This is a genomic window from Bradyrhizobium sp. USDA 4506, assembly GCF_054058795.1.
In genome coordinates this window covers 5,668,846-5,723,416 of sequence record NZ_JBSSBM010000002.1, presented here as the reverse complement: position 1 = coordinate 5,723,416, position 54,571 = coordinate 5,668,846, and the positions used below count along the sequence as shown (strand labels likewise).

Here is a 54,571-nt window from a genome sequence, read left to right as displayed (position 1 = left end):
GAGCGTCTGCCGGAGATCGGCGGCCTGCCTTGCGCCGAAGGCGGTCTCGAAGCGCTCCTGCGCCTTGAGCCATGCGGCCTGTGATTCCTCGAGCCTGGCTTCGCCGCGCTTGGTGAGCCGCACCAGCCGGCTGCGCCGGTCGTTCTTGTCGACGGTGATGGTCAACAGACCGTCGCGCTCGAGCGGCTTGAGGTTGTGGTTCAGCGCGGTGCGGTCGAGCACCAGGGCTGCGGCAAGCTCGCCCATCGTCGGCGCGCCCGACCGCCTGACATAGACCAGAATCGCCCGTTGCGTGCCGCGCAGGCCGGATGTCGCAAGGACCTGATCGTAGAGCTGCGACACCCGTCGCGTCGCCTTGCGCAACGCCGTCAGATTACACCGGCTGGGTTCCGTTTTCGCCATCGCTGCCTCCGATGGACTTGACAGATACATGCATATGCACCTAATGGCAATAGATGCATATGCACGTATTTCGGAGGGTGTGATGTCGGAGGTAGAGGCGGAGACCATCGATCTGGTCGTCGAACCTGATGCGCGGCCGCGGTCCGGCGTCGCCACCGCAACCCCGCGCCAGGTGCTTGCGATCGTGTCGGTCGGAATTTGCCTCGCCAATCTCGATCTGTTCATCGTCAATGTCGGGCTGCCGAACATCGCGCAGGAATTTCGCGGCGCCTCGCTTGAGGATCTGTCCTGGATCCTCAATGCCTACGCCATTGCCTACGCGGCGTTGCTGGTGTTCTTCGGACGGCTCGCCGAACGCCACAGCCGCAATCTCAGCTTCCTGCTCGGCGTCGCGCTGTTCACGGCCGCGTCAGCGGCATGTGCGCTGGCCTCCAGTGTCGAGTTCCTGGTCGTCTCGCGCGTGGCGCAAGCGGCCGGTGCGGCATTGATGACGCCGACCTCGATCGGCCTGCTGCTGGCGTCGTTTCCGCCCGAGCAACGCGCCGGGGCGGTGCGCACCTGGACGGCGATCGGCGGCCTTGCCGCCGCACTGGGCCCGCTCGCGGGAGGCGTGCTGGTCACCTTCGACTGGCGCTGGATCTTCATCGTCAATGTCCCGATCGGCGTCGTCGCGCTGATCGTCGGCTGGCTGAAATTGCCCGAAGTGCCCGGTCACGACGTGCCGCGTCCGAGTACATGGGCGGCGCTGCTGGTGACCTCCGGTATCGGTGCGCTGACATTTGCGATCGTGAAGGCGAACGATTGGGGATGGAGTTCGCACGGCGTCGTGCTCGGCTTTGCCGTCGCGACCGTCTCGCTCGCCGCCTTCGCGTGGCATTGCCTCAAATCGAGGAATCCCTTCGTCGATCCTGCGCTGTTCGCGGTCAGGCCGTTCACCGGCGCGTCGTTGGTGATGGCGCCTTATTCGGCGGCCTTCGGCGCCATGCTGCTGTCCTGCACCTTGTGGGAGCAGACGGTATGGGGCTGGTCGGCGTTGAAGACCGGCCTTGCAATCGCCCCCGGTCCGCTGATGGTGCCGATCACCTCGCTGCTGTTTGCCGGCCGGCTGATTGCGCGGTTTGGCGCCGCGGCCGTCGTCTCCGCCGGAATCCTGCTGTTCGCGGCCGGCCTCGCGATCTGGGCGACGCTGCTCGGGGCCGAACCCAATGCGCCTGCCGTCGTCGCGGGCGTGATGCTGATCGGTATCGGCGTCGGGCTGACCTTTCCGACCCTGATGGGCGTCGGCGCCGGCGCGCTGCCGCCGTCGTCGTTTGCCACCGGCTCCGGCGTCATCAACATGATCCGGCAGGCGGCGCTGGCGATCGGCGTCGCGATCTTCGTCGCGATCCTTGCAACGCCGGTCTCGATGACCGAGCGGATCGCGGCGTTTCAGCGCGGCTGGTGGATCATGATCGCGATCACCTTGGCCGGCTTCGTGCCGAATTATCTGTTCATCCGGCGCAAGGCGGAGCGCTAGCGCCGAAAGACATCGCTGCGCCATGCGGCAGCCGCGGCGGCGCCATCGTCGCGCCGCAGGGAAACCTCAATCGAACCAGTCCCTTCCTCGCTGCGTCTCACCACGAGAAACGGCGCGCAGTCGAGCCCGGCGCGCCGTTCGTCTCGCGCGCGATGCGGCGTTTTTTTCCGGAGGGATGTCATGTGTAGGATTGCGAATTATCTTGTGACCACCAGCCTGGTGCTGGCGGGTGCGCTGGTTGCCGGGCCGCTGCAAGCGGCCAATCTCGATGCGGCCTCGCAGGTCGATGCCGTGACCGTCTATCCCGATGGCGCGAGCGTCACCCGCGTCATCACGCTGGATCTGCCTGCCGGCGACAACACCCTCATCGCCAGGGATTTCCCGATCGGGCTCGATCCGTCCTCGCTGCGGGTCGAAGGCGAGGGCGAAGCGAAGCTCACGATAGGCGCGATTGACACCAAGCTGCCGGGGCCGCTGCTGCCGCAAAATCTCTCCGAGATCGACAAGCGCATCGAGGCGCTTGACGATCAGCGCGCCGATTTGCAGGGACTGATCAGCGCGGCCGAGGCGCGGCGCAAATTTGCCGAGCGGTTTGCCGAGGCGTCACCCGCGGGCCTCGGCGAAAAGGGCGAGGCGCGTCCGCTGAGCGAGTGGCGCGCGGCGTTCTCGGCGGTGGCCGACGAGGTCGCAACCGCCGACAGCGCGATCCGTGACGCCGGGCGCAAGATCCGCGTGATCGACCGCGATCTTGCGCAGCTCGCAGCCGATCGCACCAGCAAGCCGCCGAGCAAGGTCGAGGTGCGGATCGACGTCGCCTCGCAAGCGGCGACCAAGGTGACCTTGCGGGTCACCTATGCGGTTCCCAACGCCCGCTGGACGGCGCTCTATGACGCCCGGCTCGACACCGGCGCCAAAGACCGCAAGCCCGCGATCGAACTGGTCCGTCGTGCCGAGATCACCCAGTCGACCGGCGAGGACTGGTCGAACGTGGCGCTCGTCGTCTCCACCGTGCGGGTCGCGCGCGGCGGCAATGCGCCCGACCTCCGCTCGCTGATCGTGCAATATCCGCAGCCGCCGCGACCGCTGGCGAAGCTTTCGGGAGAGGCCAGCATGCGGGCGCGCGAGGCGCTGGCACCCGCGCCGGCCGCCGACGCGGTTCAGCAATTCCGCTTTGGTGGGGGACGCATGGACGAACTGGAAGCCACCGCCGAGGTCGGCGCCTTCCAGGCCACCTTCAAGATTCCCGGCCGCGTCAGCGTTGCCGCCAATGAGGGCGCGAAGAGCCTGCGCATCTCGACGGCGACAATCACCCCCGATCTCGCGGTTCGCGCCGTTCCGGTGATCGACCCGACCGCGTTCCTGGAAGCGAGCTTCGTGCAGGCCGACGATGCGCCGTTGCTGCCGGGGCAAATCTCGATCTACCGCGACGGTATCTTTGTCGGCCGCAGCCGGATGGCCACGGCCGCCAAGGACGAGACCGTGCGGCTCGGCTTCGGCGCCGACGACAAGGTCAAGATCGAACGCACGGTGGTGAAGCGCAACGAGGGCTCCGCCGGCCTGATCGTGACCACGTCGAAGACCGACGAGCGCGCCTTCAAGACCACGGTGCGCAACGGCCACGACTTCCCGATCAAGGTCGCGGTCCAGGATCAGCTCCCGGTCAGCGAGAACGACGATATCGTGGTGGAGATGCTGCCGTCGTCGACGCCGGCGACGACGACCAATCTGCGCGACAAGCGCGGCGTGCTGGAATGGGCGTTCGAGGCCAAGGCCGGCGAAGTCCGTGACATCAATTTCGCCTGGCGGATGCGCTGGCCCAAGGACAAGGGCGTCGTGATGGTGCCGGCGGGCTAGAGCCCGTGCCGGGGCTGTAGCGTTGTTGCTTGACGCGTTTTCTTCACACGAACCGGAACCCACTTCGCTTGAAAACGCTTTGAGGACCTGCGTCATCTGCCGATGACAACCCTCCCGATCTCGGGCATCACTTTGCCAAAGGCAACAAAGCCTGAGATCGGGAGGATCCATGAGCTACCAGCACATCATCGTCGATGATCCGCGTCCGCGCGTCCGCCGCATCACGCTGAACCGCCCCGAGAAGCGCAACGCGCTGAACAACCGCCTGCGCGGCGAGATCTTCGAGGTGCTGGAGCAGGCCGACCGCGATCCCGAAATTTCGATCTCGATCCTGCGCGGCGCCGGACCCTGCTTCTCGGCGGGCTACGATCTCTCCGCCGACAATCGCGTCGACCAGCCCTATCACTCGGCATCCGGGCCCGGCCAATGGTCGCGCCATGTCGTCGAGGGCTGGTTCTCGATCTGGGATCTCGCAAAGCCCGTGATCGCGCAGGTGCACGGCTATTGCCTCGCCGGCGGCACCGAGCTCGCGACCGCTTGCGACGTGGTCTACGTCGCCGACGACGCCCAGATCGGCTATCCGCCGGTGCGGCTGATGAGCCCGCCCGACATGCAGTATCACCCGTGGTTGGTCCGCATGCGCCGCGCCATGGAATTGATGCTGACGGGCGACGCGATGTCCGGCCGCGAGGCCGCCGAATGGGGCTATGCGACCCGGTCGTTTCCGCTCGCCGAACTGGAGGCGAAGACGCTGGATTTCGCCGAGCGCGCGGCCAAGGTGCCGATCGAGCTGCAGCAGCTCAACAAGCGCAGCGTCCACCGCGCGATGGAAATCATGGGCGCCCGCGCCGCGATGCGCGCCGGCACCGAGATCCAGGCGCTGGCCTTCACGACCGAGGCCAGCAAGGCCTACATGGCGGGCTTCCGCCGCGACGGCGGCAGCGTGAAGGCGCAGCTCGACCAGCGCGACACGACGTTCGGAGATTACCGGACGAAGAAGGAGTGACGATCACGGAAGCCGCGCGCTGAGCTGTATCGCCGTCACCCTGAGGAGGCCGCAAAGCGGCCGTCTCGAAGGGCGGCGGCCCGGCTGTCTCCATGCGGCTGCATCGGGGGCCGCGCATCCTTCGAGGCGCCCAGCGGCGCAATTGCGCCGCAAGGCTCGCACCTCCAGCGACAAAGGCGTAGCCTTTGCGCGGGGATGACGGAATGGCTGTCGTGCCGGGATGAGCATCACGCTATCCGCATATTCGCTGTCATGCCCCGCCTTGAGCGGGGCATCCAGTACGCCGCGGCTTGTCCGTTGAGCTCGGGCGCCTCTGGAATACTGGGTCGCCCGGTCGAGCCGGGCGACGACACTGTTGTGGGTGGCGAGCACCGCCTCACTTCGCCTTCAGGAAGTCGCCGACCTCGAGCAGTACGAACTCGTCGTCATCGGCCTTGTTCGGGTCGCGGCTCGAGGAGAACGGCAGGTTGTTGTCGTTGCCGACGATGATGTGGGTCTCGTCGACCCGGTCGACATTCTCGATGGTGAAGAACGGGAAGGTGTAGACGCCGTCGTTGAGCGGCTTGCGGGCCTTCTTGTTGGGATCGCGGATCTTCATCAGGTCGATATAGGCGATCTTGCGCACCGGCTTGCCGACATTGGCGTCGGACAGCTCGATCTTGTAGACGCGCTTGAACTTGGCGAGGTCAGGAAAACAGTTCTCGCCGCGCTGGCCTTGCGGGCAGGCCTTGTCGGCGGTGCCTTCGCCATTGTCGCGCTCGATCACGAGGCCCTGGGCCGGATCGATCATGTTGAAGTCGCCGATCGCATTGCCGTTCTGCTCGAACACATACTGCCAGTAGCGCCCGGTGAACTTCTCCGCCGCGACGTCGAATTCCAGGATGCGCGAGGCTTCCTTGCCGTCGACCTTCTCCCAATCCTTCTTGTCGGCATCCCACAGCGGTCCTTCGAGCAGGCCGTAGAGGAACTTGCCGTCCTTGGAGGACGCAAAGCCTTCATAGCCCTTGGAGCGGCGCAGGTTGACATTGGTGTAGCTGGCGCCGGGCGCGCCGGGCGACTGCACCGCCCAGTGATCCGGCGAACGCACCGGCTTGCCGTCAGCAACGGTCTCGAACACGGCGAGAATTTTGCCGGTCTTGTCGGCCTTGAGGATGTAGGGCCCGAACTCGTCGCCGATCCAGAAAATGTCGTTGATGATCTGGAAGCCCTCGGTGTCGAAATCGGCGCCGGTCAAATAGCGCTTGGCGGTGTCCTCATGCACGATGCGGAACGGCACCTTCTTGTCGGGATCGTGCAGGAACACGGTCTCCTGACGCTCGATCTTGCCGCTCGCCCAATCGATCTTGTGCCGGTTCAGGTACAGCATCGAGTCCGCCGAGTTGTAGCGCGAGCCCATGCCGTTGTCGGTGATCACCCAGAACGAGCCGTCGGGCATCACCTTGATGCCGGAATGGCCCTGCAGCGGCTGACCCTTGAACGGCAGCGACACGCCGGTCGGCCGCTCATAGGATTTACCCATCACGGTGCCGATGCCGTCAACGCGCTTGCCGGTGGTGTATTTGCCCGAGGTCTTCAGATCATCAGGGGCGTCGGCGGGCGCGTCGATGAAGCTCTCCGCCGGCATCACGGCGTGTCCCGCCAGCGTCGTCGGGAATTCGCCCTCACCCTGCGCGAACGCCGATGTGGCGAGCAGGATCGAGGCGACGGAGCAGAGCAGGGACAGGCGCATGGTTGATCTCCCAAAGGATAAACGATGCGGTGTTCTCCGAGCCGCCTGTTACAGCCGCCTGACAGTTTTGTGAACCGCGGATGTTGCGGCGGGATAAGGCTTGCGGCGTTACGTCGCCTTGCCGGCCGGCCGCATCGTTTGCGGCAGCAGGAACGGCACGCCACCTCCGGTATAGGCGATCGCAGCGTCGATCTCGAAGATCTCGCGCAGCGTCTCGGTCTTCATCGCCGCCGTGCGGTCGCCGTCGACGGCAAGCCGGCCGCGGTGCAGCAGCAGGACGCGGTCGGCGAACCGCATCGCGAGGTTGAGGTCGTGCAGGATCGCGATCACGGCGGTGCCGCGCGCGGCACGCCGCCGCGCCGTTTCGACCAGGTCGATCTGGTGCCGCAGATCGAGGCTCGAGGTCGGCTCGTCCAGCAGCAACAGTCCGGGTCCATGCAGCGCTTCGCCGCGGGCGAGCTGCACCAGCACGCGGGCGAAATGCGCCCGCTGCTGCTCGCCGCCCGACAGCGTCGGCAATTGCCTGAAACGGAAACGCGCGAGCCCGACCTCGTCGAGCGCCGCCTCGACCAGCGCCCGCGCCACGGCACGCGGGCTTTCGCCGGCGCCCATGCTGACGATTTCCTCGACGGTGAACGGGAAGGTGACGCTGACGTGCTGCGACAGCATCGCGCGGTGCTGCGCCAGCGCGCGTGGTCCGTAAGTTTGCAGGTCGCGCTGCCTCAGCCTGATCGCCCCGCGCGACGGACGCAGGTCGCCCGACAGCATCCGCAGCAGGGTCGATTTGCCGGCGCCGTTAGGACCGACGATCGCGACCATCTCGCCGGCACCGATCTGCAGCGACACCGCATCGACCAGCGTCGTGCTGCCGACCGTCATCGATACCGACTGCGCTTCGAGCAGGGCCGTCATAGCGATACCAGCCCGCGCTGCCGCAGCAGCATGGCGAGGAAGAACGGCGCGCCGATCGCCGCCGTCAGGATGCCGATCGGCATTTCCGCGGGTGCCACGATGGTGCGCGCCACGGTGTCGGCGCCGACCAGGAGGATGGCGCCGAGCAGCGCGGACGCCGGCAGCAGCAGCCGATGCGCGGGCCCGATCACCAGCCGCAACAGATGCGGCACCACGATGCCGACGAAACCGACCACGCCGCAGACCGAGACCGCGACCCCGGTCATCGCCGACACCAGCACGATCGAGATCCGCTTCAGCCGTTCGACGTCGACGCCGCTGTGGAACGCCTCGGCCTCGCCGAGCACCAGCACGTCGAGCCCGCGCGCGATCGAGAGGCAGGCGACCAGCGCAACCGCCAGCACCGGCGCCAGCGCCGTGAGCTTGCTCCAGGTCGCACCGCTGAGCGAGCCGAGCAGCCAGAAGGTGATGTCGCGGAGCTGGCGGTCGTCGGCGCCGAACACCAGAAGGCCGATGCCGGCATTGGCGATCGCGGCGATCGCGAGCCCGGCCAGCAGGAAGATCGCGATCGATGTCCGGCCGCTGCGGCTGGCGATGCCGTAAAGCACGACGGTCGTGATCAGCGAGCCGGCAAAGGCCGCGATCGGCAGCAGCTGGTGTTGCAGGAAGCGCAGGCTTTCGCCGAGATGGCTGTCGGTGAACACGATCGCGGCCGCCGCGGCAAACGCGCCGCCGGAGGAGACGCCGACCAGCGCGGGGTCGGCGAGGGGATTGCGGAACAGGCCCTGCATGATCGAGCCTGATACGGCAAGGAGGCCGCCGACCATCGCCGCCGCCGCGATCCGCGGGATGCGGATCGACCACACCACGAGCTGGTCGCGTGCGAGCAGCGGGTTGGCGACACGATCAGCCCAAAGCCCAAGCGCCGCCGGAAGCCGAGCCATTGGAATGCCGGCAGCCCCGACCGTCAGGGCGACGAGGGCGGTGCCTGCGAGCGCCGCAAGCAGGCAGAGCAGGGTGAGTGTCGCGGCCGGCCGCAGCGACATGCCGGCGCGCCGTCGTTTCGCACGCCGGCGGCGTTCGGCCAGCACGCTCATTGCCGGCAATTCGCGGTCAGCGCTGCCGGCTTGAAGTAGTCGGCCTCCGGCGCCAGCGCCGGATAAAGCTTGACCGAGAGGTCGCGTGCCGCGGCCGCGGTGCGCGGTCCGAAGCCGAGCAGATAAAGGCCTTCCATCGAGATGAAGGCCTTGTTGGCCGCGACCGGCGTCAGCGCGAAGGCCGGATGCGCGAACACGGCATCCGACGTCAGCGAATCCTTGCCGCGATCGATCGACAGCACGACATCCGGTTTCGCCGCCACGATGGCCTCGTCATTGACCGGCTTGTAGCCGTCGTAACCATCGATGGCGTTGACGCCGCCGGCAAGCCGGATGATCTCGTCCGCCGCGGTCTTGTGGCCCGCCGCCATCGCCCGGCCGTTCAACAGCGACATCACGAACATCACGCGCACCGGCTTCGTTACCCTGGCACGCAGCGCGCGCAGTTGCGCGAGATCGCTCTCCACCGCCGTGGTCAGGCAGGCGGCGCGCGGATCGGCGCCCATGGCGTGGCCCACCAGTCTGATCTTCTCGACCAGCCCGGCCTCCGAGAACGTCTCCGGCACCAGCACCAGCGGCACCTTGGCCGCCTCGAGCACGTCCATGGTCTCCTTCGGCCCTGAGCCCTGCACCGCGAGCACCAGCGACGGGTGCAGGCCGAGCACGCCCTCCGGCGACAGCTGGCGCATGTAGCCGACGTCGGGCTTCTCGCGCAGCGCAGCCGGCGGGTAGAGGCTGGTCGCATCGACGCCGGCGATGCGGTCCTCGAAGCCGAGGGCATAGAGGATCTCGGTGATCGCGCCGCCGATCGAGACGATGCGCGACGGATTGTCGATCACGACGTCGCGGTCGCGCGCGTCATGCACGGTGATGCCCTCGGCCGTCACGGCTTCGATCGGCAGCAGGCAGGAGAAGGCGAGCAAAGCGAGCGTGCGACAAATTGTCATCGGGGCCGTCACTTGGTGAGGATCAGCTTGTTCTGCGAGGTCAGCCGCAACCGGTAATGTTCTTCGCCGTGCATGATGATGATCTCGCGCTCCGCAGCGAACAGGTCGCGGCTGTCGAGACGATTACCGCGCATGATCAGTGTTTTGGCCGCGCCGGATGCAGGCTCGGTGTGGTTTCCGGCTGCGCCGATATTGTCTCCGGAAGCTGCGGACATATTGTGGTGCTGCGCCTGCGAAAATTTTCAAATGGTGTTTGCTTGTATAAGCGGGCGAAGGCGCATTCCAACGGCCGCACTTTACAATCGATATAAACAGCGCCGCCGCATTCTTGACCGTTTTGTTGCCGGCTCGTAACCAATCCTCACGCGATGCAAGCGGTGGCTTGATCGCGATGTAGCCAGCAAGCCGCTCGTCAGAGAGCGCACGCCAGCCAAACCAGAAAAGCGATGATCAGGCTGGGGCTAGAATGGCTGACGGGGCTAGGGTTTCGCGCGCCTTGATTTTGAGCGCGTCGGTGTTCTCATTTGCGGCAGCACTGCCGGAACGCGGCTTCGCGCAGACCGCCGATCCGTCGGCTGCGCGTCCTTCGACCGAGCGGCCGAAGCAGGCCAAGCGGAAGCCGAAGCCGGCGGCCGAAGCTCAGGCGGCGCCGGCGGCGATGAACGCGCGGGCGCAAATCGGCGCGGTGCCGGTGCAGTCGCTCGACACCATCACGGCGGTGGCGTCCAAGACCGAGGAGCGCGCGATCGATGCGCTGGCGCCGGTCAGCTCCGTCACGCTGGAGAAGATCCAGGGCCTGCAGCCGAACCGGCTCTCCGATATTTTCTATAACGTGCCCGGCATCTCGGTTCAGGAGCGCGGCGACGATCCGGCAACCGTCATCAACATCCGCGGCTTGCAGGATTTCGGCCGTGTCGCTGTTGTCGTTGACGGCGCGCGGCAGAACTATCAGCGCACCGGCCACAACGCCAACGGCTCGTTCTTCCTCGATCCCGAATTGATCGGCAGCGTCGACGTGGTGCGCGGCCCGACCGCGAACATCTACGGCTCCGGCGCGATCGGCGGCGTAGTCTCATTCCGCACCAAGGACATCGACGACGTAGTGCGTCCCGGTGAGCGCTGGGGTGTCGACATGTCGGGCTCCTACGGCACCAACAAGGACCGCGGCATGGGCTCCGTGTTCGGCGGTGTACGCGTCGATCCGAATGTCGATGTGTTCGGCGGCGCGGTCTATCGCACCCAGGGCAATTACAAGGACGGCGCGGGCACCGAGATCGGTAACACCGGCAACGATATCGCGGCCGGCCTGATGAAGGTGACGTTCCGCCCGGCCGAAGGCCACGAGTTCAAGATCGGCGGCATCTTCCAGGACTACCAATACAATATCGGTCAGCCGAACCGCGGCCCGACCACGGCGGCGGCGCCGCTCGCCGCGATCGCGGGCTCCTCGGTCTATGCCTCCGACGCCAAGAACTACACGGGCACCTTGAGCTGGCGATATTCCAGACCCGACGACATGCTGTTCGACTGGAACATCTCGGTCTACGGCAACCGAACCGACAACGACCAGGTCAAGACCTACAACAACCGCATCACCACCGGCGGCGGCGTCTGCACGCTCGCCAATCCCGGCAACAACATCTCCGGCTGCGTCGGCGACAAGCGCGGCTATTTGCTGGATACGGTTGGTGTCGACGTCAACAACACCTCGCGCTTCAATTTCGGCGACTGGCGCAACGCCGTGACCTACGGCTTCGATGCCTTCCGTGACGATGTCGAGACCTTCGATTCGCGCGGCAATTCCAACATCACGACGCCAGGCGGACAGCGCACGGTGTCCGGCGGCTTCGTGCAGCTGAAGCAGAACTATTCGACCTGGCTCGAGCTGATCAGCGCTGTCCGCTACGACCATTACGAACTCAATTCGATCAACACCACGACCAGCGGCGACCGGCTGTCGCCGAAGATCACGCTCGGCGTCACGCCGGTTGCCGGCTTCACGCCCTATGCGAGCTATGCCGAAGGCTATCGCGCGCCGTCCATCACCGAGACGCTGATCGCGGGCGGTCACGCCACCGGCGGCGGGCCGGCGCTGTTCAACTGCCCCGACGGCACCAGCGGCCTGTTTTGCTTCTTGCCCAATGCAGCGCTGCGGCCGGAGGTCGGCAAGAACAAGGAAGCCGGCATCAACCTGAAATATGACGGCATCTTCACCGCGAACGACTCGTTCCGCGGCAAGGTCAACGTGTTCCGCAACGACGTCGACGGCTATATCGACCTCGTCGCCTCGGCGCCGACCCTGACGCCGTTCGGACGGTTCAGCCAGTTCTACCAGTACCAGAACATCGCCCACGCCCGCATCGAGGGCTTCGAGCTCGAGACGATGTATGATGCAGGCGACTGGTTCGTCGGCGTCGCCGGCCATCTGATGCGCGGCCGGAACACCCAGACCAATGTCGGGCTCGCCACCATCACGCCGCGCAAGGTGACGACGACGGGCGGCGTCCGCCTGCTCGACCGTTCGCTGATCATTGCCGCGCAATGGTCCTCGTTCGGCGCCAACAACGACCTGCCGGCGGGCTATCTGCCCTCGACCGGCTACGAGCTCGTCAACCTCTATCTGACCTGGAACGCCACCAAGGACATCACCTTCACGGCATCGGTCGACAACCTCTTGAACCAGTACTACCGGCCTTATGCGATCCCGGGCTCCTCGACCGACGGCACGACGCAGAACGACGTGCTGTTCTCGAGCCCCGGTCCAGGCACCGTCTACAAGGCCGGGCTCAGGATTCACCTAGGTGGAGCGTAACGCGAGACGCCGATCATTCCATCCAGGTTGCTCCGGCCGCGCTGGTGCCCCCAGCGCGGCCTTGGCGTATTCCTTGGCGCGTTCATGTTATTAACGAGATCAACCGGCAGGATCCGGGCATCCGCCGTCAAACAGGAGAGAGTTTTCATGTTCATCGCAATGAACCGGTTCCAGGTGATCAAGGGCAAGGAGCAGGCGTTCGAGACGGTCTGGAAGACGCGCGAATCCTATCTCGGCGATCTGCCGGGCTTCATCGAATTTCATCTGGTGAAGGGCCCCGAGGCCGAGGACCACACGCTCTATGCGACCCATACCGTCTGGGCCAGCAAGGCGGCGTTCGAGGACTGGACGAAATCCGATGCGTTCCGCCGCGCCCATTCGCGCGCCGGCAACGAGACCGGCGGCAGCCTCTATCTCGGCCATCCCAAATTCGAGGGTTTTGAGGTGCTGATCACCGAGCGCGCGAAGAGCCCGGCATGACGGAGACGGCCGTGCAGAACGCGGAGCTTGCGGGATTGAAGGCCTATATGGCCGACAATCCCGGCACGGTCATCGAGGACGTCGCGCGCGAGCGCAAGGTGACGCCGCGCGCGGTGCTCGAGGCGCTCCCCGAGAGCATGGTGCGGATCGGTCCCGGCGAGTTTGCCGCCGCGATGCAGGACATCGCGGAGTGGGGCGAGGTGACGCTGATCGTGCATACCGATGACGCGATCTTCGAGTTCACCGGCGCCATTCCGAACGGCGAGGTCGGCCGCGGCTATTTCAACCTGATGCAGCCGAAGGGCCTGCACGGCCATCTGAGGCACGATCGCTGCGCGGCGATCGCCTTCGTCGAGCGGCCCTTCATGGGCAAGGTGTCGGCGTTCATCGCCTTCATCAATCGCGACGGCGGCATCATGTTCAAGGTGTTCGTCGGCCGCGACGAGACGCGCGCGCTGCGTAGCGATCAGCTGGTGCGCTTTCATGCGCTGGCGGACCGCCTCGCACCGAACGCGGGCTGAAGATTTCTTCTCCCTCTTCCCGCTTGCGGGGAGAGGGTCGGGGCGAGGGGACCCTCCGGGCACCGTGCTCGTGGAGAGTCCCCCTCACCCGGCTCGCATCTTGCGATGCGATCCGACCTCTCCCCGCAGGCGGGGCGAGGTGAGATGCGGTTGGAGGTGAGTATGCTAATTCGCACGTTTGGCAGAAGTAGCCAGCTATCAATCGTCGTCCAGTTGATTGCGGTCGTGACTGCATCTCTCCCAAGCAGTAGCCTTGCCGCATCCGACGCCGCACTGCTGCCGCGCAACCTCTCGCCCTGGGGCATGTTCGAAAGCGCCGACATCGTCGTGAAGGCGGTGATGGTTGGGCTCGCCTTCGCCTCGCTCGTCACCTGGACGATCTGGCTCGCCAAGACCGTCGAGATCCGCCGCAAGACCGCGCTCGCCCGGCAGCGGATCGGCCTCCTTGAGCGCGACACCCAGCTTGCCGAGGTCGAGCAGGCGAGCCGCGACGGCAGCGATGCGGTAGCGCAGATCGTGCAATCGGCCTCGCGCGAGGCTGCGCTGTCCGGCGGGATGTTCGACGACGGCTTCAAGGAGCGCATCGCGCTGCGGCTGGAGCGGGTCGAGGCGGCGATGTCGCGGCAGATCGCGCGCGGCACCGGCGTATTGGCGACGATCGGCGCCACCGCGCCGTTCGTCGGCCTGTTCGGCACGGTATGGGGCATCATGAACGCCTTCATCGGCATCTCCGAGGCCCACACCACCAATCTCGCGGTGGTCGCGCCCGGCATCGCCGAGGCGCTGCTTGCGACCGCGCTCGGCCTGGTCGCCGCGATCCCGGCGGTCGTGATCTACAATCACCTGACCCGTTCGATCGCGTCCTACCGCGCGTTGCTCGGCGACGCCTCCGCCATGGTGATGCTGCTGGTCAGCCGCGAGGGCGATCGCAGCCTGTTCCGGCTGGCACGCGCTGCGGAGTAGGCGATGGGCGCGAAGCTTGGCACTGGCGGCGCATTCGGCGGCCGGCGTCGTGGCGACGACGATCTGGTCGAGGCGCATGAGATCAACGTCACCCCGTTCATCGACGTGATGTTGGTGCTGCTCATCATCTTCATGGTGGCGGCGCCGCTCGCGACCGTCGATCTCGGCGTCGATCTGCCGGCCTCGACCGCCGAGCCGCAGCCGCGGCCGGACAAGCCGGTGTTCGTCACCGTGAAGTCCGATCTCTCCGTCGCGGTCGGCGAGGACGTGATCGCGCGCGAGACGCTGACGTCGACGCTCGATGGCGCCACGCAAGGCAGGAAGGACGAGCGCATCTTCCTGCGCGCCGACAAGGCGGTCAGCTATGGCGATCTGATGGAGGTGATGAACCTGCTGCGCAACGCCGGCTATCTCAAGATTGCGCTGGTTGGCCTCGACGGGCGTAGCTGATCCATGAATGCGTACGCGCTTCATGATGCGGGCGACGAGATCTGGCTGCGGCGCTGGGGCCTGTCGGTGGCTGCGATCCTGGCGGCGCATGCGGCAGTGCTCGCGGTTGGCATGAGCTGGGTCCCGGCGCCGCCGCCCGGTGTTGCGGTGCCGGCGGTGCTGGTCGATCTGACGCCGATCACCTCGGCGCTGGAGATTTCGGAGACCGAGCTGCCGCCGGGGCCGGCGATGCAGGAGGCCGACGCGTCGCCGCCGGAGCCTGCCGCCGCGCAGCCAGTGCCGCAGGAGATCGCGCCGACGCCGATGCAGGAGAAGCCCGACGTCGTCGCGCCGCCGGAACAGAAGCAGCAGATCACGCCGCCGCAACCCGAGCCCGCGAAAGTCGTTCCGGAGAGGAAGGTCGAACCGGTCAAGCCGAAAGTGGTTCGTCGGGAAGCAAAGCAGCCGTCCGAGGCAACGCCGGCACCGCGCACCAGCGCGCCGAGCCGTGCCGAACGGCAGGCGCCGGCTGCGTCCGCGATCAGCGCCGGCGCGGCCGTGTCAGCGATCGCGGCCTATAACGCCCGCGTCCGCGCGCATCTGCTGCGCTTCCATTCCTATCCCGCAGGCGGCAACGGCCAGCGCGGGGTGGTCCGCCTGGTGTTCACGCTCGGCCGCGGCGGGCAGGTGCTGTCGAGCCATCTCGGCGGCTCCTCCGGCAATCCGACCTTCGACGCGCGCGCGCTGGCGATGGTGCGCCAGGCCCAGCCGTTTCCGGCGTTTCCGTCCGAGATCACGCAGGGCTCGATGGGTTTTTCCGTGCCGGTCGCGTTTGTGCCGCGGTAGTGCGCGACCTCATTGAGAGAGGCCGCACATCTATTCCCGTCATCCTGAGGTGCGAGCCTTGCGGCGCACTTGCGCCGCTGGGCGAGCCTCGAAGGATGCACGGCCCGGCTGCTGGCCGTCGATCCTTCGAGACGCGCTTCGCGCTCCTCAGGATGACGGGGATAGATTGAGTTCGCTTCAATACGCCGGAAGCTCCGTTACTCCTTCACCGCCCCCGTCAGCGACGACACGTAGTAGTCGACGAACAGCGAGTAGAACAGCGCGACCGGCAGCGAGCCGAGCAGCGAGCCGGCCATCAGCGCGCCCCACTGGTAGACGTCGCCGGTGACGAGCTCGGTCAGGATCGCGACCGGCACCGTCTTGTTGGCGCCGCTCTGGATGAAGGCGAGCGCGTAGATGAACTCGTTCCAGGACAGCGTGAAGGAGAAGATGCCGGCCGAGATCAGGCCGGGCACCGCGAGCGGCAGCGTGATCCGCCACAGGATCTGCAACCGCGTCGCACCGTCGACCAGCGCGCATTCCTCGAGCTCGTAGGGGATCGACTTGAAATAGCCGATCAACAGCCAGGTGCAGAACGGCACCAGGAAGGTCGGATAGACCAGGATCAGCGCCAGCGGCGAGTCGAACAGGCCGAACTGCACGATCACGGTGGCGAGCGGAATGAACAGGATCGACGGCGGCACCAGATAGGCGAGGTAGATGCCGAGGCCGACATAGGGACTGCCGCGGAAGCGCAGCCGCTCGATCGCGTAGGCGGCGAGCGTCGAGGCGAACAGCGACAGGAAGGTCGAGCCGATCGCGACCAGCATGGTGGTCTTCAGCCAGCGCGGATAGGCCGTGTCGAACAACAGATGCTTGATATGCGCGAGCGTCGGCGAGGTGATCCAGAACGGATTGTGCTCCTTGTAGTTCAGGAGCTCGGCGTTCGGTTTGAACGAGGTGACCGCCATCCAGTAGAACGGAAACAGCAGGATCAGGATGAAGCAGGCGAGCGGCAGATAGATCATCACCACGCGCCGGGCGCGGGAGTCCCACGCCATCGTATCGGGCGTGGCGCTGGCGACGTTGGAGGATTGGGCTGCAACGTCAGTCATTGGCTTCTCCCTGCTGCCATTTGCGGCGCGCGAGGCCGAAGTAGCTGAACAATGTTGCGAACACCAGGAACGGGATCATCGAGACGGCGATCGCGGCACCCTCGCCGAGCTCGCCGCCGGCGATGCCGCGCTGGAACGCCAGTGTCGCGAGCAGATGGGTCGAGTTGACCGGGCCGCCGCGGGTGATGGCGTAGACCAGCTGGAAGTCGGTGAAGGTGAAGATGATCGAGAACGTCATCACGATCGCCAGGATCGGCATCATCATCGGGAAGGTAATGTAGCGGAAGCGCTGCCAGGAGGTGGCGCCATCGAGCATCGCCGCCTCGTAGAGCGAGGGCGAGATGGTCTGCAGCCCCGCCAGCAGCGAGATCGCGACGAACGGGATGCCGCGCCAGATATTGGCGGCGATCAGCGAGAACCGCGCCGGCCAGGGCGAGCCGAGAAAGTCGACATTGCTGTCGCGCCAGTGCAGCACGTCGACCAGGAGATAGGAGATGATCGAGAACTGCGGATCGTAGATCCACCAGAACGCCAGCGCGGAGAGCACCGTCGGCACGATCCACGGCAGCAGCACGATGGCGCGGATCAGGCTCTTGAACGGAAAATGGTTGTTGAGCAGCAGCGCCAGCCAGAAGCCGAGCGCGAACTTTCCGAAGGTTGCAACCGCGGTGTAGAAGATCGAATAGAACACCGCGTTCCACCACAAGGGATCCTTGAGCAGATACTGGAAGTTCTCAAGTCCGATGTAGATGCCGCGCTGGCCGATCGTGGTGTCGGTGAAGGCAAGCCAGATGCCGAGGCCCAGCGGATAGGTGAGGAACACCAGCAGCAGGCCGACCGCGGGCGCAAGGCACATCACGATCAGGAACGGCTTGTAGTCGAACAGGCGCGCGAGCCAGCCCGGCTGGTGCAGCGCCGCGCCGCGTGAGGGGAGAGTGGTGACAGACATCAGGTTCTTGTCTCGGTCCGACTTCCAGGGTCATTCCGGGCTGGTGCGTTAGCACCAGACCCGGAATCTCGAGATTCCGGGTTCGATGCTACGCATCGCCCCGGAATGACAGCGGCTTGAGGTCGATGTTACCGGCCCTGCCGCCGGAAGTACCGCTTGGCGCGCTGCTCGGCCTCCGCGGCCGCTGCCTCGGGCGTTGCGGCGTCGGTCGCGACCGAGGCGCACATCTGCACCAGCACATAGTCGGCGTTGACGGCGCCGGTCGCGGTCGAGATCGGCCCCTTGTAGCCGTTGTAGTACGGGCTCCTCATCGTGTCCTTGAAGATCGCGACCTTGGGGTCGCTCGACCACACCGCGGCGTCGGCATAGGCCGCCAGCGGCTGCGACCAGTAACCGGAATTGGCGTTGAGCCACGGCTCGTACTGTTCGTGCTCGAGCATGAACTGCAGGAACGCCTTCGCTGCGTTGGGATACTTGCTGTGCTTGAACACCATTGCGTTCAAGGTCAGGCCGGACATCGGAGAGGTGGGGGCCAGCCCCTTGATCAGGAACTGATGCGCGGTGTCGTCGGCGATCGCCTTGGTCGCGGGATCGTTCTTCAGCGAGAAATACAGCGAGACGCCGTTTGCGGTCAGGCCGATCTCCTGCGACGAGTAGGCGCGGTTGTTGGAAACGTCGTTCCAGGACGGGGTGCCGGCGATGAAAGTCGGATAGAGTTCCTTCAGATATTTCAGCGCCGCGATCGTCTCCTTGCTGTTGATGATGATGTTGCCTTCCTCATCGAGCAGCGCGGCGTTGTGCGACCACAACAGCCAGTTGGCGAAGCCGTTGCCGTCGCCGACCGCGTTGCCGAGTGCGAAGCCCGCGGGCTTGCCGGCCGCCTTCAGCTTCTTGCAGAGTTCGAGGAAGCCGGCGTGGTCCTCCGGCACCTTGTCGAAGCCGGCGGCGTTGACCAGCGACTTGCGGTAGACCAGCGGGCCGCCCGAGGCGCCGAACGGCAGGCCAACCCAGCTCTTCGACTTCGAGCGCATGCCGTATCGGCGCGCCAGCGTGAGCCAGCCGCCATAGCGCTTGTCGAGATAGTCGGCGACATCGGTCAGCTCGATCAGCTTGTCGATATAGATGTGCGGCGCGTCGCCGAAGCCGATGATGATGTCGGGCCCGGCGCCGGAGTTCGAGGTCACGGCGGTCTGCTGGTTGATGTCCTCCCAGCCGACGAAGTCGACTTTGATCTCGACGCCGGTCTTGTCGGTGAATTTCTTGGCATTGGCGCGGAACACGTCCTCGTCGGCCTGAACGAATCGCACCGGCCGCAGCATACGCAAGGTGGCGTCCTTTTCGATCGGCAGCGACGGCGCCGCCACGTCGGCTGCCTTCACCTTCGACGCCTCCTGCGCCGAAGCGCCGGTGACCGCCAGCGCCGCCGCGGAAGCCCCCAGCACCAGCGCGTCGCGACGCGTGATCTCGTACTTCATGTCGTTCGCACTCCCGTTCTTATTGTTTCGTTGTTGTTTTTCCTTCCCGGCGTTTGGCCGCCGGTGAAGGTCTTTTGGTCTCGGCGCCAGCCGCACAAAGGGCCCGCAAGAGACGGGCCCCGCACGAAAAACGCATTCCCGCCCTAGCTGTTCGGACCGCGATCCATGCTGACGGGCTGCCAGCGGCGCAACGCGGTGTTTTGCAGCACCGACGGGTTGACACAGCTTACCGGCCACATGCCTTGCAGCACTAGTGACAATTCGTAGCCCACCCGGCGCTTGCGCGCCTCGTCAAAACGTGCCGACGCCGAGGCGACATGGGCGGTCAAGGTAACATTGTCCATCCCGAGCATCGGATTGTTGTGCGACGGAGGCTCCTTTTCCAGCACGTCGAGCGCGGCGTGGGCGATCCAGCCCTCTTGCAGCGCCTTGATTAGCGATTCCTCGTCGACCGTGGCGCCGCGGCCGGTGTTGATGAAGATCGCCGACTTTTTCATCTGGCGAAAATGCTTCTCGGTCAGCATGTGGTGCACTTCGGGCCGCGCCGGGGCGTGCATCGAGACGAAATCCGACTGCGACAGCACCTCCGACAGCGTCGAGGGGACCACGCCGTGGTCGTACATCAGGGTTTCCTGGATGAAGGGATCGTAGGCCACCATCCTGAGGCCGAACGGCGCGGCGCGCTTGGCCACCGCACGGGCGACCCGGCCGAACGAGATGAAGCCAAGCGTCTGGCCCATCAGCCGCGGAATCTTCAGAAGCGCCGGGCGGCCCTCGGCCCAGCGGCCGGTGCGCACCATCTTGTCCTGCTCGATCAGGCGGCGGAAGCCGGCGAGCAGCAGCATCATGGCGTGGTCGGCGACCTCCTCGATGAAGGTGTCGGGGATGTTGGTGACGGGGATGCCGCGGGCGGTCGCGGCCTTGACGTCGACCGAGTCGACGCCGACGCTGCCGAGCGTGATCACCTTGCAGTTCTCGAGCGCGTCGATGACCGCCTTGGTGATCGGCATGCCCTTGGCGTAGATCGCGTCCGCGGTGCGTGCCGCCGCAATGAATTCGGCCTCATTGGCCGGCGCCTCGATGATCTCGGCGCCGATCGGATCGAGCGCCTCGCGCTCATAGTCGTAGCCGCCGCCGGCGACCGTGAAGCTCGCGCCCTTCGGCGTGACCACCCTGAATTTCGACATTGTCTGCTCCCGATGTGAGTCTGCTGTTCTTGCTTCTTGCTGGTTTGCTTCTTGATCTTGATTCTTCTTGCTTCTTGGAGCGCGGCTGGGTCGCCGCCTTCCCATGCTTGTACGCGAGCCGCGCTGTTCTCTCCACAATTGCCGGTTGGTCCGCGGCCTGATTCTCCGGGCTTCTACGGGGAACCTCCGTAACCATCAGGTAAAGGGTCTCACATTACGGTGCGCGGAATCAATCCGCCAATCGCGTCGCGTTCCCCGCCTCTTCTGGAGACCCCCGTGAAGCTGTCAAATCTGAAGATCACCCCCAAGCTCGGCATTCTGGTGGGGGTGACCCTCCTTGGCCTGTGCACGGCCGGCATCCTCGCCGGTCACCTGATGCAGCGGGAGATGCTGAATGCGCGCATCGACCAGGCCAAGGCCATCGTCGAGATGGCGAAGAGCATGGCGGCGGGCCTGAAGAAGGATGTCGATGCCGGCAAGCTGACCAGGGAAGCGGCACTGGCCGAGTTCGGCAAGCGTGCCAACACCCTGACCTACGACAACGGCGCCGGCTATCTGTTCGGCACCGACTACAGCGGCATCACGGTGCTGGCGCCCGATCCGAAGCAGGTCGGAACCAATCGCATGGACGTCGTGACCAATGGTCGCAAGCTCTCGCAGGAACTGATGGACGGCGTGAAGACCAAGGGCGAGATCCTGCTGTTCTATGATTATGTGAAGCCCGGCCAGGAGACGCCGATCCGCAAGCTCGGCTACGCCGTCTCGGTCCCCGGCTTCGATATGTATCTCGGCACCGGCGCCTATCTCGACGATATCGATGCCAAGATGCGGCCGATTGCCTGGCTGCTCGGCCTCGCGATCCTCGGCATCGGCATCGTTTCCGGCTCGGTCGCCTGGTTGATCGGCCGCAGCATCTCCCGTCCGCTCAACCTGCTCGGCGCCCGCATGCGCGACATCGCCGACGGCAAGCTCGACGGTGACATCCCCGGCGTCGGCCGCGGTGACGAGGTCGGCGGAATGGCGGCCACGGTTCAGGTCTTCAAGGACAACGCGGTTCGCATCCGCGGCCTGGAACAGGCCGAGGCTGAGACCAAAGCACGCGCGGAGGCCGAGCGCCGTGGTGCGATGGAGAATATCGCCAACGATTTCGAGCGCAGCGTGAACGGCATCGTCCGCACGGTGGCCTCCGCTGCCGCCGGCATGCAGACCACGGCGCAGTCGATGACCGCGACCGCAAGCGACGCCAGCGCGCGGGCCGCGACCGTCGGCGCTGCGTCCGACGGCGCCTCCAACAATGTCGGCACCGTCGCCGCTGCCGCCGAGGAGCTCTCCAGCTCGGTTGCGGAGATCTCCCGCCAGGTGGCGCGCTCCAGCGAGGTCGCGAGCAAGGCGGTGGCCGATGCCGAGCGCACCAACGCGACCGTGCAGGCGCTCTCCACCGGCGCCGAGAAGATCGGCGAGGTGGTCAAGCTGATTCACTCGATCGCGGCTCAAACCAACCTGCTCGCGCTCAACGCCACCATCGAGGCGGCGCGCGCCGGCGAATCCGGCCGCGGTTTCGCAGTGGTTGCCTCTGAAGTGAAGGCGCTGGCCAACCAGACCGCGAAGGCGACCGAGGAGATCTCGGCGCAGGTCGCCGCGATGCAGGCATCCACCGGCGAGGCCGTGACCTCGATCGGCGGCATCACCGCGACCATCGCGCAGATGAGCGAGATCACCGCCTCGATCTCGACCGCGATCGACCAGCAGGGCGATGCGACGCGCGAGATCGCGCGCAACATCCAGCAGGTCGCGGCCGGCTCGAGCGAGATCTCCGCCCATATCGGCGGCGTCACATCGGCGGCCGCCGCCACCGGCACCGCGGCCGGCGACGTGCTGTCGAATGCCCGCGAGCTCGACACGCAATCGGGCATGCTGCGCAACGCGGTCGACGAGTTCCTGCAGAAGGTGCGCGCGGCGTAAGGCGATCGCGTAGGGTGGGTATGCTACGCTATTCCACCCAACGTTTCCGTATCCCCGTCATCCTGAGGAGCGCGCTCCCGCGCGCGTCTCGAAGGATGCACGGCTACCAGCGGGGCCGTCGATCCTTCGAGACGGCCGCGCTGCGGCCTCCTCAGGATGACGGAATTGGCAGACGTCCGCCCAGCGTCGTTCTCGCCTACTGCTTCTCGATTCCGGCGTCGGCGATCAGCTTTTCCCACAGCACGAGCTGCTCCTTGAGGAACGCCTCGAACTCCTCGGGCGTGCCGGAGAATGCCTCCATGCCGCGCTCGGCGAGCTGGCTCTTGATATCCGGCCGCTCGATGATCTTGCGGATCTCCGCATTCAGCCTGACGACGACGTCCTTCGGCATGTTGGCGGGGCCGAGATAGCCCTGCCAGGAGGTGATATCGAAGCCCTTCACGGTGTCGTCCATCGTCGGCAGGTCCGGCAGCAGCGCCGACTTCCGCTTGGTGGTGACGGCGAGCGGCTTCAGCACCTTGGCGTTGACGTGCGGCAGCCCGGTCGGCACGTCGATGAACATCATCGAGATGCGGCCGGCGATGACGTCGGTCAGTGCCGGCGGTGAGCTCTTGTAGGGTACATGCAGCAGGTCGATGCCGGCGAGGCGCGCGAAGGTCGCGCCGGAGACGCTCGCCGACGACGAGCCGCTGGCGTAGCTGTACTTGCCCGGCTCCTTCTTGGCGAGCGCGATCAGCTCTGCGACCGAGTTCGCCGGGATGTCCGGATGGATCACCAGCATGAAGGGCAGGTCGCCGGTGCGCGCGATCGGCGTGAAATCCTTGATCGGATCGTAGTTCATGGTCTTGAGCAGATACGGATTGGCCGAGTGCGTCGTGTTCGTGGTGACGAACAGCGTGTAGCCGTCGGGGGCGGAGCGGGCGACATAGTTCGCCGCGATCGAGCCGTTGGCGCCGGCCCGGTTGTCGATCACCATGCCGACGCCGAGCGCAACGCCGAGCTCCTTGGAGATCAGCCGCGTCGTGGTGTCGGTGCCGCTGCCGGCGGCAAACGGCAGCACCAGTGTGATGTTGCGGGTGGGATAGGTCTGTGCAAGTGCCGTTCCGGATATCGCCGCAAGCGCGGCGGCGGCTGCGGCCGCCAGGCAGCAGTATCGTCTCAATCCCATCACCATGTCGTCGTCCCCCGCGCGGACCCTGAACAGGCCCATTGCGGCCGAAGCTAGCCCGGCCGCCATGGCTGCGGAAGCCGTGCCGGGAGTAGCCTTTCGCCGCATGGCTGCTCCCGGGCCTCGCAGGGGCGCGCTGCCAAAAATATCGAAAACAACCCCATGCAAAGGGGCCGGTGGCGGCCGGCGCTCGACCAGGCAGCTTGACACGTCGGGCAAATCAGCGTCATATTTCTAATATTCCGAAAGTCGGCCGTGCGTTACGATCCCGCCGGAAAGACCTGCGCGACGTGAAACGCCTTGGTGGTGATGAGCCACCGGCCGTCGATCCGATGAAACACCAGATGATCGATGAAGCCGGTTTGGCCGGCCCTGACGCGTACCTTGGCGATGGCCAGATCGGACGCGGTCTGGTCGATGCTGATGATGGCCTCCTCGCGCGGCGATTTCATCGACGCCGGCGAGGGACGGCTGCGGATGAAGTCGCGGAATTCCGCGGCCGACCGCACCGTGTGCTTGCCGTCCCGGATGCCGTGCACGATGCAGGCATCGGAGAAGACCTCGCGGAACCGGCTATCGTCGACGTCGTACATCAGGTTGAAATATCCATCGATCGCGGACGCGATGGCCTCGATGTCGATCATAGCAAAATCTCCTTGATGGATGATGTGGCGGTGGCCGCACCGGATCGAACCGGTGATCTGCGCCGACAGTGGCCGATATGATGGCGGAGTGCTACGACTGGGCGGTCATCTCTTGGATGACTGAAAGGCATCGGCATGGACGAAGTTGACGGTCGGCTGGTTGGCGGCCTGGTGGTCCTCGCGGCGCTGGCGAATGCGCGCAGTTTTGGCCGGGCCGCCGAACGGCTCGGCATGACGCAATCCGGGGTCAGCAAGGCGATCGCGAAGCTCGAGGCGCGCCTCGATGCCAGGCTGGTTCACCGCACGAGCCGCGCCGTCGAGCTCACCGAGGAAGGACGCGCGCTGTACGAGCGGGTTGCCGCGCATCTGGCCGGGATCGGCGAGGCGGCGGCGGAGACCTCGAAATCGCGCGATGCGGTTCGCGGCAGGCTGCGGGTCAATGTCGACCCGCTGTTCTCCCGCATGGTGCTGTCGCCGAAGCTGAGCGAGTTCCTGCTGCAGAATCCAGGCATGGAGCTGCGTATCGAGACCCGCGACCGGATCGCGGATCTGGTCAGCGACGGTTTTGATCTGGCGGTGCGTTTCGGCGAGCCGACGCCGTCGGCGCTGATTGCGCGCCGCGTACTCGATACACGCGTGCTCACCGTGGCCTCGCCGATCTATCTCGAACGACACGGCCGGCCGCTTGATCCGCGGGAGCTGGCAAGCCGCGACCATCAGTGCATCCATGCAATCGACGCGTCGACCGGGCGTCCCTTCGATTGGGAGTTTCGGCGCGGCGGCGAGGTCGTGCCGGTGGCGGTCAACGGGCGGCTCACCGTAACCGATTCAGGAACCAAGCTCGGCGCTTGCCTGGCCGGCTTCGGCATCGCGCAGGTGATCGATCTCGGCCTCGACGATCACCTGAGGAGCGGCGCGTTGATCGAGCTGTTTCCGGACTGGCCCGACGAGCGTTTTCCGCTCTACGTCTATTACGCCTCGCGTAACCACGTGCCGGCCAAGGTGAGGCGGTTTATCGACTTCATCACGGAAACGCTGGCGGCAAAGCCATATTCGCCACGCAAATCCGCCGGCTTGCGCAAGGTCAGCTAGCCGTATGCTCGGCGTCAGCTAGCGTTTCGCGGATCCTTGCCGCGAGGCGATGATGACGCCGGCGAGCACCAGCGCGTAGCCGATCAGATGGAACGGCGCGAGCGTCTCGCCGAGCAGCAGGATCGCCATCGCCGAGCCGAACACCGGCACCAGATGGAAGAACGGCGCGGCGCGGTTCGGGCCGATCAGCGCGACGCCGCGGTTGAAGAACAGATAGGCGAGCGTGGACGGGAAGATCAGCACATAGGCGAGCGTTGCGCCGGTCAGCAAGTCGAACTTCAGCGTCACGCCGTTGGCGAACTCCCAGGCCGCCACCGGCAGCAGCATCAGCGCACCGCAGCAGGTGGTGAACGAGATCAGCGAGAGCTGATGGATCTTCGGTCGCCGCGGGATCAGCGCCGAATAGAGCCCGAACGACACCAGCGAGGCGCCGAACATGATGTCGCCACGGTTGAAGCTGATGCCGGCGAGCGCGGAGAAGTCGCCGCGCAGGATGATGGTCAGCACGCCGGCCAGCGAGATCGCGATGCCGGCCAGCTGCGCCGGCGTCAGCCGCACGCCGAACAGGATCAGTGACCACAGCGCCACGAACAGCGGCCCCGCCGACTGGATCAAGAGCGCGTTGAGCGCCTCGGTATACTGCATCGCCCAGTAGGAGATCGCGTTGTTGAAGGCGAAGCCGACCGCGGACAGCAGCAGCATCAGCGGCAGGGCGCCGCGCAGCTTCGGCCAGTCCTGCTTCAGATGCGGCCAGGCGAACGGCAACAGGATCAGGAAGACGCCGAACCAGCGGATCGTGGTCAGCGTGACCGGCGGCACATGGCTGCCGACATGCCGCGCCAGCACGATGTTGGCGGCCCAGAACAGCGACGTCAGGCTGAGCAGCAGATAGGGCTGATTATTGAGCCAGTTGAGCGGCGAGCGGCGTGGCGTTGTGGCAGGTGCGGGTAAAGCGCGAAGGTCGGTCATTATTTGATGGATGTTGTGCCCGAATCCGGCACGGCGACAAGACGAAAGTGCGGATTGGAGCCATGCGTGGTCACACCGGTTGTTGTTCGCAGCGCTACGGCAGCTCAATTCCGTCATCCTGAGGAGCGCGGAGCGCGTCTCGAAGGATGGGCGGCCCGGCTGTGGCCGATTCATCCTTCGAGGCTCGCTCCGCTCGCACCTCAGGATGACGGGGATGGGTCTTCGTCGGCCCGCCGCCTATTTCTGCGGCCCCGACAGCGAGATGTCGCGCTCGGCGCGAAACACGTTGCTGTAGAGATTGGCGATCCATTGCCGTCCGCTCGAGGTGATGTTGAGGTAGCGGATCGCCTTCTGCACATGCGGGGCGACGCTGTCCCAGTAGAAGCGCGGATAGCGGTCGACGAGATCGGCCGGCGAATCGTAGCCGAGCTGGCGGTTCAGTCCGGCCTCCTCGAATTCGATGTACAGCGCGTTGGCCTTGCGGATGTAGTGGGGATCGCCGAGCTGGCCGATCAAATCGGCGGCCCGCAGCAGGGTGGCCTCTTCACCGAAATCCTCGTCGTCATCAGGGGCGCTCAGCGGAAAGCGGGTGCCTTCGATGGCACGCACAATGCGCTCCTTGTCGAGCAGGGTGACGCCCTTGAGCCGCTCCATCACGAAGATCTTGGAGCGGTCGACGTGGTAGGACATCAGCGCCGCATCCGACGAGCCGCGCGGCAGGATGATCTTGCGGCCGTCGGCCTCGACCAGATAGCCGTCCTGGCCGTCGGCCTCGAACAGCCCGCGCACATAGCCGATGTCATGGGTGAGGCAGGCGATGATGACATGGGCATAGTCTTCGGCGCTCATGTGCGAGTGCAGCGCGCGGCCGCGCAGGATGTCGTGGCCGGCCAGCGTCACCAGCATGGTGTGCTCGACATTGTGATAGAGCGCGTCGCTGTTGCCGATGCATTCGAGCGCGATCCGGGCGATCGAGGGCACCATTTCCACCAGCTGGGTCTGCGAAGAGCCGAACCGGCGCTGCATGTACTCGCCGAGGAACTTGCCGAGCGCGTCGGCCGCTAGTTCTGGAAGGGTCATCACGGCCTTGACCTCCGAGAGCTGACCTGAGCTTACGGCTCGGCGGTATTTCAGGCTAGTCCCGCGATGTGACATAATCGTTGCGGCCGGACCGATGTGGCGGGAGTGACGGGCTTTGGGCGGGAGCGGGTGATGGGGGTCGATCTCTTGAACGTCAAAGGCTTGAACGAGCTGGACCGCGGGGCGCCGGTCGTGATGGTCAATCTGATGCGGTTTCGCGCGCGGTCGCTCGACGGCGACGGCTCGGGCTGGGATGCCTATTTGCGCTACAGCGCGCTCACCGTCCCGATGATCAAGGCGCGCGGCGGCACGCTGCTGTGGACCGGCAGCGCCGAGACTGTCGCGCTGGGCGAGCCGGCCGGCCAGCGCTGGGATTATCTCGCGCTGGTCTACTACCCGAGCGTCGCCGCCTTCATCGACATGATGACCTCGACCGACTACGAAGACCGCTGCGACCCGCATCGCCGCAACGGCTGCGAGGAGCCCGTCATCATCGCGACGCGCGAGGCCTACAGCAAGTTCAAGCCTTCGTAGCACCGTCACCCTGAGGAGGCCGCAACGCGGCCGTCTCGAAGGGTCGACGGCCCGGCTGGGGCCGATTCATCCTTCGAGACGCCGCTTCGCGGCTCCTCAGGATGACGGGTTGATTAGCGGTGCCAGCGCCGCGTGGCAGGCGCTCTGCACGACACGGCAGACATCATCGCTCGACCGCCCCCCGCTCAGCGACGCGAAGGTCGGATAGCTCGTCAGTGCGAAGATCAGGTCGACGGCGTCGCTGCGGGCCTGCTGTGATGCGCTCTTGCCCGCGATGCGGTCGATCAATGCGGTGACGCCGCGGCGGCGGCGCTCGTTGCGCTCGCGCACGGCCTCGGCGAATTCGGGATCGGTCGCCATCGCGTCATGCAGCCGGCCGACCGCGGAATCCCGGCTCCAGAATCCGCAGAAGATCTCCACCATCCGGTCGAGCGCGGCGCGCGGATCGGCCATCGTCATGGCGTCGGCGAGCTGGTGCAGCCCGCCATGGCGCGCGATCTCGTCGAACACCGCCTCGAGCAGCCCGCGCCGCGAGCCGAACTGGTTGTAGACCGTCAGCCGGGTCACGCCGGCCGCTTTCGCCACCGTATCCAGCGAGAAGCGCGCGATGCTCTCGTCGCGCAATGTGCGCGAGGCGGCCTCGATCACGCGCTCGCGCGTCTCGGCGGCGGCGGCGCTGCGCGCCGGGCTCACATAGCTGCGCGGCGGCATCGGTTTGCCTTGCTTTCGTCAGATTGACTATACATTATGTATATCTAATTTCAATGCCCATCCGGAGCGACATCATGCAGACCGCCCTCATCATAGCGCTGTCCCTTCACGTCCTGTCATCGGTGTTTTGGGCCGGCTCAAGCTTCACCCTGGCGCGCACCGGCGGCCTCGGCGGCGAAAAGCTGCTGTTTCCGCAAATCGGCGCCGCGACGGTCGCGATCGTGACCGGCGGCACGCTCTGGCGCCTGGTCCACGAAGGCTCGTTCGGGCTGTCGGAGCAGATTCTGGCGGGCGGCGCGATCGCGGCGCTGGCCGCGATCGCCGTGCAGGTCATCGTCGGCGGCGGCGCGGTCCGGCAACTGCGCAGCAGCGCGGGCGATACCTCAGCCGCGCGCTCGCGCCTGGCGGTCGCCCAGCGCATCGCCGCCGGGCTGCTCGCGATCACCGCGCTCTGCATGGGCGCGGCGCGCTATGCGTGAGCCTGGAGCCTTTCCCGTTCCGATAGAATCGCAACGGGGCTCTAAAGCGCGATGAGATTGGGTTGAATCATCATCGCGCTTTAGCTCCTTGTTTGAGCATGATCTTTTCGGAAAACCGCTTCGCACTTTTCCGGATCATGCTTTGGACTCTTGTTGTGACGCGTTTTCTTCATGCGAACCGGTATCCACTTCGCTCGAAAACGCTCTAGAACTTCCGCACCAGGTCCGGGGTGATCTCTTTCAGGCTGCGGATGCCGAGCAGCGCGAGGTCGCGGTCGATCTCGGCATGCAGCAGCGAGATCGCGCGCGCCACGCCGGCCTCGCCGGCGACCACGGCGGCATAGAGGAACGGCCGGCCGACCCAGACGAAGTCCGCGCCGAGCGCCAGCGCCTTGATCACGTCGGTGCCGCGGCGGATGCCGCCATCGACCATCACGGTCATGTTGCCCTTCTGCGCCGCGATCTCCGGCAGCGTGCGCAAGCCGGAGACGGTGTAGTCGAGCTGGCGACCGCCATGGTTGGAGACCATGACGCCGTCGCAGCCATGCTCGCGCGCCAGCCGGGCGTCTTCCGGCGCGATCAGTCCCTTCACCACGAGCTTGCCGGGCCAGCGCTTGCGGATCAGCTCGACATGCTTCCAGGCCAGCTGGTCGCGGCTGCCGATGTTGCGCATCAAATTCTTGGACAGCACCGGCGGGCCCTGCTTAGCGTCCATGTTCTCGAAATGCGGCATGCCGTGGTTGAACACGGTGCGCGCCCAGGTGTTGAGCAGCCAGTCGGGATGGGTGATGGTGTCCCAGAACACCCGCGGCGTGATCTCGAGCGGCACCTGGAAGCCGTTGCGGATGTTGTTCTCGCGGTTGGGCGGCACCGGCACGTCGGCGGTGACGACGAAGGTGTCGTAGCCGGCGGCGGCGACACGATCGACCAGCGGCTCGATCCGCTCGGGAAGGCCGGCGAGATAGGCCTGGTACCAGGCCGAAGGATTGGCGGCGCGAACGTCCTCCAGCGTGATCAGCGAGGAGGCCGACAGGATCATCGGGATGTTGGCGGCAGAAGCGGCGCGCGTCAGCACGATGTCGCCGCGATAGGCGCACAGCGCGGACGAGCCCATCGGCGGAATGCCGAACGGCGAGGCGTAGGTCTTGCCGAACAGCGTCGCGGTCTGGTCGCGGCCGGAGACGTCCTGCAGCACCCGCGGCACGAAGCCGTATTCCTCGAACGCCCGGCGATTGTCGGTGCGGGCCATATCGGTCTCGGCGCCGCCGGAGATGTAGCCGTAGAGGAATTTCGGCAGCAGCCGGCGCGCCTGCGGCTCGAAATCGTCGAGCGTGAGATAGCGCCGCAGATGCCGCGGTACGGCGGGTGCTGCGCGGTTGACGGTTACGGGAGGCGGAGAGGGGGCTGCGGTCCGGTCGTGCACGTTGAGCGTTTCCGTTGTTCTTGGTTCTTGGTCGGAAGGCCAGACTAGAGCATGATCCGGAAAAGTGGATACCGGTTTTCCCTCGCGACAAACGCGGAACGCGTTTGCGCGGAGATCATGCTCAAACAAAGAGATGAGATCATGATGCGATTCCATGGAAACGCATCATGATCTAGCGCCTGCCGGCGGGCCCGACAAATTTCTCGTTGAACTTGTTGACGGACTGGCTGACGTCGCTGAGCGTCTTGCGGGTCTCGGCGATCATGGCGCTGGATTTCTTGTCGAAGCTCTGGATCAGCTCGCGCAGCGAGATCACGGTCGGCAGCAGCTCGCCGCCATATTTGTCGCTGCCGAAGCTTTTCAGGAACTTGTCGGCCGAGTTCATCTTGGCGTCGACCGCGCTGATGCCGTCGTCGGCGGCGTCGATGAAGCCGGCGATCAGCTCGCCATTGCCGGACAGCGAATTGGTGAAGTTCTCGAGCCCGAGCAGCGAGTCCTTGATGTCGGCCTCGTTCTCGCTGATGACGCGGTCGACATTGCGCAGCGCGACCCGCAGCTTCTCCTGGATCCCCATCGTGCCTTCGGCGTCGGCGGTCAGCTCGGGAATGCCGTCGGCGCCGAGCGTCGGCGGCGGCGCATCGTCGGTGCCGCCGGTGAAGGAGATCGAGGCGATCCCGGTCAGGCCCTGGAATTCGAGGCCGGCCTGGGTGTCCTTCTTGATCGGGGCGTTGCCTTCGATCCGCGTCATCGCCACCACGCGGTGCCGGTCGAGCCTGATCGAGACCACCTCGCCGATCCGCACGCCGGCGAAGTTGACGCTGCCGCCGCGGCGCAGGCCGGAGGCCGAGCCCTCGAAGATGACGCGGAACGGCACCATCCGCTTGATGCCGGCATAGCGCTGATAGCCCAGCCAGCCGCCGAGCGAGCCGGCGACCAGGGCCAGCGTCAGGGTGCCGATCAAGAGATTGCTGGCGCGCGCCATGCGTAAAACCCGTCCGCGAAGCAGGTCTCAAGAGATAGCGGATTTGCCGCCGATAGTCACCGCGGGCTTTCCTCACCTCGCCCCGCTCGCGGGGTGAGGTCGGATCGCTTCGAAGATGCGATCCGGGTGAGGGGGAGTCTCCGCGAATTCATCTCGCTCCGTCTTTGCGGAGCGAGCCCCTCACCCTGACCCACTCCCCGTAAGAACGGCGAGAGGGAAGGATGGAGATATGCTCTTCCGACAGTCACGCCGCCGACTGCTTCCGCGACGCCGCGAAGACACCGGCCAGCACCAGCGCAAAGCCGATGAAGTGGAAGGCCTGCGGATGCTCGCCGATGAACACGATCGACATGATGGTGCCGAACACCGGAACCATGTGGAAGAACGGCGCGGCGCGGTTGGCGCCGATCAGCTGCACACCGCGGTTGAAGCACAGATAGGCCAGTGTCGAGGGGAACACCGCGACATAGAATAGCGACAGCAGGTTGTTGATCGTGAGCTGCATCACCGGACGCGTGCCGAGTTCCCAGATGTAGAGCGGGATCAGGACCAGCGCGCCGCAGCCGAAGGTGAAGGCGGCGACCGACAGGCCGTGGATTTTGGGCCGCTTCAGGGTCAGCACCGAATACAGCGCGAAGATCACCAATGCGACGATGAAGATCAGATCGCCCTTGTTGAACTCGATCTTCGACAGCGTCGTGAGATCACCGTGCAGCAGGATCACCAGCACGCCGGCGAGCGACAGCAGCACGCCGAACAATTGCGCCAGCGTCAGCCGTGCGCCGAGCAGGATCAGCGACCACAGCGCGACCACCAGCGGTGCCGCGGATTGCAGCAGCAGCGTGTTGAGCGCCTGGGTGTGCTCGAGCGCCCAGTATTGCAGCGTGTTGAAGGCGCTGATGCCGGTGATCGACATCAGCACCATGATGCCGAGATTGTTGCGGATCACCGGCCAGTCGCGGACGAGGTGCTTCCAGGCAAACGGCAGGATGATCAGGAATGCCGCCGACCAGCGCAGGAACGACAGCGTCACCGGCGGAATGTGGCCGGCGGCGAGGCGGCCGACGATCGCATTGCCGGCCCAGCACGTCGCGGTGATGCAGAGCAGCAGATAGGGCTGGTTGGCGATCCAGGAGCCGGCCGCAGGCGTTGATGTGGTGGAATCGGAGGCAGACATAAAGAGGGCCCGGGTTCACGACGCCGCGGCCTGCCCGGCTGGCACCGCCGGGCCGGTATGGATCTCCCCGGCTCGGATCACAGACACGGATTTCGTCATTCCATCAATGGGGATAGACGCATCGCGACCATGCGCGAAGACCCCTTCACCAAGGCAGCAACAGCGCCTGGCCGGGCCAGCCCCGCGCCGGTCGCGCAGGGGATCGAACGTTTGGTCCTAGCCGGTCTCCGGCGGCGTGGTCTGGCGCTTGACGATCTGCTCGGCGAGCTCGATCAGGATCCGCTTGGTGTCGGGGTCCTGCACGTCGCGAAACACCCGCAGCATGCGCAGTTCGAGCAGGGACTGCAGCGACTCCGCCGTCTGGCCGGCTTGCGTCGGCGCTGCCGTGACCGGCCGGCGATTGAGGATGTCGGCGGCGATTCCGAGCATCTCGGCTACGGTCGCCAGGCGACCGGTATCGATCTTCACCGTGCCGTCGACGCCGTTCTTTTGCAGGGAGGCCCCTGCGCACAGGATCTCGGCGAGATCCGCCTGCGACAGCCCGATGGCGCGCCAGCGCGCCTGCACCAATTGGTCGATCTGGTCGTCCTGTGATGTGCTCATGATGCGTTCAGACCATCTCCAGCTAGGTCCGTGGACAGCATTTCCGCTACAAAAGTTGGTAGCAAATGAACCGGCGGTTCGTCGCGATGGGACTTCTACGGATCATGCGGCTGGACGACGGGTCCTGCCGTACCGGGCAACGTGCAGGATGATCCGCGCCTCGACGCCAGCCGGGCAGTCGCGCCGGACGGGCACCGGAGTGCGCACCCTGGTCTGGGATGCTCGCATCAGCGTCATCCGGCCACGGCCCTTATTATCAAGACCGTCCGCGAATGCAATCAGGGGGCGACCGGGGAGATGAACCCAACCGAATGTGTGACCGCGCCACATATCACGGTGTCTGGTCCTGGCAGGGCGATGCGGTCGGCATGGCGGCAGCCCCGGGAGCGCCGCCATGGCTGCGCGGCGCCGCTCACAAATCGATGATCCCGAGCGCGATGCTCTTGGCCACCCCATGGGTCTTGTTGGATGCCTCGAGCTTCCGCAGCGCCTGCTTGATGAAGCCTTCCACCGTCTCCGGCGAAATGCCGAGGATCTGCGCGGTGTCGGCCACGGTCTTGCCGCGCGCCGCCCAGGCGATCACTTCCTTTTCCCGGCCGGTGAGCTTGATGGTTTCGGCGGCGTCCGCGGGCTTGAGGATGGTCGGCGCGTTGCGCTGGTCGCGGTTGACGATGTCCATCGCCCGCTGCACCCAATAGATCATCAACAGATGCAGTTCATGGCGATGGCAGACGAACAGCTTGTCGAAGTCGCGCGGCTCGTCTTCCCAGAAGAACACCGTCGAGCTCGAATGCACCGCGCCGAGCCGGTCGCGATAGTGGAAGGGAACGACGAAGCCGTCCTTGAATCCGAACTCCCGGGCGGCATCCATCGTCTTGACCTCGGGCGGTCGCTTGCGTCCGCTTCGCTCCGGCAGCTTCAGGCTGCTCCAGCTGAACGGCGTGTTGGTGCGTCGTGACCGCGCCAGCGCCGGATCGGCATGAACGAACTCGTTCTGCACATACGCCCGCTTCCAGGCGTCGGGAAATGTGCCGATATGATAGGGCAGATCAAGGTCGGGCCGGCCGGCATCGACAAAGGCAAAGCCCGAGAAGCCGTAATTCTGGACAACGCGATGCAATGACGAGCTGAGCTCGTCGATGGTATCCGACGCCTCGATGGTCGAAATCGCGTCTACCAGGCCCATTGACGAAAACCCCCGGTTTTAGGGGGTACCACAGTTAACCCCTTTTGTTCCAGATGTTCCCGCATTTGGAGGAAGGGACAAATGCTTCATTCATTGGACGGCTACCACGCCCTCATTACCAGGGAAGAGCTTGATCCGGCGCATGTCGGGGCGATGTTGCGGCTGCGCAAGCGCCTGTTCGTCGACCATTGCGGCTGGCTTCTGACCACGGTCGGGGATATCGAACGCGATCAGTTCGACTGCTGGTATACCGAGCACTGCCTGTTGTTCTCCGGCGTCGAGCTCGTCGGCGGCTTCCGGGCCATCCGCACCGATTATCCCTATCTCACCAAGTCGGTCTTCTCGCAGCTTGCGCTGCGTCGCTTTCCGAGCAGCCGCGACGCCTGGGAGATCAGCCGTTTCGGCGTGCTGCCGAACGTCGCGAGGTCGCAGGCCGCACGCGTGAACTATGCGCTGATGTTCCGCTTCGCCGAGCTGCGCGGAGCGAAGGCGCTCGTCGCGCTGGCCGACCTCTCCTATGAGCGTTTTCTCACCCGGATGGACATCCGCACCCGCCGCTACGGCCCGCCGCAGGTGATCGGCAATGATCGCACGGGCCGCCCGCTGACGGCGCTCGCCGGAGAAATTCCGCTCGGTCTCGCCGCCAATCCCGGCCTGACCAAATTCCTCGACCTTGGACGGCAATTGGAGATCCACGATGCTTCACATGTTCTCGGACGTTCGAGCATTCCAGCGTGATCCGCTGCGTCTGCTGCTGACGCGCGGCAACGAGTCCGCGCTGGGGCTGGTGCCGTTGCAGCTCGGTCCCGCGCCGGTGTTCCTGGTGAACGATCCGGATCTGCTGCGCCCGATCCTCAAGGCGCCGGAGACCGACATCGGAAAGGGCAAGCTGATCAAGAAGCTGACGCCGGTGCTCGGCCGCAGCTCGCTGATGCTGAGCGGCGAGGAGCACAAGCGGCGGCGAGCGGTGCTGCAGAAGCACATGGCCAAGGGCAGCGTCGAGAAATTCCTGCCGCATATGTGCGCCGAGATCCGCGCGGTCGGCGCCAGCCTGGCGCGGCTCGGATCGTTCGATCCGCACCATATCACCGCGATGCTGGCGCTGCGGACGATCTGCGTCGCGATCTTCGGCTCCCAGGTGATGTCGTCCGGCGACGAGGAAGCCCTGGTTCAGGCGGTGGGCGCGATCGAGGACGATCTTGCGGAAGAGATGTTCCGCGCGTTGCCGTTCGGTCCGGTGGCCTGGTATCGGCGGCGCAAGAACCGGGTCTGTGCCAAGCTTGCGATGTCGACGGTGGTGCAACGTCTGCGCCGCAAGGCCGGCTCGAGCAGTGCGCTGCGCGATCTCGAGGCGCTCGGCCTGACCGATCGCGATCTCGAGGACGAGATCCTGACATTGCTGCTGGCCGGCCATCACACCACAGGTTCGACTGCGGCGTGGATGTTCTACCAGATGGCCACCAATCCCGCCCTGATGGACGAGATTGCCGACGAGGCGGCGGAGTGCCTCGGCGACGACGGCGAGCTGCGGCTCGAGGCGGTGAAGCGCGCCAATCTGAGCGCGACGTTGGTCAAGGAGGTCTGCCGGCTCTACCCCAGCGCCTGGTGGTTCTCGCGCGAGGTGATGCAGCCGGTGACGATCGGCGGGCGCGATCTCAAGGTCGGCACCTCGCTGTTGATCTGCCCCTGGCAGCTGCAGCGCGATCCCCGGCATTTCGAGGATCCGGACCGCTTCCTGCTGACGCGGCGCTACAACACCGACGCCTACATCCCGTTCGGCGCCGGTCCGCGCGCCTGCGCCGGGATGGGGGTTGCGATGCTCGAGCTGCAACTGCTCGCGCTCGAGATCGCCGCGGCCTATCGCTTCACCGGCGTCAGCCCGAATCCGGCGCCATGGCCGAAAGCCTCGGTGACGCTGATTCCCCCGCCGATGACCATCGACATCGAAATCCGCGAGATGCGCCCGCGCATCCCGCATCTCGGCGACGAAGCCGGGCATCTGCCGTACATCCCAACCGTGGGTGCGGCGTCCATCAGCACACTACAATCGGTATCCCAATGACAACTCAGCTAACAACGGCCGGCGCCGGGCAAAGGGCCATGGATCAAGTGCAAGTGCGCAGTTTGCGCGACGTCATCGCTGTCTTGATCGAGCAGCGCAGCATCGTGAGGGCGGCCGGCGCAAGCTTCGCCGCGCATCTGCTCGACCTCGCGATCATGCAGCTGCGGCTCAACGTCAACGATATTACGGCCGAGGAATTATCCGGTCTGTCCGACTTCGTCGGCGCGGAGTTCATGAGGGACAAATCCTCGCATTGATCGCGGCGGCCGGTCTTCGGATCAGTCTCGCGCAGGATCGGTCTCGCGCAGGCTCAGCCTTGCGTAGGATCAGTCCTGCGTCGCCACCAGCGCCTTCATCGTGGCGCCGGCGGCAAGCGCGGCGTCGTTCGGATCGATCTCGATCTGCAGGCCGCGCTGGCCGCCATTGACGAAGACCGTGACGTGGGTGAGGGCGGTCTCGTCGATCGCGGTCGGCACCTTCTTCTTCTGGCCGAACGGGCTGATGCCGCCGACATGATAGCCGGTCAGCCGCTCGGCATCGGCCGGGCGCATCATCCTGGCCGACTTGCCGCCGAGGGCGGCGGCAAGCTTCTTCATGCTGACCTCGCAGTCGGACGGCACCACGGCGCAGACCGGCTTGCCGTCGACCTCCGCCATCAGCGTCTTGAGCATGCGATTCGGGTCGACGCCGAGCGCCTCGGCCGCCTGCAGCCCGATGCTCTCGGCGCTGGAATCGTAGACATAGGTGTGAAGCTTGAAGGCAATGCCGAGCTTGCGCAGCGCCATCGTCGCTTGGGTGGAATTGGGCATGGACCCTGCCGGTTAATCTAGGTGAATGATCGCCGTAATAGGAGCTGCGATCAATCCACAGCAGGTCCGGCGTCACGTTGCCGTAACATTAAATTCCCGCCAGCCCGGTGCGGCCGGGCGCAGCATGGAATTTAATGGGGATATCAAAGGGTTGTAGGTCGTCTAAAAGGCGTAAACGAGCCCCTTCTTGCTTGCGCAGCCGAGCCGCTTCCTTTATCCGGTAGGCGCCTTGCGTGCGCGCGGCCGGGCGCCGCGATTTAGGCTGGGCATATCAATGCAGGTCGCTGTGGGCGGACGCGTTTTCGCCGCGATCATGGTCTGAAACACCTGAAGGGAACATCTTCGCAATGGCCAATGTTGTCGTCGTCGGCGCCCAATGGGGTGACGAAGGGAAGGGCAAGATCGTCGACTGGCTGTCGGAACAGGCCGACATCGTCGTGCGCTTCCAGGGCGGCCACAATGCCGGCCATACGCTCGTGATCAATGGCGAGACCTACAAGCTGGCGCTGCTGCCCTCCGGCGTGCTGCGCCCGAACAAGCTCGCGGTGATCGGCAATGGCGTGGTGTTCGATCCGCAGGCCTTCCTCGACGAAGTCGCCAAGCTGAAGGGGCAGGGCGTGGCGGTCGGACCGGACAATCTGCGGATCGCCGAGAACGTCACGCTGATCCTGCCGCTGCATCGCGAGCTCGACGCCTTGCGCGAATCGTCCAACGCCATCACCTCGATCGGCACGACCCGCCGCGGCATCGGCCCGGCCTATGAGGACAAGGTCGGCCGCCGCGCCATCCGCCTGATGGACCTCGCCGACCTCGACACCCTGCCGCACAAGATCGAACGCCTGCTGGCGCATCACAATGCGCTGCGCCGCGGCCTCAACCTCGCGGAGATCGACGGCAAGAGCATCCTGAGCGAGCTGTCAGCGATGGCGCCGAAGCTATTGCCCTATGCCGAGACGGTGTGGCGGCTGCTGGACCTCAAGCGCCGCGAGGGCAAGCGCATCCTGTTCGAGGGCGCGCAGGGCGCGCTGCTCGACGTCGACCACGGCACCTATCCCTATGTGACGTCGTCCAACACAGTGGCGGCGCAGGCCGCGACCGGCACCGGCCTCGGCCCGGGCGCGGTCGGCTATGTGCTGGGCATCTGCAAGGCCTACACCACCCGGGTCGGCCAGGGTCCGTTCCCGACCGAGCTGAACGACGAGATCGGCGAGGAAATCGGCCGTCGCGGCAAGGAATTCGGCGTCAATACCGGGCGCAAGCGCCGGGTCGGCTGGTTCGATGCCATGCTGGTGCGACAGACTGTCCGCACCTGCGGAATTGCCGGGCTGGCGCTGACCAAGCTCGATATTCTGGACGGGTTCGACAGCATCAAGGTCTGCATCGGCTACAAGCTCGACGGCAAGGAGATCGACCATCTGCCGGCGGGCGAGGGCGCGCAGGCCCGGGTCGAGCCGATCTATGAGATCATCGAGGGCTGGAAACAGCCGACCGCCAATGCGCGGTCCTGGGCGGACCTGCCGGCCCAGGCCATCAAGTACGTTCGCCGGGTCGAGGAACTGGTGGGGTGTCCGATCGCCCTGCTGTCCACCAGCCCGGAGCGTGAAGATACTATTCTGGTACAGAATCCGTTCGAGGCTTAACGGGATATTACCTATATCCCTCCAATTGTGTGGAAATGGCTGACTACTACCCGCTGATCGCCCGTGCCATCGCCGGATTGGACCCCAACGCCCCCGGCGAAGCCCGCCGTGCGCTGTATGCGCGGGCGCGAACGGCGTTGATCCAGCAGCTCCGCGGCGTGCAGCCGCCGCTCTCCGAGTCCGAGATCACCCGCGAACGGCTGTCGCTGGAAGAGGCGGTTCGCAAGGTCGAGTCCGAGGCCGCGCAGCGCGCCCGCGAGGCCTCGCGCCCCGGCGGTGCTGCCGCCGCTGTCCGCGGCAGCCGCGCCAATGCCCGGCCGCCCGAGGCCAGTCCCGCCGACACTGCCGCGCGCCCGCGGCCCCCGGCCGACCCCCGTCCGCCGCGCAATCTGCGCCCCGACACACCGCTGCCGGCCCCGCCGCGGCCGCAGAACCCGCCGGTCCCGCCCGAGACCCAGGCGCCGCCGGCCCGGCCGGGCCCGCCCCGCCGCGGTCCGGAAGGTGCGCCGCCGCCGGTGCCGCCGGCCGCGCCGGGCGTGCGCGGCTTCCGCGACATCACCGCCGATGCCGACGATCTCGGCCGTGCCGCGGCGCAAGCCAGCCGCAACGCGCGCAAGACCTACGCCAACGTGCCGTCGCCCTCGCCGGAATTCGATCGGCTCGAGCCGAGCCTTGAGAATCGCGGCGGCGATCCCGAGGCGCCGTATTCCTACGACGAGTCGATCGAGGAGGCCGAGCGCTACACCCCGCAGCCGCCGCAAGGTCCGCCGCCGCAGCGGTCGCGGGCCGGCAACGGCGAGCGCGAGCCGAAGAAGCCGCCGCGCGTCGGCTCGATGTTCCCGTTCAAGACCGCGATCGTGATCGGCATCCTGCTGATCCTGGTCGGCACCGGCATCCTGTTCCGGCAGCAGGCCATGACCCTCGTCAGCAGCCTGCTCAAATCCTCGGCCCCGGTCGAGGCGCCGAAGGATGCCGCGTCGACGCCTGCGAGCAAGAAGATCACCGACCGCGTCGGCCAGCCCTCGTCGTCGGGCGAGACGGTCGCCCCGGTGGCGCAGCGCGTGGTGCTGTATGACGAGGACCCGTCGGATCCGAAGGGCAAGCAGTATGTCGGTTCGGTGGTCTGGCGCACCGAGCAGGTCAAGGGATCGGGCAACCAGAAGCCCGACATCGCCGTGCGCGCCGACATCGACATTCCCGATCGCAAGTTCAAGATGACGATGTCGTTCCGCCGCAACACCGATTCATCGCTGCCGGCGAGCCATACCGCGGAATTGACCTTCATCCTGCCGCAGGACTTCGCCAATGGCGGCGTCGGCAACGTGCCGGGCATCCTGATGAAGTCGAACGAGCAGGCACGCGGCACGCCGCTGGCCGGGCTCGCGGTCAAGGTCACCGACGGCTTCTTCCTGGTCGGCCTCTCCAATGTCGACGCCGACCGCTCGCGCAACCTGCAGCTCCTGAAGGAGCGCTCCTGGTTCGACGTGCCGCTGGTCTACACCAACCAGCGCCGCGCCATCATCGCGATCGAAAAGGGCGCCCCCGGCGAGCGAGCCTTCAACGAGGCGTTCGCGGCGTGGGGTGAGTAGCGGCCTTAGCTCTCGCCCCGGTCGCCAGCAATGTCGTCGCCCGGCTTCGTCCGGGCGATTCCGTATCGCAGCAAGATCAGCGGCTGTTGCAGCGCATCGACGTGCAGAGCTCCGGAACATCGCCGCGACTTTCGATTTTTCCCTAGAACCGTCGCGCGACCGCGTTACACTTGGTTGACGTCGGGCAAGGGCACGCCATGAAACGCTATCTGATCTTCGCAGCCATCGGGCCGTTCATCGGCGGCTTCCTGCTGCTGCTCATGACCACCTATCAGTCCGGCTACTGGACCGAGACCAGCGGCGGCGAGGTGACCAAGCTGCTCGTCGTGTTCGTGAAGTCGCTGCAATACAATTATCTGTTCGGCATCGTGCCGTCGCTGATGTTCGGTGCGATCGACGACATCCTGATGCATGTGAGGCGGATCGCGCCGGTGGTGCGGATGCTGCTCGTTGGTGCGGTGGCGTTCGTCGGCGCGGCGCTGACCTACGCCTCGCACGGCTCCGAAAGCGGCGCGGTGCAGTTCATCCTGTACGGAATGGTCGGCTTCATCCCGGGCGTGATCACGTCCTGGCTGGCGCACAAATATGCCGAAGAGCTGCACGCGCCGGCGCAGCCGGCTTCCCAGCATTAGGGCAGGTGCTCAGTACCAAGGGAAAAGCAGAAGTCGCGTTCGGCGACTTCTGACCCAACCGCGAAATGAGCACGTCGCGATCGGACAAGGGCCGCGCTCAACGCCCGGCGCGGAATAGATCGCCCCTTGCAGTAATCGTATCAGCGCGCGAGACGCCGGAGGTCCGGCTACCTTCACACAACTGTCACATCATCGTCATGCAAACGTAGTCCCAATGTCATGTCCGCGTTCGTCCTCGTGACCCGCGGCCGCCCGGGGCAGTGGCGATGCCGATCCCGGGCCTGCTCTATTCTGTGTTCGCGCATTTATTTCAGCCGTCGCTGCAGACGACCGGGACGTACGGGATCTGCGTCCGGATTCGGGGAAAGGAATTTCGAGTGGCAGATGCAAGCTTCAGCCTTCTGACGGGCAACAGTATCGAAACGCGCCTGGTCCGAGCCGGCGGCATTATCTTTCGCGAGGGCGAGCAGGCCAACGAGCTCTTCGTGATCAAGAGCGGCTATGTGCGCATTCAGGTCGGCAACAAGACGATGGCGGATCTGGCGCCCGACACGATCTTTGGCGAGATGGCGTTGATCGACAATGAGCCAAGGAGCGCGACCGCCACGGCGCTCACGGATGTCGAGCTCGTCCCGGTTTCGGAAAAGCAGTTTCTCTTCCTCGTGAGCCAGACGCCGCATTTTGCCCTGAAGGTCATGCGGACGCTGGCGCAGCGGCTCAGAACCATGAACAAGGGCGTCTACTGAAGCGAGCGCGGCAGAGCCTCGAGGTAATAGGCCTTGAAGGTGACACAGTGGTAATGTGACGCAACTTGAACCGCCTGCCTGCGTTACCATGTGATGGCCATGCCCGAGGACGACATCTTCACGCCCCACGCCGCGCGATCGCGGCCGCCCTTTGGCGGCGCGCAGGCGCGCGGCAAGGTCATCGACCAGGACGGGCGCGAGCTCGCCGATGGCCTGCTGCATCCGCAGTTCCAAGGTTTTCAGGGAGCCTTTCAGGAAGGCTTCCAGTTCGACTTCCGCAACTCCTCCGCCAACCCGTTCGGCAATCTGACCCGCGAGCAGCGGCTGCAGCGGCTGGAGATGATCGCAAAACTACTCGACGTCGCCTTCATCGTTCCGGGCACCAATGTGCGCTACGGCATCGACGGGCTGATCGGCCTGATCCCGGTGGTCGGCGATATCATCACCACCGCGATCTCGCTATGGCTGGTGCGCGAGGCGCGTCTGCTGGGCGCGCCCTGGCACATCACCGCGCGGATGCTCGCCAACGTCGCCGTCGACGGCGTGATCGGCATGGTGCCGGTGGCGGGCGATGCCTTCGACGTCATGTTCCGCGCCAATATCCGCAATGTGCGGATGCTGCGGCGCTGGCTCGACAAGCAGCCGCGATTTTAACTCTCAAAACAAAAGCCCCCGGATCGATCCGAGGGCTTTTCGTTGAGCGAAGAGCAGAAAGCTTATGCGGCGTCAGCGTCGGTCTGGCTGGCGGCCGGGCGCGGACGACGCGGCAGCGGAAAAGCCTCGCTCTCATAGAGCGAGCGGATGCCGTTCTGGTCGAAACGGGCTTCCTCGACCTGGAGATAGGCGCCGTTCAGCGAGTCCGCCGGCAGCTGCTCCATCGCGAACTGCACGGCCTCGGCAGCGGTGCCGAAACGGCGGTAGGCGAAACCCGCCCGCTTCTTCTTGCGGATCGCGGCGGGGAACAGTTCGGCGGATGTGTTATAGTTGAACGGACGCAGGGGACGCATGGTCGACGACCTCTTGTGTTCTTTTCAGTTGGCGTTGCGAAAGGGATTTTGGGGGACGGCGGCCTATTATCGGCGGCGCGCCGTACATGTCATTTCGACCCCTAATATAGGCCTCTTTGACAAAAATGCGACCCCAGAAGAGCCCCTGACAGGGCACATGCTGAATCCGCGCATAGCACGGGGGCCGGCCAGATAAATTCTTTTATTTCAATGGTTTATGGTGCTCAAATCTTGTCGAGCCAGGCCAGGATCGCGACCACGATCAAAATCACCCCGAAAAGGCCCATTCCGGAGTGGCCGAGGCCATAGCCATAGCCGCGAATTCGGCCGCTATAGCCACCCAGCAGGATAATCAGCAGAAGGATGATGAGGATCAGTCCAAGCGACATGGCGCCCTCCTCAGAACAGGCGGCAGCCGCACGGCGAGACGCCTACGGCCCCGCGAACACCGAGCAAAGCACATTCCGGCCTGCGAGTCGTTAAGGCCGTCAGCCGATCACGAGGATGTTGCCGGTGGCCCTGGTGGCTATTTCCTGCCTTCGTCGATCGGCAGCACCTTCAGCGGGGTCGGATAGGGCTCGACCCGCAGCGAGTCGTTGGCGATCAGTCCGACCTTGTGCACCGGCGCCTGTTCGAGATCGCCGGAGGGGGACTTGTGCACGGCGTATTGCCAGACGCTCATCGTGCCCTTCGCAACCAGCATCTTGGCGATGCCGCCGGCATTCTGGCCTTCGACCTCTGCGAGGTCGGCATCGGTCAGGCCGATGACGATCTCGTCCTTGCTGGTGATGACCTTGAACAGCGAGATCTTGTCGGCAGCCAACGCAGGCCCGCTCACCGCGCTCCCGACGATGAGGCCGGCAAGACCGAGACCGAACAAAAGCTTTCCTGGAATCCGTGACATCAAAATTTCCTTCGTTTGACGCGCAGGTCACCACGGCCAAAACAAAACCCCGCGCGACCGGTTCTTGGTCGCGCGGGGCGGAGAAATTGTTCGACGTGAGGCCAGGATATTTGCCCAACCCACTGTCGTCATTGCCGGGCTTGACCCGGCAATCCATCGCAGAGAAAGGCTCTCTCCTTGATGGATGCGCGGGTCAAGCCCGCGCATGACAAAAATCGCAGCCGTTACTTCTTCTCGTCGAGCTTCAGCGCCGCCGAGTTGATGCAGTAGCGCAGGCCGGTCGGGCCGGGGCCGTCGTTGAAGACGTGGCCGAGATGGCCGTCGCATTTCGAGCACAGCACCTCGGTGCGGATCATGCCGTGGCTCATGTCGCGCTCCTCGTCGACATGGCTCTCGACCGCGGGCTTGGAGAAGCTCGGCCAGCCGCAGCCGGAATCGAACTTCTGGTCGGATTCGAACAGCGTCTGCCCGCAGCCGGCACAGACATAGGTGCCCTTGCGGGGATCATGCTCGTATTCGCCGGTGAAGGGCCGCTCGGTCGCTTTCTCGCGCAGCACGGCGTACTGCATCGGCGTCAATTCCTTGCGCCACTCGGCTTCGCTCTTGCGGATCTTGCCGTCGGTCTTGGTATCGGACATGGAAACTCCCTTGTTGGTTGTCATTGCGAGGAGCTCGCGACAAAATTGCAAGGCAATTTTGCGCTGAAGCGACGAAGCAATCCATCTTTCCGCTTGCCGCGGCATGGATTGCTTCGCTTCGCTCGCAATGACGGGAAGCGTCGCCTCAGTTGGTGACCTTGGTGCTGCCCACCAGCGTCGGCTTCTCGATATAGTTCTCCGCGAAGATCTTCTTCAGGTTCTCGACCTTCGGGATGTCGTTATAGGCAATATAGGGCTGGTTCGGGTGCAGCGTCAGATAGTCCTGGTGGTAGCCCTCCGCCGGATAGAACGCCTCCAGCGCGCCGACCTTGGTGACGATCGGCTTCTTGTAGACCTTGGCCGCGTTGAGCTGGACGATATAGGCGTCCGCGACCTTCTTCTGCTCGTCGCTGGTGGTGAAGATCGCCGAGCGATATTGCGTGCCGGAATCGGGGCCCTGCCGGTTCAGCTGGGTCGGGTCGTGCACGACGGAAAAGAAGATCTGCAGGATCTTGCCGTAGGAGATCTTCTGCGGGTCGTACTTGATCTCGACCGATTCCGCATGGCCGGTGGTGCCGGTCGAGACCTTCTCGTAATCGGCGCTTGCCTTGCTGCCGCCGGAGTAGCCGGACACCGCGCTGACGATGCCGGCGGTGTGCTGGAATACGCCCTGCACACCCCAGAAGCAGCCGCCGGCCAGCACTGCGGTCTTGATGCCGGATTCCGGCGCGCTCGCGGCCGGCGCCGGGATGATCACGGCGTCCTCGGCGGCAAGCGAGGGCGCAACGGCAAAAGCTGTGACGGCCAGCGCGCCGATCGCGGCGGCGCACAGCGAGAGGCGGCTGAGGGAGCTTTTGGGCATGGGTTCCTCGTGGGATCGCAAGTGGGGCCAGTCTAGAGCGGGAGCCGGCATTGGCCAATCAGGCCGGGTGGCTCCGACGCTTCAAAATACGGGCGAGGAGGCGTTTTGTTACGGCGCCGGCCACACGGTTTCGTGAGGGAAATGCGCGTTTGCGAGCGTCATTCCGGGGCGATGCGAAAGCATCGAACCCTCAGGTGCGCAATTGCGCACCGAGAATCTCGAGATTCCGGGTCTGGTGCTTACGCACCATCCCGGAATGACGGCGTCACACCACCACGCTGAGCCGCTTCGCCGCCCGCGTGATCCCCGTGTACAGCCACCGCGCGCGCGAGTCCTGGAAGGCAAAGCTCTCGTCGAACAGCACGACGTCGTCCCATTGCGAGCCCTGCGACTTGTGCACGGTCAGCACATAGCCGTAGTCGAACTCGTCATAGGGCTTGCGCTGCTCCCACGGCACGCCCTCGACGCCGCCGTCGAAGCACTCGCCGCGCACCGAGACCTTGGTGACCTTGTAGCCGAAATCCTCGTCCGGCATCACGCGCATGGTGATGATCCTGGATTTCGACTGCGCGCGCGCCTTGACCCGCCACAGGCCGCCGTTGAACAGGCCCTTCTTGCGGTTGTTGCGCAGGCAGACCAGCTTGTCGCCGGCGACCGGCAGCGGATCCTCGATGTTCTGCCGCTGCCGCACCCGCATGTTGTAGGCGCGGCGGGTGTTGTTGCGGCCGACCAGCACCTGGTCGGCGCTCATCACGCGGTCCGGATCGAGCTCCTTGCGTGACACCACCTCGCTCTCGCCATGGCGGCCGATCTCGAGCTCGCGACCCTCGCGGATATCCATCGACATCCGCACGATCGGATCGTCCTGCGCCTGGCGGTGCACCTCGGTCAGCATCGCGTCGGGCTCGGCATCGGTGAAGAAGCCGCCGCCCTGGATCGGCGGCAATTGCGCGGGATCGCCGAGCACCAGCAGCGGGCAGTCGAACGACATCAAATCGCGGCCGAGCTCGGCATCGACCATCGAGCACTCGTCGATCACGATCAGCTTCGCCTTTGATGCCGGGGCATCGTCCCAGAGCTCGAAGCTCGGCTGCTCGACGCCGGACTCGCGGGCGCGGTAGATCAGCGAATGGATCGTCGAGGCGCTGTCACACCCTTTGTTGCGCATCACGAGCGCCGCCTTGCCGGTGAAGGCCGCGAACTTCACCTCGCCGTCGACACCTTCGGCGATGTGGCGGGCGAGCGTGGTCTTGCCGGTTCCGGCATAGCCGAACAGGCGGAACACCGGCGGCGTGCCATTCTGGCCGGGCTTGGCCTTCAGCCAGTCGGCGACGGCTTTCAGCGCAGTGTCCTGATGCGGCGTGAACGTGGTCATGGGCTTTCGGAAGAGTGAGCGCGCGACCGATAGCGCCGCGACTCAGGCCAGCACAAGCTAAACATTCATGCGTTCCGATCAAGCCGTCTCCCGCTGCGCGGAATTGGGGTTTCGCCCCCGAGGCTAGACTTGATCCGGAGCGCCACTAGACTGCCCCAAAACAACAAGCGGTCGAGACCACGATAAGTGGTCGAGCAAGCGACCTTGGGAGTGACTCCATGAAATTCGGCATCTTTTACGAGCTGCAACTGCCGCGCCCCTGGAACGACGGCGACGAGCTCAGGCTCTACCAGAACGCGCTGACGCAATTGGAAACCGCCGACCGGCTCGCTTACGACTACGCCTGGGTCGTGGAGCACCACTTCCTCGAGGAATATTCGCACTCGCCGGCGCCGGAATCCTTCCTTGCCGCCGCGAGCCAGCGCACCAAACACATCCGGCTCGGCCACGGCATCTTCCAGCTCACCACCAATCATCCCGCCCGCGTCGCCGAGCGGGTCGCGGTGCTCGATCTCCTGAGCAACGGCCGCTGCGAGTTCGGCATGGGCGAGAGCGCTTCGATCACCGAGCTGACGCCGTTCGGCCGCGACATGGAGACCAAGCGCGAGGTGTTCGAGGAAGCCGTGCAGGCGATCTTTCCGATGTTCAGCAAGGTCGGCACCGAGCATCACGGACAATATTTCGATATCCCGCTGCGCAATGTCGTGCCGAAGCCGGTGCAGAAGCCGCATCCGCCGCTCTGGATGGCATGCTCGCAATTGCCGACCATCGAACGCGCCGGGCAGAACGGATTTGGCGCGCTCGGCTTTCAGTTCGTCAGCGCCGAGGCGGCGCATGCCTGGGTGCACGCCTATTACAACGCGATCACCAAGCGGCTGAAGAAGCTCGCCGACTACAAGATCAATCCGAACATGGCGCTGGTCTCGTTCTTCATGTGCGCGAAGACCGACGAGGAAGCCCGCCGGCGCGCCGACGGCGCAACCTTCTTCCAGTTCGCGCTGCGCTATTACGGCCAGGCACAGAACCGGCAACGCCCGGCGCCCGGCACCGTCAACATGTGGGACGAGTACAACAAGTGGAAGCGGGACAATCCGGAGGCGCAGGAGGCCGCGCTGCGCGGCGGCCTGATCGGCTCGCCCGAGACCTTGCGCAAGAAGCTGCGGCGCTTCCGCGCCTCGCATATCGATCAGGTGATCCTGCTCAACCAGGCCGGCAAGAACACCCATGAGCACATCTGCGATTCGCTCGAGCTGTTCGCGAAAGAAGTGATGCCGGAGTTCCAGCACGATCCCGAGCACGATGCCTGGAAGAAGGGCGTGCTCGATGGCTCGATTAAGCTCGAGGAGATCGACACCCAGGCGTTCACGGACCGCTATGGTAAACTCGCGGTCAATGTCGGCTCGAAGGCAGCAGCTGCGGGCTGATCAATTAATGCGCAGCCGCCTCGCGATCGCGTGAAGAAAATAATTCGCTACACGCGATCCGCGCCTTAAAAGAAACGGCACGCGCGATGCCAGCACCGAAGTGCTGGCATCGCTATTTTTGTGCGGTGCTCGACAGCTTCATTCGCGCGCCCCATCATCCTGACATCGCATGATCGTGCAGCGCGATAGCGCGCTTGATCGTCAGGAGAGTTTGGAATGAAGCGTCGTGAGTTCCTCCAGCTGTCGCTCGTCACGGCCGCCGCCGCTGCGCTGTCACGCGGTGCGAAGGCGCAGGCGGACGCGAAGGAAATTCGTATCGGCTACCAGAAGAACGGCGTGCTCGTTATCACGCGCCAGCGCGAGGCCTTGGAAAATCATTTCAAGCCGCAGGGCATCGGCGTGAAATGGGTCGAGTTCTCCTCGGGCCCGCCGATGATGGAAGCGATGAATGTCGGCAGCGTCGATTACGGCGCGGTCGGCGATTCCCCGCCGATCTTCGCGCAGGCCGCGGGCGCGGCCATCGTCTATGCCGCGGCGCAGCCCATCATCAACGGGTCCGGCATCCTGGTGCCGCAGAATTCGGCGATCGCGTCAATCGCCGATCTCAAGGGCAAGCGCGTCGGCTTCACCAAGGGATCGAGCGCGCACAATGTCGTGATCCAGACGCTGGAGAAGGCCGGGCTCACCTATGACGACATCACGCCGGTCTATCTGACGCCGCCGGACGCCGGTCCGGCCTTCGCCAATGGCGGCATCGATGCCTGGGCGATCTGGGATCCGTATTTCGCGATCGCCGAGACCAGGCAGAACGGCCGCATTCTGGTCAAGACGCGCGACATCACCAAGACCAACTCGTTCTACATCGCCAACCGCGACTTCGCCCGCAATCGCGGCGCGGTCCTGCAGCAGATCGTCGATGTCACGACGTCGAGCGCGGCATGGGCGCAGGCGCATCCCGACGAGGTCGCCAAATCGCTGGCCGCCGTCACCGGCGTGCCGCTCGATATCCAGACCATCGCGGCGAAGCGGGCGGGCTTCTCGGTCGGACCCGTGACCGACGACATCATCGCGACCCAGCAGGGCGTCGCCGACCGCTTCTTCAAGCTCGGCCTGATCCCGAAGCAGATCGCGATCCGCGACATCGTCTGGCGCAATCCCCAGACCTGATCGGCGCGCGTTTGGTCATTTCAATGCAGAGGATAGTCCCATGACGCGTTTATTTCGACGCTGGATCGCCCGCGCGGTGCTGTCGCTCAGCATCGTCGCCGCAACCGTCAGTGCCTCCTACGGCCAGGAGAAAGTGGTCCGCATCGGTTACCAGAAATACGGCAAGCTGGTGCTGCTCAAGAGCAAGGGCTCGCTCGAGGAAAAGCTGAAGGCGGTCGGCACCAAGGTGGTGTGGACCGAGTTTCCGTCCGGGCCGCCGCTGCTCGAGGCGCTCAATGTCGGCGCGATCGATTTCGGCAACACCGGCGAGGCGCCGCCGATCTTCGCGCAGGCCGCCGGCGCGCCGATCCAGTATGTCGCCTACGAGCCGCCGGCGCCGAAGGGCGAGGCGATCCTGGTGCCGAAGGACAGCGCGATCAAGTCGGTCACTGACCTGAAGGGCAAGAAGGTCGCGCTGAACAAGGGCTCCAACGTCCACTATCTCTTGGTGAAGGCGCTGGAGAAGGCCGGCGTCAAATATTCCGAGATCGAGCCGGTGTTCCTGGCGCCGGCCGATGCACGCGCGGCGTTCGAGCGCGGCGCGGTCGATGCCTGGGTGATCTGGGATCCGTTCCAGGCCGCGGCGGAGGCTGCGACCGGCGCCCGCACGGTCGCCGACGGCACCGGCATCGTCGCGAACTATCAGTTCTACTTCGCCTCGAAGAAATTCCTGCAGGCCGATCCGAAGATCGTCGAGCTCGTGCTGGCGCAGCTGAGCGAGGTCGACGACTGGGCCAAGGGCGATATCCACGCCGTTGCCGAGCAGCTGGCGCCGAGCATCGGCCTGTCGGTGCCGGTGGTCGAGGTCGCGCTGAAGCGGCAGGCCTACGGCATCAAGCCGGTCACCGATGCGGTGGTCGCGGACCAGCAGCAGGTCGCCGACACGTTCTTCGCGCTCGGCCTGATCCCGAAACAAATCAAGATTTCCGACGTCGCATGGAGGCCGGGCACGTGAGCACCCCAACCAACGCCAACATCCTCTGGTTCCTGCCGACCCACGGCGACAGCCGCTATCTCGGCACGTCAATCGGCGGCCGCGAGGTGAACTTCAATTATCTGCGCCAGATCGCGCAGGCCGCGGATCAGCTCGGCTATTACGGCGTGCTGTTGCCGACCGGGCGGAGCTGCGAGGATTCCTGGGTGGTGGCCTCTGCCGTCGCGCCCTGGACCGAACGCCTGCGCTATCTCGTGGCGGTGAGGCCCGGCCTGCAGTCGCCGAGCGTCGCCGCACGGATGACCGCGACGCTGGACCGGCTGTCGAACGGCCGCCTTCTGATCAACGTCGTCACCGGCGGCGATCCGATCGAGAACAAGGGCGACGGCATCTTCTTAGGTCACGACGAGCGCTACGCGGTGACCCGCGAGTTCCTCAACGTCTACAGCGATCTGCTGGCGGGCAAGACCGTCAATGTCGAAGGCGAGCACATAAGGATCGAGGACGGCCGCCTGCTGTTCAATCCGGTGCAGTCGCCGCGGCCGCCGCTGTATTTCGGCGGCTCCTCGGATGCCGGCATCGACGTCGCGGTCGACACCGTCGACAAATATCTCACCTGGGGCGAGCCGCCGGCGCAGGTCGCCGAGAAGATCGCCAAGGTGAAGGCGGTGGCGGCGCAGCGCGGCCGCAAGCTCTCGTTCGGCATCCGCCTGCATGTGATCGTGCGCGAGACCAACGCGGAAGCGTGGCGCGCCGCCGACGAGCTGATTCAGTACGTCACCGACGACACGGTGGCCGCCGCGCAAAAGATCTTTGCGCGGATGGATTCGGTCGGCCAGCAGCGCATGGCGCAGCTGCATGGCGGCCGCCGCGACAAGCTCGAGATCAGCCCGAACCTGTGGGCCGGCGTCGGCCTGGTGCGCGGCGGGGCCGGCACCGCGCTGGTCGGCGATCCCGAGACCGTCGCCGCGCGGATCAAGGAGTATCAGGAGATCGGCGTCGATACCTTCATCATGTCGGGCTACCCGCATCTCGAGGAAGCCTATCGCTTCGCCGAATTGGTGTTCCCACTGCTGTCGCTGGCGCAGGGCGGCAACGTGACGCCGATCCGCGTCAACACCGGGCCGTTCGGTGAGACCATCGGCAACGACTATCGTCCGCAGAAGCAGGCATCGCAATCATGAGTCTCATCGACAGTCTCCCGCGCCGCAAAGCGTTTTCGAGCGAAGTGGATGCCGGTTCGCGTGAAGAAAACGCGTCAAAACAAAAATCTGGAGCTCCGTTCCGATCCCATCGGAACGGAAACAGCTCCAGCGCGCCGAAACTCCCGAAGGTCGACGGCTTGATCCCCTGGATCGTGCCGCTGGCGATCGTGCTGGTGTGGCAGCTTGCTTGCGTCACCGGCTACGTGCCCTCGCGGGTGTTGCCGGCGCCGACTGACGTCGCGGTGGCGGGATGGAAGTTGCTGCTGTCCGGCGAACTGGTCCGCAACATCTGGGTCAGCTTCTGGCGCGCCTCGATCGGCTTCTTGATCGGCGGCGGCATCGGCTTTGCCTTCGGCCTCGCCAACGGCCTGTCGCAGCTGTCGGCAAAGCTCACCGACACCACCTTGCAGATGGTGCGCAACATTCCGCATTTGGCGCTGATCCCGCTCGTCATCCTGTGGTTCGGCATCGACGAGTCGGCCAAGCTGTTCCTGGTTGCGCTCGGCGTGTTCTTCCCGATCTATCTCAACACGCTGCACGGCATTCGCACCGTCGACCCGCAGCTGATCGAGATGGGCCGCATCTACGGTATGACCGACGGCGAGCTGTTCCGCCGGGTGATCTTCCCCGGCGCGCTGCCCTCGATCTTCGTCGGCCTGCGCTTCGCGCTCGGCATCATGTGGCTGACCTTGATCGTCGCCGAGACCATCGCGGCCTCGTCGGGCCTCGGCTACATGGCGATGCAGGCGCGCGAGTTCATGCTGATCGACGTCGTCGTGCTCTCGATCCTGATCTACGCCTTGCTCGGCAAGCTCGCCGACAGCGCCTCGCGGGCGCTGGAGCGGCTGACCCTGTCGTGGCATCCCGCCTTCCAGAAGAAGTGAGAATCAGAATGCAAGAAGCGCTTCGTTTCGAAACCGCGGAAGCCGAGCCGGTCGACCGCACCGAGATCGTCGTGAAGGCGAGGCAGTTGCGGCGCGTGCCGGAAGGCGCGGCCCGCGGCCTGTCGCTGACCATCCGCGGCCTGCGCAAGGCGTTCGGCGACACCGAGGTGCTGCGCGGCATCGACCTGCACATCCCGGCCGGCCAGTTCGTCGCGATCGTCGGCCGCAGCGGCTGCGGCAAGAGCACGCTGCTGCGTCTGATCGCCGGCCTCGACGCGCCGACGGCGGGAACCATCGCCTTCGGCGAACCGCCGCGGGCGCAGGACGTGCGCGTCATGTTCCAGGAGCCGCGGCTGCTGCCCTGGGCGCGGGTGCTGTCCAATGTCGAGGTCGGGCTGGGGCGCGAGCGCTCGTCTGCTGATGCACAGGCGCGCGCCGAGCGCGCGCTGGTCGAGGTCGGACTCGGCGACAAGCGCACCCAGTGGCCGTCGGTGCTGTCGGGCGGGCAGAAGCAGCGCGTGGCGCTGGCGCGGGCGCTGGTCAGCCAGCCGCGCGTGCTGGCATTGGACGAACCGCTCGGCGCACTCGATGCGCTGACGCGGATCTCGATGCAGCAACTGCTGGAGCGGGTCTGGCGCGACCAGGGCTTCACCGCGATCCTGGTGACGCATGACGTCGCCGAGGCGGTCGCGCTCGCCGACCGCGTGCTGGTCATCGAGGACGGCCGCATCGCCGAGGATGTCACGATCGACCTGCCGCGGCCGCGCCGGCGCGGGTCAGCCGAACTCGCCGCGCTGGAGGGCGAGATCCTGAAGCATCTGCTCGAAGGCAGCGAAGACAGTCTGTGAGGTCGCCATGAATTCCATCGTCCGCAATGTTTCGATCGTATCAGCGGTTGCGGCCGCCGAATTCCGCGGCGCGATGCGTCACCTCACCGGCGGCGTCAGCGTGATCACGGCCGGCCGGGCCAAGGATATCTCGGGAATGACGGTGACCTCGGTGTCGTCGCTGTCGGTCGAGCCGCCGTCCTTGATCGTCAGCATCAACCGCGCGGCCTCGTCATGGCCGCTGATCGCGCGCCATGGCGTGTTCGGCGTCAACATCCTGGCCGCGGATCAGCGCGACATCGCCGAGCGCTTCACCGGCAAGGGCGGCCTGAAGGGCGCGGACCGCTTCACCGGCGCCGAGTGGACGACGCGCGCGTCAGGCGTCCCGCTGCTGGTCGGCGCGTTGACCGCGGTTGATTGCGAGGTCGAGGAGACCATCGAACGGCATTCGCACGTGATCGTCATCGGCCGCGTGCTCGACGTGATCGCGTCAGAGCGCACCGCCGCGCTGGCATATTGGCACGGCGAGTATGTCGCGATCGACCATGAGGAAGACGCCGCGCGGCTGGCTGAGGTCAGCCTGCCGTCGCGTCATGTTCATGTGTGAGGGCCGCGTTAGCGCGCGGTGCTTATCCGGATCGGACTTTAGAAAACTGCGCTCAGCGATGCCGGGCTGTCGATGATCACATTGCTGCCGCGGACGCCAGCCCATACAGCCTGGATGGTCTGAGCTGCATTGGCCAGCGGAATGCCAACGACGAGCGTGGTCGGGATACGGCCAAAGCTCGACGGGGTCTCGTTATAGGTGAAGCTTGCGACGACCGGCGAGACCGTGCCATTGACGGTGACTCCGAACACGCCGCCCGGAATATCGTTGCCCGTGGCGTAGGGATTCGGAACGTTAAGGGTGATGATCGCGGTGGTGCCGACGCCCTCCGGAATCGTCAGGCTGAGGCCTTGCATCGGCGTTAAAGTCGCGGAGGTCGTGGACAGGGTGCCGCTGGTCTGCGCATAAAGGGCCATATCACTCTCCAGTTGTCTAAGAATGTAAACGCAATAGGAGATTGAATAAGGCAACCTGCCGCAAGATTCAAGGGATGAACGGCGCCGAGGCCGGCGCGGCATGTTGGCTGTGGCGCTTTCCCAATCGGCGCATTAAATGGCGCGGATGTTTCGGAGAGGTGACCGTTGGATGAAACGCGTGGGAACCTGGCTGTTCTATCTCGTCGGTGCGATCGCCGTCGCCTATCTCGCGCTCTATGCCTATGTGACGTTCACCGGTCGCGACATCACGCCCGGCGATCCGATCCGGATCTTCCGCAAGCCCGACGCGCCCAGTTATTCGTGAGGCGAGGCAAACGGCGGGACTTAATCCGTCGCTTCCCGTGCTCAGCCGGCGTTCGCCATGCGCTGATAGTCGGGCGCGCCATTGCCGGCCGGGGTGATCGGAATGCCGCCGTCGGCATATTCGTTCAGCTTGTTGCGCAGCGTGCGGATCGAGATGCCGAGGATGTTGGCGGCATGGGTGCGATTGCCGAGGCAGTGCTTCAGCGTCTCCAGGATCAGGTCGCGCTCGACATCGGCGACCGTGCGGCCCA

Annotated in this window: 58 protein-coding genes (2 of these 58 running past the window's edge); 29 read left to right on the top strand and 29 right to left on the bottom strand. The window is 65.4% G+C overall.

What is annotated here, in order from left to right; all coding sequences use genetic code 11:
• Positions 1-402 carry the 5' portion of a MarR family winged helix-turn-helix transcriptional regulator gene (locus ACVIHF_RS29200; RefSeq protein ID WP_225161388.1) on the bottom strand. Its footprint begins 57 nt before the window's first position, so only the first 402 of its 459 coding nucleotides appear in the window; it begins with the start codon at positions 400-402; its stop codon lies beyond the left edge, outside the window.
• 82 nt (positions 403-484) lie between these two features.
• Between ACVIHF_RS29200 and ACVIHF_RS29195 the strand changes: the two genes are divergently transcribed.
• The 3 genes from ACVIHF_RS29195 to ACVIHF_RS29185 all read left to right on the top strand — a co-directional run bounded on the left by ACVIHF_RS29195 (position 485) and on the right by ACVIHF_RS29185 (position 4,778).
• Positions 485-1,918 (top strand): MFS transporter, encoded by a 1,434-nt coding sequence (locus ACVIHF_RS29195; protein WP_456792930.1) that lies wholly within the window; start codon positions 485-487, stop codon positions 1,916-1,918.
• Positions 1,919-2,098: 180 nt separating this feature from the next.
• Positions 2,099-3,772, top strand: coding sequence for a mucoidy inhibitor MuiA family protein (locus ACVIHF_RS29190; RefSeq protein ID WP_456792929.1), 1,674 nt, complete (start codon positions 2,099-2,101; stop codon positions 3,770-3,772).
• Between the two features lie 169 nt (positions 3,773-3,941).
• A complete protein-coding gene (locus ACVIHF_RS29185) occupies positions 3,942-4,778 on the top strand; it encodes an enoyl-CoA hydratase-related protein (protein WP_456792928.1) in 837 nt (278 codons plus the stop codon).
• A gap of 376 nt (positions 4,779-5,154) precedes the next feature.
• Here the strand turns inward: ACVIHF_RS29185 and ACVIHF_RS29180 are convergent, their stop codons facing one another.
• The 5 genes from ACVIHF_RS29180 to hemP all read right to left on the bottom strand — a co-directional run bounded on the left by ACVIHF_RS29180 (position 5,155) and on the right by hemP (position 9,678).
• Positions 5,155-6,507 carry an esterase-like activity of phytase family protein gene (locus ACVIHF_RS29180; RefSeq protein WP_456792927.1) on the bottom strand — a complete coding sequence of 451 codons (1,353 nt, stop codon included), beginning with the start codon at positions 6,505-6,507 and terminating at the stop codon, positions 5,155-5,157.
• Positions 6,508-6,615: 108 nt separating this feature from the next.
• Positions 6,616-7,419: a heme ABC transporter ATP-binding protein gene (locus ACVIHF_RS29175; protein WP_456792926.1), complete on the bottom strand. Its 804-nt coding sequence runs from the start codon at positions 7,417-7,419 to the stop codon at positions 6,616-6,618.
• Positions 7,416-8,516, bottom strand: a complete 1,101-nt coding sequence (locus ACVIHF_RS29170) for a FecCD family ABC transporter permease (protein WP_456792925.1) — start codon at positions 8,514-8,516, stop codon at positions 7,416-7,418. The genes ACVIHF_RS29175 and ACVIHF_RS29170 overlap by 4 nt, the downstream gene beginning before the upstream one ends.
• On the bottom strand, positions 8,513-9,463 hold the full coding sequence (locus ACVIHF_RS29165) for a heme/hemin ABC transporter substrate-binding protein (protein ID WP_456779082.1): 951 nt from the start codon (positions 9,461-9,463) through the stop codon (positions 8,513-8,515). The genes ACVIHF_RS29170 and ACVIHF_RS29165 overlap by 4 nt, the downstream gene beginning before the upstream one ends.
• Before the next feature lie 8 nt (positions 9,464-9,471).
• Positions 9,472-9,678: a hemin uptake protein HemP gene (gene hemP, locus ACVIHF_RS29160; RefSeq protein WP_283068112.1), complete on the bottom strand. Its 207-nt coding sequence runs from the start codon at positions 9,676-9,678 to the stop codon at positions 9,472-9,474.
• Between the two features lie 251 nt (positions 9,679-9,929).
• On the opposite strand from hemP, the gene ACVIHF_RS29155 reads away from it, so the two are divergent.
• The 6 genes from ACVIHF_RS29155 to ACVIHF_RS29130 all read left to right on the top strand — a co-directional run bounded on the left by ACVIHF_RS29155 (position 9,930) and on the right by ACVIHF_RS29130 (position 15,514).
• Positions 9,930-12,275 (top strand): TonB-dependent hemoglobin/transferrin/lactoferrin family receptor, encoded by a 2,346-nt coding sequence (locus tag ACVIHF_RS29155; RefSeq protein ID WP_456792924.1) that lies wholly within the window; start codon positions 9,930-9,932, stop codon positions 12,273-12,275.
• Positions 12,276-12,422: 147 nt separating this feature from the next.
• Complete coding sequence (locus tag ACVIHF_RS29150; protein ID WP_021080657.1) at positions 12,423-12,755, top strand: antibiotic biosynthesis monooxygenase family protein; 333 nt, start codon at positions 12,423-12,425, stop codon at positions 12,753-12,755.
• Entirely contained in the window at positions 12,752-13,276 is a 525-nt protein-coding gene (gene hutX, locus ACVIHF_RS29145) for a heme utilization cystosolic carrier protein HutX (RefSeq protein ID WP_253606893.1), read from the top strand. The genes ACVIHF_RS29150 and hutX overlap by 4 nt, the downstream gene beginning before the upstream one ends.
• Before the next feature lie 225 nt (positions 13,277-13,501).
• Positions 13,502-14,239 (top strand): tonB-system energizer ExbB, encoded by a 738-nt coding sequence (gene exbB / locus ACVIHF_RS29140; protein ID WP_375167051.1) that lies wholly within the window; start codon positions 13,502-13,504, stop codon positions 14,237-14,239.
• A 3-nt stretch (positions 14,240-14,242) separates the two neighbouring features.
• Positions 14,243-14,689, top strand: coding sequence for a TonB system transport protein ExbD (exbD, locus tag ACVIHF_RS29135; RefSeq protein WP_076829938.1), 447 nt, complete (start codon positions 14,243-14,245; stop codon positions 14,687-14,689).
• A 3-nt stretch (positions 14,690-14,692) separates the two neighbouring features.
• Positions 14,693-15,514: an energy transducer TonB family protein gene (locus ACVIHF_RS29130; protein ID WP_253606894.1), complete on the top strand. Its 822-nt coding sequence runs from the start codon at positions 14,693-14,695 to the stop codon at positions 15,512-15,514.
• Positions 15,515-15,711: 197 nt separating this feature from the next.
• Here ACVIHF_RS29130 and ACVIHF_RS29125 read toward each other — a convergent pair whose 3' ends face one another.
• The 4 genes from ACVIHF_RS29125 to ACVIHF_RS29110 all read right to left on the bottom strand — a co-directional run bounded on the left by ACVIHF_RS29125 (position 15,712) and on the right by ACVIHF_RS29110 (position 20,219).
• On the bottom strand, positions 15,712-16,554 hold the full coding sequence (locus ACVIHF_RS29125; protein WP_016840579.1) for a carbohydrate ABC transporter permease: 843 nt from the start codon (positions 16,552-16,554) through the stop codon (positions 15,712-15,714).
• A gap of 46 nt (positions 16,555-16,600) precedes the next feature.
• Positions 16,601-17,557, bottom strand: coding sequence for a carbohydrate ABC transporter permease (locus ACVIHF_RS29120; protein ID WP_253606895.1), 957 nt, complete (start codon positions 17,555-17,557; stop codon positions 16,601-16,603).
• Between the two features lie 128 nt (positions 17,558-17,685).
• A complete protein-coding gene (locus tag ACVIHF_RS29115; protein ID WP_069276553.1) occupies positions 17,686-19,032 on the bottom strand; it encodes an ABC transporter substrate-binding protein in 1,347 nt (448 codons plus the stop codon).
• A gap of 143 nt (positions 19,033-19,175) precedes the next feature.
• Positions 19,176-20,219: a C-terminal binding protein gene (locus tag ACVIHF_RS29110; protein WP_253606896.1), complete on the bottom strand. Its 1,044-nt coding sequence runs from the start codon at positions 20,217-20,219 to the stop codon at positions 19,176-19,178.
• A gap of 276 nt (positions 20,220-20,495) precedes the next feature.
• Here ACVIHF_RS29110 and ACVIHF_RS29105 point away from each other — a divergent pair, with 276 nt between their 5' ends.
• Positions 20,496-22,181, top strand: coding sequence for a methyl-accepting chemotaxis protein (locus ACVIHF_RS29105; RefSeq protein WP_253606897.1), 1,686 nt, complete (start codon positions 20,496-20,498; stop codon positions 22,179-22,181).
• 196 nt (positions 22,182-22,377) lie between these two features.
• On the opposite strand, the gene ACVIHF_RS29100 is transcribed toward ACVIHF_RS29105, so the two are convergent.
• Together ACVIHF_RS29100 and ACVIHF_RS29095 are read right to left on the bottom strand one after the other, a co-directional pair.
• Positions 22,378-23,355 (bottom strand): Bug family tripartite tricarboxylate transporter substrate binding protein, encoded by a 978-nt coding sequence (locus ACVIHF_RS29100; RefSeq protein ID WP_253609884.1) that lies wholly within the window; start codon positions 23,353-23,355, stop codon positions 22,378-22,380.
• Positions 23,356-23,609: 254 nt separating this feature from the next.
• The gene (locus ACVIHF_RS29095; protein ID WP_253606898.1) at positions 23,610-23,993 is read right to left on the bottom strand and encodes a nuclear transport factor 2 family protein; all 384 of its coding nucleotides are present in this window, start codon (positions 23,991-23,993) and stop codon (positions 23,610-23,612) included.
• Positions 23,994-24,128: 135 nt separating this feature from the next.
• Here ACVIHF_RS29095 and ACVIHF_RS29090 point away from each other — a divergent pair, with 135 nt between their 5' ends.
• Positions 24,129-25,085, top strand: a complete 957-nt coding sequence (locus ACVIHF_RS29090; RefSeq protein ID WP_253606899.1) for a LysR family transcriptional regulator — start codon at positions 24,129-24,131, stop codon at positions 25,083-25,085.
• An 18-nt stretch (positions 25,086-25,103) separates the two neighbouring features.
• Here ACVIHF_RS29090 and ACVIHF_RS29085 read toward each other — a convergent pair whose 3' ends face one another.
• Together ACVIHF_RS29085 and ACVIHF_RS29080 are read right to left on the bottom strand one after the other, a co-directional pair.
• Positions 25,104-26,054, bottom strand: coding sequence for a DMT family transporter (locus ACVIHF_RS29085; RefSeq protein WP_456792923.1), 951 nt, complete (start codon positions 26,052-26,054; stop codon positions 25,104-25,106).
• A 237-nt stretch (positions 26,055-26,291) separates the two neighbouring features.
• On the bottom strand, positions 26,292-27,137 hold the full coding sequence (locus tag ACVIHF_RS29080; RefSeq protein ID WP_229192590.1) for a metal-dependent phosphohydrolase: 846 nt from the start codon (positions 27,135-27,137) through the stop codon (positions 26,292-26,294).
• A gap of 129 nt (positions 27,138-27,266) precedes the next feature.
• Here ACVIHF_RS29080 and ACVIHF_RS29075 point away from each other — a divergent pair, with 129 nt between their 5' ends.
• Entirely contained in the window at positions 27,267-27,668 is a 402-nt protein-coding gene (locus ACVIHF_RS29075; protein ID WP_456792922.1) for a DUF1330 domain-containing protein, read from the top strand.
• Between the two features lie 96 nt (positions 27,669-27,764).
• Here ACVIHF_RS29075 and ACVIHF_RS29070 read toward each other — a convergent pair whose 3' ends face one another.
• Positions 27,765-28,379 carry a TetR/AcrR family transcriptional regulator gene (locus ACVIHF_RS29070; protein WP_253606903.1) on the bottom strand — a complete coding sequence of 205 codons (615 nt, stop codon included), beginning with the start codon at positions 28,377-28,379 and terminating at the stop codon, positions 27,765-27,767.
• 74 nt (positions 28,380-28,453) lie between these two features.
• Between ACVIHF_RS29070 and ACVIHF_RS29065 the strand changes: the two genes are divergently transcribed.
• Entirely contained in the window at positions 28,454-28,858 is a 405-nt protein-coding gene (locus tag ACVIHF_RS29065) for a hypothetical protein (RefSeq protein WP_076830096.1), read from the top strand.
• 205 nt (positions 28,859-29,063) lie between these two features.
• On the opposite strand, the gene ACVIHF_RS29060 is transcribed toward ACVIHF_RS29065, so the two are convergent.
• From ACVIHF_RS29060 to ACVIHF_RS29040, 5 genes are all read right to left on the bottom strand, one after another.
• Positions 29,064-30,206 (bottom strand): alpha-hydroxy acid oxidase, encoded by a 1,143-nt coding sequence (locus ACVIHF_RS29060; protein WP_456794133.1) that lies wholly within the window; start codon positions 30,204-30,206, stop codon positions 29,064-29,066.
• A 247-nt stretch (positions 30,207-30,453) separates the two neighbouring features.
• Positions 30,454-31,263: an MlaD family protein gene (locus ACVIHF_RS29055; RefSeq protein ID WP_225161409.1), complete on the bottom strand. Its 810-nt coding sequence runs from the start codon at positions 31,261-31,263 to the stop codon at positions 30,454-30,456.
• Between the two features lie 244 nt (positions 31,264-31,507).
• Positions 31,508-32,440, bottom strand: a complete 933-nt coding sequence (locus ACVIHF_RS29050) for a DMT family transporter (RefSeq protein ID WP_253606905.1) — start codon at positions 32,438-32,440, stop codon at positions 31,508-31,510.
• A 216-nt stretch (positions 32,441-32,656) separates the two neighbouring features.
• Positions 32,657-33,043, bottom strand: a complete 387-nt coding sequence (locus ACVIHF_RS29045) for a hypothetical protein (protein ID WP_028343499.1) — start codon at positions 33,041-33,043, stop codon at positions 32,657-32,659.
• 412 nt (positions 33,044-33,455) lie between these two features.
• Positions 33,456-34,229, bottom strand: a complete 774-nt coding sequence (locus ACVIHF_RS29040) for a helix-turn-helix transcriptional regulator (protein ID WP_016842683.1) — start codon at positions 34,227-34,229, stop codon at positions 33,456-33,458.
• 81 nt (positions 34,230-34,310) lie between these two features.
• Here ACVIHF_RS29040 and ACVIHF_RS29035 point away from each other — a divergent pair, with 81 nt between their 5' ends.
• Genes ACVIHF_RS29035 through ACVIHF_RS29025 form a run of 3 tightly spaced genes read left to right on the top strand, consistent with a single transcriptional unit; the run spans position 34,311 to position 36,548 of the window.
• Entirely contained in the window at positions 34,311-34,967 is a 657-nt protein-coding gene (locus tag ACVIHF_RS29035; protein ID WP_253606906.1) for an acyl-homoserine-lactone synthase, read from the top strand.
• On the top strand, positions 34,927-36,291 hold the full coding sequence (locus ACVIHF_RS29030) for a cytochrome P450 (RefSeq protein ID WP_253606907.1): 1,365 nt from the start codon (positions 34,927-34,929) through the stop codon (positions 36,289-36,291). Before ACVIHF_RS29035 ends, ACVIHF_RS29030 begins: the two co-directional genes overlap by 41 nt.
• A gap of 38 nt (positions 36,292-36,329) precedes the next feature.
• Positions 36,330-36,548 carry a hypothetical protein gene (locus ACVIHF_RS29025; protein WP_016842680.1) on the top strand — a complete coding sequence of 73 codons (219 nt, stop codon included), beginning with the start codon at positions 36,330-36,332 and terminating at the stop codon, positions 36,546-36,548.
• A 69-nt stretch (positions 36,549-36,617) separates the two neighbouring features.
• Here the strand turns inward: ACVIHF_RS29025 and ybaK are convergent, their stop codons facing one another.
• The gene (gene ybaK, locus ACVIHF_RS29020) at positions 36,618-37,100 is read right to left on the bottom strand and encodes a Cys-tRNA(Pro) deacylase (protein ID WP_028333475.1); all 483 of its coding nucleotides are present in this window, start codon (positions 37,098-37,100) and stop codon (positions 36,618-36,620) included.
• 347 nt (positions 37,101-37,447) lie between these two features.
• Between ybaK and ACVIHF_RS29015 the strand changes: the two genes are divergently transcribed.
• From ACVIHF_RS29015 to ACVIHF_RS28995, 5 genes are all read left to right on the top strand, one after another.
• Positions 37,448-38,740 carry an adenylosuccinate synthase gene (locus ACVIHF_RS29015; protein ID WP_016842678.1) on the top strand — a complete coding sequence of 431 codons (1,293 nt, stop codon included), beginning with the start codon at positions 37,448-37,450 and terminating at the stop codon, positions 38,738-38,740.
• 35 nt (positions 38,741-38,775) lie between these two features.
• Positions 38,776-40,329 carry a hypothetical protein gene (locus ACVIHF_RS29010; RefSeq protein WP_253606908.1) on the top strand — a complete coding sequence of 518 codons (1,554 nt, stop codon included), beginning with the start codon at positions 38,776-38,778 and terminating at the stop codon, positions 40,327-40,329.
• Between the two features lie 197 nt (positions 40,330-40,526).
• A complete protein-coding gene (locus tag ACVIHF_RS29005; RefSeq protein ID WP_028343492.1) occupies positions 40,527-40,961 on the top strand; it encodes a DUF5413 family protein in 435 nt (144 codons plus the stop codon).
• Positions 40,962-41,227: 266 nt separating this feature from the next.
• Positions 41,228-41,707 carry a Crp/Fnr family transcriptional regulator gene (locus ACVIHF_RS29000; RefSeq protein ID WP_253606909.1) on the top strand — a complete coding sequence of 160 codons (480 nt, stop codon included), beginning with the start codon at positions 41,228-41,230 and terminating at the stop codon, positions 41,705-41,707.
• 93 nt (positions 41,708-41,800) lie between these two features.
• Positions 41,801-42,361, top strand: coding sequence for a DUF4112 domain-containing protein (locus tag ACVIHF_RS28995; protein WP_253606910.1), 561 nt, complete (start codon positions 41,801-41,803; stop codon positions 42,359-42,361).
• Positions 42,362-42,423: 62 nt separating this feature from the next.
• On the opposite strand, the gene ACVIHF_RS28990 is transcribed toward ACVIHF_RS28995, so the two are convergent.
• The 6 genes from ACVIHF_RS28990 to ACVIHF_RS28965 form a co-directional block, all read right to left on the bottom strand.
• Entirely contained in the window at positions 42,424-42,714 is a 291-nt protein-coding gene (locus ACVIHF_RS28990; protein WP_016844322.1) for a hypothetical protein, read from the bottom strand.
• 224 nt (positions 42,715-42,938) lie between these two features.
• On the bottom strand, positions 42,939-43,103 hold the full coding sequence (locus ACVIHF_RS28985; protein ID WP_016844323.1) for a DUF3309 family protein: 165 nt from the start codon (positions 43,101-43,103) through the stop codon (positions 42,939-42,941).
• A 137-nt stretch (positions 43,104-43,240) separates the two neighbouring features.
• Positions 43,241-43,618: a hypothetical protein gene (locus ACVIHF_RS28980; protein WP_253606911.1), complete on the bottom strand. Its 378-nt coding sequence runs from the start codon at positions 43,616-43,618 to the stop codon at positions 43,241-43,243.
• A 224-nt stretch (positions 43,619-43,842) separates the two neighbouring features.
• A complete protein-coding gene (gene msrB / locus ACVIHF_RS28975) occupies positions 43,843-44,256 on the bottom strand; it encodes a peptide-methionine (R)-S-oxide reductase MsrB (RefSeq protein WP_253606912.1) in 414 nt (137 codons plus the stop codon).
• Between the two features lie 145 nt (positions 44,257-44,401).
• Positions 44,402-45,118, bottom strand: a complete 717-nt coding sequence (gene msrA / locus ACVIHF_RS28970; RefSeq protein ID WP_253606913.1) for a peptide-methionine (S)-S-oxide reductase MsrA — start codon at positions 45,116-45,118, stop codon at positions 44,402-44,404.
• A 265-nt stretch (positions 45,119-45,383) separates the two neighbouring features.
• Complete coding sequence (locus ACVIHF_RS28965; protein ID WP_057017316.1) at positions 45,384-46,493, bottom strand: ATP-dependent DNA helicase; 1,110 nt, start codon at positions 46,491-46,493, stop codon at positions 45,384-45,386.
• 218 nt (positions 46,494-46,711) lie between these two features.
• Here ACVIHF_RS28965 and ACVIHF_RS28960 point away from each other — a divergent pair, with 218 nt between their 5' ends.
• The 7 genes from ACVIHF_RS28960 (at position 46,712) to ACVIHF_RS28930 (ending at position 53,580) form a co-directional block, all read left to right on the top strand.
• A complete protein-coding gene (locus tag ACVIHF_RS28960; RefSeq protein ID WP_253606914.1) occupies positions 46,712-47,917 on the top strand; it encodes an LLM class flavin-dependent oxidoreductase in 1,206 nt (401 codons plus the stop codon).
• A gap of 216 nt (positions 47,918-48,133) precedes the next feature.
• The gene (locus tag ACVIHF_RS28955) at positions 48,134-49,084 is read left to right on the top strand and encodes a sulfonate ABC transporter substrate-binding protein (protein WP_253606915.1); all 951 of its coding nucleotides are present in this window, start codon (positions 48,134-48,136) and stop codon (positions 49,082-49,084) included.
• A 40-nt stretch (positions 49,085-49,124) separates the two neighbouring features.
• Positions 49,125-50,078: a sulfonate ABC transporter substrate-binding protein gene (locus ACVIHF_RS28950; RefSeq protein WP_253606916.1), complete on the top strand. Its 954-nt coding sequence runs from the start codon at positions 49,125-49,127 to the stop codon at positions 50,076-50,078.
• The gene (ssuD, locus tag ACVIHF_RS28945) at positions 50,060-51,241 is read left to right on the top strand and encodes an FMNH2-dependent alkanesulfonate monooxygenase (RefSeq protein ID WP_253606917.1); all 1,182 of its coding nucleotides are present in this window, start codon (positions 50,060-50,062) and stop codon (positions 51,239-51,241) included. The genes ACVIHF_RS28950 and ssuD overlap by 19 nt, the downstream gene beginning before the upstream one ends.
• A 158-nt stretch (positions 51,242-51,399) precedes the next feature.
• Positions 51,400-52,146, top strand: a complete 747-nt coding sequence (locus ACVIHF_RS28940) for an ABC transporter permease subunit (RefSeq protein WP_057017321.1) — start codon at positions 51,400-51,402, stop codon at positions 52,144-52,146.
• Between the two features lie 8 nt (positions 52,147-52,154).
• Complete coding sequence (locus ACVIHF_RS28935) at positions 52,155-52,994, top strand: ATP-binding cassette domain-containing protein (RefSeq protein ID WP_253606918.1); 840 nt, start codon at positions 52,155-52,157, stop codon at positions 52,992-52,994.
• A gap of 7 nt (positions 52,995-53,001) precedes the next feature.
• On the top strand, positions 53,002-53,580 hold the full coding sequence (locus ACVIHF_RS28930) for a flavin reductase family protein (RefSeq protein ID WP_253606919.1): 579 nt from the start codon (positions 53,002-53,004) through the stop codon (positions 53,578-53,580).
• Between the two features lie 38 nt (positions 53,581-53,618).
• Here ACVIHF_RS28930 and ACVIHF_RS28925 read toward each other — a convergent pair whose 3' ends face one another.
• Complete coding sequence (locus tag ACVIHF_RS28925; protein ID WP_253606920.1) at positions 53,619-53,996, bottom strand: hypothetical protein; 378 nt, start codon at positions 53,994-53,996, stop codon at positions 53,619-53,621.
• Between the two features lie 169 nt (positions 53,997-54,165).
• On the opposite strand from ACVIHF_RS28925, the gene ACVIHF_RS28920 reads away from it, so the two are divergent.
• Positions 54,166-54,321 (top strand): hypothetical protein, encoded by a 156-nt coding sequence (locus ACVIHF_RS28920; RefSeq protein ID WP_016844338.1) that lies wholly within the window; start codon positions 54,166-54,168, stop codon positions 54,319-54,321.
• A 41-nt stretch (positions 54,322-54,362) separates the two neighbouring features.
• Here ACVIHF_RS28920 and flbD read toward each other — a convergent pair whose 3' ends face one another.
• Positions 54,363-54,571, bottom strand: partial view of a sigma-54-dependent transcriptional regulator FlbD gene (gene flbD, locus ACVIHF_RS28915; protein ID WP_225161424.1) — the 3' end only. It continues 1,177 nt past the right edge of the window; the window shows 209 of its 1,386 coding nt (coding positions 1,178-1,386); its start codon lies off the right edge, out of view; the stop codon is at positions 54,363-54,365.

Bases quoted from the DNA above. Each gene is read 5' to 3' on its own strand.
- ACVIHF_RS29115 (WP_069276553.1), bottom strand. From the start codon at position 19,032: ATGAAGTACGAGATCACGCGTCGCGACGCGCTGGTGCTGGGGGCTTCC.
- ACVIHF_RS28930 (WP_253606919.1), top strand. From the start codon at position 53,002: ATGAATTCCATCGTCCGCAATGTTTCGATCGTATCAGCGGTTGCGGCC.
- ACVIHF_RS29085 (WP_456792923.1), bottom strand. From the start codon at position 26,054: ATGACCGACCTTCGCGCTTTACCCGCACCTGCCACAACGCCACGCCGC.
- ACVIHF_RS29070 (WP_253606903.1), bottom strand. From the start codon at position 28,379: ATGCCGCCGCGCAGCTATGTGAGCCCGGCGCGCAGCGCCGCCGCCGCC.
- ACVIHF_RS28935 (WP_253606918.1), top strand. From the start codon at position 52,155: ATGCAAGAAGCGCTTCGTTTCGAAACCGCGGAAGCCGAGCCGGTCGAC.
- ACVIHF_RS29065 (WP_076830096.1), top strand. From the start codon at position 28,454: ATGCAGACCGCCCTCATCATAGCGCTGTCCCTTCACGTCCTGTCATCG.
- ACVIHF_RS29175 (WP_456792926.1), bottom strand. From the start codon at position 7,419: ATGACGGCCCTGCTCGAAGCGCAGTCGGTATCGATGACGGTCGGCAGC.
- ACVIHF_RS29190 (WP_456792929.1), top strand. From the start codon at position 2,099: ATGTGTAGGATTGCGAATTATCTTGTGACCACCAGCCTGGTGCTGGCG.
- msrB (WP_253606912.1), bottom strand. From the start codon at position 44,256: ATGTCCGATACCAAGACCGACGGCAAGATCCGCAAGAGCGAAGCCGAG.
- ACVIHF_RS28955 (WP_253606915.1), top strand. From the start codon at position 48,134: ATGAAGCGTCGTGAGTTCCTCCAGCTGTCGCTCGTCACGGCCGCCGCC.
- ACVIHF_RS29025 (WP_016842680.1), top strand. From the start codon at position 36,330: ATGGATCAAGTGCAAGTGCGCAGTTTGCGCGACGTCATCGCTGTCTTG.
- ACVIHF_RS29185 (WP_456792928.1), top strand. From the start codon at position 3,942: ATGAGCTACCAGCACATCATCGTCGATGATCCGCGTCCGCGCGTCCGC.
- ACVIHF_RS29095 (WP_253606898.1), bottom strand. From the start codon at position 23,993: ATGATCGACATCGAGGCCATCGCGTCCGCGATCGATGGATATTTCAAC.
- ybaK (WP_028333475.1), bottom strand. From the start codon at position 37,100: ATGCCCAATTCCACCCAAGCGACGATGGCGCTGCGCAAGCTCGGCATT.
- ACVIHF_RS28920 (WP_016844338.1), top strand. From the start codon at position 54,166: ATGAAACGCGTGGGAACCTGGCTGTTCTATCTCGTCGGTGCGATCGCC.
- hemP (WP_283068112.1), bottom strand. From the start codon at position 9,678: ATGTCCGCAGCTTCCGGAGACAATATCGGCGCAGCCGGAAACCACACC.
- ACVIHF_RS29075 (WP_456792922.1), top strand. From the start codon at position 27,267: ATGGGGGTCGATCTCTTGAACGTCAAAGGCTTGAACGAGCTGGACCGC.
- ACVIHF_RS28985 (WP_016844323.1), bottom strand. From the start codon at position 43,103: ATGTCGCTTGGACTGATCCTCATCATCCTTCTGCTGATTATCCTGCTG.
- ACVIHF_RS29010 (WP_253606908.1), top strand. From the start codon at position 38,776: ATGGCTGACTACTACCCGCTGATCGCCCGTGCCATCGCCGGATTGGAC.
- ssuD (WP_253606917.1), top strand. From the start codon at position 50,060: ATGGAGGCCGGGCACGTGAGCACCCCAACCAACGCCAACATCCTCTGG.
- ACVIHF_RS29120 (WP_253606895.1), bottom strand. From the start codon at position 17,557: ATGTCTGTCACCACTCTCCCCTCACGCGGCGCGGCGCTGCACCAGCCG.
- ACVIHF_RS29000 (WP_253606909.1), top strand. From the start codon at position 41,228: ATGCCGATCCCGGGCCTGCTCTATTCTGTGTTCGCGCATTTATTTCAG.
- ACVIHF_RS28950 (WP_253606916.1), top strand. From the start codon at position 49,125: ATGACGCGTTTATTTCGACGCTGGATCGCCCGCGCGGTGCTGTCGCTC.
- ACVIHF_RS29130 (WP_253606894.1), top strand. From the start codon at position 14,693: ATGAATGCGTACGCGCTTCATGATGCGGGCGACGAGATCTGGCTGCGG.
- ACVIHF_RS29195 (WP_456792930.1), top strand. From the start codon at position 485: ATGTCGGAGGTAGAGGCGGAGACCATCGATCTGGTCGTCGAACCTGAT.
- ACVIHF_RS29165 (WP_456779082.1), bottom strand. From the start codon at position 9,463: ATGACAATTTGTCGCACGCTCGCTTTGCTCGCCTTCTCCTGCCTGCTG.
- ACVIHF_RS29040 (WP_016842683.1), bottom strand. From the start codon at position 34,229: ATGGGCCTGGTAGACGCGATTTCGACCATCGAGGCGTCGGATACCATC.
- ACVIHF_RS29100 (WP_253609884.1), bottom strand. From the start codon at position 23,355: ATGGTGATGGGATTGAGACGATACTGCTGCCTGGCGGCCGCAGCCGCC.
- hutX (WP_253606893.1), top strand. From the start codon at position 12,752: ATGACGGAGACGGCCGTGCAGAACGCGGAGCTTGCGGGATTGAAGGCC.
- ACVIHF_RS28925 (WP_253606920.1), bottom strand. From the start codon at position 53,996: ATGGCCCTTTATGCGCAGACCAGCGGCACCCTGTCCACGACCTCCGCG.
- ACVIHF_RS29035 (WP_253606906.1), top strand. From the start codon at position 34,311: ATGCTTCATTCATTGGACGGCTACCACGCCCTCATTACCAGGGAAGAG.
- ACVIHF_RS29050 (WP_253606905.1), bottom strand. From the start codon at position 32,440: ATGTCTGCCTCCGATTCCACCACATCAACGCCTGCGGCCGGCTCCTGG.
- ACVIHF_RS28990 (WP_016844322.1), bottom strand. From the start codon at position 42,714: ATGCGTCCCCTGCGTCCGTTCAACTATAACACATCCGCCGAACTGTTC.
- ACVIHF_RS28960 (WP_253606914.1), top strand. From the start codon at position 46,712: ATGAAATTCGGCATCTTTTACGAGCTGCAACTGCCGCGCCCCTGGAAC.
- ACVIHF_RS29090 (WP_253606899.1), top strand. From the start codon at position 24,129: ATGGACGAAGTTGACGGTCGGCTGGTTGGCGGCCTGGTGGTCCTCGCG.
- ACVIHF_RS29055 (WP_225161409.1), bottom strand. From the start codon at position 31,263: ATGGCGCGCGCCAGCAATCTCTTGATCGGCACCCTGACGCTGGCCCTG.
- ACVIHF_RS28995 (WP_253606910.1), top strand. From the start codon at position 41,801: ATGGCCATGCCCGAGGACGACATCTTCACGCCCCACGCCGCGCGATCG.
- ACVIHF_RS29015 (WP_016842678.1), top strand. From the start codon at position 37,448: ATGGCCAATGTTGTCGTCGTCGGCGCCCAATGGGGTGACGAAGGGAAG.
- ACVIHF_RS29180 (WP_456792927.1), bottom strand. From the start codon at position 6,507: ATGCGCCTGTCCCTGCTCTGCTCCGTCGCCTCGATCCTGCTCGCCACA.
- ACVIHF_RS29155 (WP_456792924.1), top strand. From the start codon at position 9,930: ATGGCTGACGGGGCTAGGGTTTCGCGCGCCTTGATTTTGAGCGCGTCG.
- exbD (WP_076829938.1), top strand. From the start codon at position 14,243: ATGGGCGCGAAGCTTGGCACTGGCGGCGCATTCGGCGGCCGGCGTCGT.
- ACVIHF_RS28980 (WP_253606911.1), bottom strand. From the start codon at position 43,618: ATGTCACGGATTCCAGGAAAGCTTTTGTTCGGTCTCGGTCTTGCCGGC.
- ACVIHF_RS29030 (WP_253606907.1), top strand. From the start codon at position 34,927: ATGCTTCACATGTTCTCGGACGTTCGAGCATTCCAGCGTGATCCGCTG.
- ACVIHF_RS29045 (WP_028343499.1), bottom strand. From the start codon at position 33,043: ATGAGCACATCACAGGACGACCAGATCGACCAATTGGTGCAGGCGCGC.
- msrA (WP_253606913.1), bottom strand. From the start codon at position 45,118: ATGCCCAAAAGCTCCCTCAGCCGCCTCTCGCTGTGCGCCGCCGCGATC.
- ACVIHF_RS29125 (WP_016840579.1), bottom strand. From the start codon at position 16,554: ATGGCGTGGGACTCCCGCGCCCGGCGCGTGGTGATGATCTATCTGCCG.
- ACVIHF_RS29110 (WP_253606896.1), bottom strand. From the start codon at position 20,219: ATGTCGAAATTCAGGGTGGTCACGCCGAAGGGCGCGAGCTTCACGGTC.
- ACVIHF_RS29170 (WP_456792925.1), bottom strand. From the start codon at position 8,516: ATGAGCGTGCTGGCCGAACGCCGCCGGCGTGCGAAACGACGGCGCGCC.
- ACVIHF_RS29005 (WP_028343492.1), top strand. From the start codon at position 40,527: ATGAAACGCTATCTGATCTTCGCAGCCATCGGGCCGTTCATCGGCGGC.
- ACVIHF_RS28965 (WP_057017316.1), bottom strand. From the start codon at position 46,493: ATGACCACGTTCACGCCGCATCAGGACACTGCGCTGAAAGCCGTCGCC.
- ACVIHF_RS29150 (WP_021080657.1), top strand. From the start codon at position 12,423: ATGTTCATCGCAATGAACCGGTTCCAGGTGATCAAGGGCAAGGAGCAG.